Annotated in this window: 44 protein-coding genes; 23 read left to right on the top strand and 21 right to left on the bottom strand. The window is 52.6% G+C overall.

All coding sequences use genetic code 11. The features are described 5' to 3' along the window. The first annotated feature begins 210 nt into the window (after positions 1–210). Positions 211–2,538 carry an ATP-binding protein gene (locus ACO0LF_RS20135; protein WP_423017238.1) on the top strand — a complete coding sequence of 776 codons (2,328 nt, stop codon included), beginning with the start codon at positions 211–213 and terminating at the stop codon, positions 2,536–2,538. A 179-nt stretch (positions 2,539–2,717) separates the two neighbouring features. On the opposite strand, the gene ACO0LF_RS20130 is transcribed toward ACO0LF_RS20135, so the two are convergent. From ACO0LF_RS20130 to ACO0LF_RS20120, 3 genes are all read right to left on the bottom strand, one after another. After that, positions 2,718–3,989 (bottom strand): O-acetylhomoserine aminocarboxypropyltransferase/cysteine synthase family protein, encoded by a 1,272-nt coding sequence (locus ACO0LF_RS20130; protein WP_423017236.1) that lies wholly within the window; start codon positions 3,987–3,989, stop codon positions 2,718–2,720. Positions 3,990–4,111: 122 nt separating this feature from the next. Continuing rightward, positions 4,112–4,978 carry a polysaccharide deacetylase family protein gene (locus ACO0LF_RS20125; RefSeq protein ID WP_423017234.1) on the bottom strand — a complete coding sequence of 289 codons (867 nt, stop codon included), beginning with the start codon at positions 4,976–4,978 and terminating at the stop codon, positions 4,112–4,114. A 42-nt stretch (positions 4,979–5,020) separates the two neighbouring features. Next, complete coding sequence (locus ACO0LF_RS20120; protein WP_423017232.1) at positions 5,021–5,560, bottom strand: ester cyclase; 540 nt, start codon at positions 5,558–5,560, stop codon at positions 5,021–5,023. Between the two features lie 132 nt (positions 5,561–5,692). Here ACO0LF_RS20120 and ACO0LF_RS20115 point away from each other — a divergent pair, with 132 nt between their 5' ends. Further along, positions 5,693–6,604 carry a LysR family transcriptional regulator gene (locus ACO0LF_RS20115; RefSeq protein WP_423017230.1) on the top strand — a complete coding sequence of 304 codons (912 nt, stop codon included), beginning with the start codon at positions 5,693–5,695 and terminating at the stop codon, positions 6,602–6,604. A 36-nt stretch (positions 6,605–6,640) separates the two neighbouring features. Here the strand turns inward: ACO0LF_RS20115 and ACO0LF_RS20110 are convergent, their stop codons facing one another. The 3 genes from ACO0LF_RS20110 to ACO0LF_RS20100 all read right to left on the bottom strand — a co-directional run bounded on the left by ACO0LF_RS20110 (position 6,641) and on the right by ACO0LF_RS20100 (position 13,732). Next, a complete protein-coding gene (locus tag ACO0LF_RS20110; protein ID WP_423017228.1) occupies positions 6,641–9,595 on the bottom strand; it encodes an EAL domain-containing protein in 2,955 nt (984 codons plus the stop codon). 7 nt (positions 9,596–9,602) lie between these two features. Next, positions 9,603–12,641, bottom strand: a complete 3,039-nt coding sequence (locus ACO0LF_RS20105) for a response regulator (RefSeq protein WP_423017226.1) — start codon at positions 12,639–12,641, stop codon at positions 9,603–9,605. A 158-nt stretch (positions 12,642–12,799) separates the two neighbouring features. Then, positions 12,800–13,732 carry a substrate-binding periplasmic protein gene (locus tag ACO0LF_RS20100; protein ID WP_423017224.1) on the bottom strand — a complete coding sequence of 311 codons (933 nt, stop codon included), beginning with the start codon at positions 13,730–13,732 and terminating at the stop codon, positions 12,800–12,802. 349 nt (positions 13,733–14,081) lie between these two features. On the opposite strand from ACO0LF_RS20100, the gene ACO0LF_RS20095 reads away from it, so the two are divergent. After that, a complete protein-coding gene (locus tag ACO0LF_RS20095; RefSeq protein WP_423017222.1) occupies positions 14,082–14,807 on the top strand; it encodes a substrate-binding periplasmic protein in 726 nt (241 codons plus the stop codon). Between the two features lie 54 nt (positions 14,808–14,861). Here ACO0LF_RS20095 and ACO0LF_RS20090 read toward each other — a convergent pair whose 3' ends face one another. Beyond that, positions 14,862–15,494, bottom strand: coding sequence for an ABC transporter ATP-binding protein (locus ACO0LF_RS20090; protein WP_423017220.1), 633 nt, complete (start codon positions 15,492–15,494; stop codon positions 14,862–14,864). A gap of 222 nt (positions 15,495–15,716) precedes the next feature. Here ACO0LF_RS20090 and ACO0LF_RS20085 point away from each other — a divergent pair, with 222 nt between their 5' ends. Beyond that, a complete protein-coding gene (locus ACO0LF_RS20085) occupies positions 15,717–16,577 on the top strand; it encodes an NAD-dependent epimerase/dehydratase family protein (RefSeq protein WP_423017218.1) in 861 nt (286 codons plus the stop codon). A 107-nt stretch (positions 16,578–16,684) separates the two neighbouring features. Then, positions 16,685–17,764 carry a class I SAM-dependent methyltransferase gene (locus ACO0LF_RS20080; RefSeq protein ID WP_423017216.1) on the top strand — a complete coding sequence of 360 codons (1,080 nt, stop codon included), beginning with the start codon at positions 16,685–16,687 and terminating at the stop codon, positions 17,762–17,764. A 103-nt stretch (positions 17,765–17,867) separates the two neighbouring features. On the opposite strand, the gene ACO0LF_RS20075 is transcribed toward ACO0LF_RS20080, so the two are convergent. Continuing rightward, positions 17,868–18,458, bottom strand: a complete 591-nt coding sequence (locus ACO0LF_RS20075; RefSeq protein ID WP_423017214.1) for a TetR/AcrR family transcriptional regulator — start codon at positions 18,456–18,458, stop codon at positions 17,868–17,870. 254 nt (positions 18,459–18,712) lie between these two features. Between ACO0LF_RS20075 and ACO0LF_RS20070 the strand changes: the two genes are divergently transcribed. Further along, positions 18,713–19,744, top strand: a complete 1,032-nt coding sequence (locus ACO0LF_RS20070) for an MDR family NADP-dependent oxidoreductase (RefSeq protein WP_423017212.1) — start codon at positions 18,713–18,715, stop codon at positions 19,742–19,744. A gap of 86 nt (positions 19,745–19,830) precedes the next feature. Here the strand turns inward: ACO0LF_RS20070 and ACO0LF_RS20065 are convergent, their stop codons facing one another. After that, entirely contained in the window at positions 19,831–20,454 is a 624-nt protein-coding gene (locus ACO0LF_RS20065; protein WP_423017210.1) for a hypothetical protein, read from the bottom strand. 171 nt (positions 20,455–20,625) lie between these two features. Between ACO0LF_RS20065 and ACO0LF_RS20060 the strand changes: the two genes are divergently transcribed. Continuing rightward, the gene (locus tag ACO0LF_RS20060; RefSeq protein WP_423017208.1) at positions 20,626–20,838 is read left to right on the top strand and encodes a ParD-like family protein; all 213 of its coding nucleotides are present in this window, start codon (positions 20,626–20,628) and stop codon (positions 20,836–20,838) included. Beyond that, positions 20,835–21,602 (top strand): type I methionyl aminopeptidase, encoded by a 768-nt coding sequence (gene map / locus ACO0LF_RS20055; RefSeq protein WP_423017206.1) that lies wholly within the window; start codon positions 20,835–20,837, stop codon positions 21,600–21,602. Before ACO0LF_RS20060 ends, map begins: the two co-directional genes overlap by 4 nt. Positions 21,603–21,769: 167 nt before the next feature. On the opposite strand, the gene ACO0LF_RS20050 is transcribed toward map, so the two are convergent. Together ACO0LF_RS20050 and ACO0LF_RS20045 are read right to left on the bottom strand one after the other, a co-directional pair. Further along, entirely contained in the window at positions 21,770–23,899 is a 2,130-nt protein-coding gene (locus ACO0LF_RS20050; protein WP_423017204.1) for a hypothetical protein, read from the bottom strand. Beyond that, positions 23,896–25,833 carry a S9 family peptidase gene (locus ACO0LF_RS20045; RefSeq protein WP_423017202.1) on the bottom strand — a complete coding sequence of 646 codons (1,938 nt, stop codon included), beginning with the start codon at positions 25,831–25,833 and terminating at the stop codon, positions 23,896–23,898. Before ACO0LF_RS20045 ends, ACO0LF_RS20050 begins: the two co-directional genes overlap by 4 nt. Before the next feature lie 380 nt (positions 25,834–26,213). On the opposite strand from ACO0LF_RS20045, the gene ACO0LF_RS20040 reads away from it, so the two are divergent. The 3 genes from ACO0LF_RS20040 (at position 26,214) to ACO0LF_RS20030 (ending at position 31,317) form a co-directional block, all read left to right on the top strand. Then, complete coding sequence (locus tag ACO0LF_RS20040; protein WP_423017200.1) at positions 26,214–27,128, top strand: helix-turn-helix domain-containing protein; 915 nt, start codon at positions 26,214–26,216, stop codon at positions 27,126–27,128. Between the two features lie 153 nt (positions 27,129–27,281). Continuing rightward, positions 27,282–28,199 (top strand): hypothetical protein, encoded by a 918-nt coding sequence (locus ACO0LF_RS20035; protein WP_423017198.1) that lies wholly within the window; start codon positions 27,282–27,284, stop codon positions 28,197–28,199. Between the two features lie 475 nt (positions 28,200–28,674). After that, entirely contained in the window at positions 28,675–31,317 is a 2,643-nt protein-coding gene (locus ACO0LF_RS20030) for a TonB-dependent receptor (RefSeq protein WP_423017196.1), read from the top strand. A gap of 54 nt (positions 31,318–31,371) precedes the next feature. On the opposite strand, the gene ACO0LF_RS20025 is transcribed toward ACO0LF_RS20030, so the two are convergent. The 3 genes from ACO0LF_RS20025 to ACO0LF_RS20015 form a co-directional block, all read right to left on the bottom strand. Further along, positions 31,372–33,570 carry an OsmC domain/YcaO domain-containing protein gene (locus ACO0LF_RS20025; protein WP_423017194.1) on the bottom strand — a complete coding sequence of 733 codons (2,199 nt, stop codon included), beginning with the start codon at positions 33,568–33,570 and terminating at the stop codon, positions 31,372–31,374. Positions 33,571–33,732: 162 nt separating this feature from the next. Continuing rightward, positions 33,733–34,368 carry a glutathione S-transferase family protein gene (locus tag ACO0LF_RS20020; RefSeq protein WP_423017192.1) on the bottom strand — a complete coding sequence of 212 codons (636 nt, stop codon included), beginning with the start codon at positions 34,366–34,368 and terminating at the stop codon, positions 33,733–33,735. Continuing rightward, positions 34,365–34,937, bottom strand: coding sequence for a cysteine hydrolase family protein (locus tag ACO0LF_RS20015; RefSeq protein ID WP_423017190.1), 573 nt, complete (start codon positions 34,935–34,937; stop codon positions 34,365–34,367). Before ACO0LF_RS20015 ends, ACO0LF_RS20020 begins: the two co-directional genes overlap by 4 nt. 114 nt (positions 34,938–35,051) lie before the next feature. On the opposite strand from ACO0LF_RS20015, the gene ACO0LF_RS20010 reads away from it, so the two are divergent. Next, positions 35,052–35,966, top strand: a complete 915-nt coding sequence (locus ACO0LF_RS20010) for a LysR family transcriptional regulator (RefSeq protein WP_423017188.1) — start codon at positions 35,052–35,054, stop codon at positions 35,964–35,966. 378 nt (positions 35,967–36,344) lie between these two features. Here the strand turns inward: ACO0LF_RS20010 and ACO0LF_RS20005 are convergent, their stop codons facing one another. Beyond that, positions 36,345–37,415, bottom strand: coding sequence for a DUF4214 domain-containing protein (locus tag ACO0LF_RS20005; RefSeq protein ID WP_423017186.1), 1,071 nt, complete (start codon positions 37,413–37,415; stop codon positions 36,345–36,347). Positions 37,416–37,533: 118 nt separating this feature from the next. On the opposite strand from ACO0LF_RS20005, the gene ACO0LF_RS20000 reads away from it, so the two are divergent. Continuing rightward, positions 37,534–37,803: a hypothetical protein gene (locus ACO0LF_RS20000; RefSeq protein WP_423017184.1), complete on the top strand. Its 270-nt coding sequence runs from the start codon at positions 37,534–37,536 to the stop codon at positions 37,801–37,803. Between the two features lie 717 nt (positions 37,804–38,520). Here ACO0LF_RS20000 and ACO0LF_RS19995 read toward each other — a convergent pair. Next, positions 38,521–39,441 (bottom strand): LysR substrate-binding domain-containing protein, encoded by a 921-nt coding sequence (locus tag ACO0LF_RS19995; RefSeq protein ID WP_423017182.1) that lies wholly within the window; start codon positions 39,439–39,441, stop codon positions 38,521–38,523. A gap of 114 nt (positions 39,442–39,555) precedes the next feature. On the opposite strand from ACO0LF_RS19995, the gene leuC reads away from it, so the two are divergent. The 4 genes from leuC to ACO0LF_RS19975 all read left to right on the top strand — a co-directional run bounded on the left by leuC (position 39,556) and on the right by ACO0LF_RS19975 (position 44,126). Further along, the gene (gene leuC / locus ACO0LF_RS19990; RefSeq protein ID WP_423017180.1) at positions 39,556–40,986 is read left to right on the top strand and encodes a 3-isopropylmalate dehydratase large subunit; all 1,431 of its coding nucleotides are present in this window, start codon (positions 39,556–39,558) and stop codon (positions 40,984–40,986) included. After that, positions 40,983–41,621 carry a 3-isopropylmalate dehydratase small subunit gene (leuD, locus tag ACO0LF_RS19985; RefSeq protein WP_423017178.1) on the top strand — a complete coding sequence of 213 codons (639 nt, stop codon included), beginning with the start codon at positions 40,983–40,985 and terminating at the stop codon, positions 41,619–41,621. Before leuC ends, leuD begins: the two co-directional genes overlap by 4 nt. A 62-nt stretch (positions 41,622–41,683) precedes the next feature. Then, positions 41,684–43,006, top strand: coding sequence for a 2-hydroxycarboxylate transporter family protein (locus ACO0LF_RS19980; RefSeq protein WP_423017176.1), 1,323 nt, complete (start codon positions 41,684–41,686; stop codon positions 43,004–43,006). Between the two features lie 52 nt (positions 43,007–43,058). Further along, a complete protein-coding gene (locus tag ACO0LF_RS19975) occupies positions 43,059–44,126 on the top strand; it encodes an alpha/beta fold hydrolase (RefSeq protein ID WP_423017174.1) in 1,068 nt (355 codons plus the stop codon). 464 nt (positions 44,127–44,590) lie between these two features. Here ACO0LF_RS19975 and ACO0LF_RS19970 read toward each other — a convergent pair whose 3' ends face one another. Continuing rightward, on the bottom strand, positions 44,591–44,932 hold the full coding sequence (locus ACO0LF_RS19970; RefSeq protein WP_423017172.1) for a YciI family protein: 342 nt from the start codon (positions 44,930–44,932) through the stop codon (positions 44,591–44,593). 684 nt (positions 44,933–45,616) lie between these two features. Between ACO0LF_RS19970 and ACO0LF_RS19965 the strand changes: the two genes are divergently transcribed. Both ACO0LF_RS19965 and ACO0LF_RS19960 read left to right on the top strand, forming a co-directional pair. Continuing rightward, positions 45,617–49,513 carry a hypothetical protein gene (locus tag ACO0LF_RS19965; protein ID WP_423017170.1) on the top strand — a complete coding sequence of 1,299 codons (3,897 nt, stop codon included), beginning with the start codon at positions 45,617–45,619 and terminating at the stop codon, positions 49,511–49,513. Positions 49,514–49,562: 49 nt separating this feature from the next. Further along, the gene (locus ACO0LF_RS19960) at positions 49,563–50,282 is read left to right on the top strand and encodes a hypothetical protein (RefSeq protein WP_423017168.1); all 720 of its coding nucleotides are present in this window, start codon (positions 49,563–49,565) and stop codon (positions 50,280–50,282) included. A 42-nt stretch (positions 50,283–50,324) separates the two neighbouring features. On the opposite strand, the gene glmS is transcribed toward ACO0LF_RS19960, so the two are convergent. Next, entirely contained in the window at positions 50,325–52,142 is a 1,818-nt protein-coding gene (gene glmS / locus ACO0LF_RS19955; protein WP_423017166.1) for a glutamine--fructose-6-phosphate transaminase (isomerizing), read from the bottom strand. Between the two features lie 155 nt (positions 52,143–52,297). Here glmS and ACO0LF_RS19950 point away from each other — a divergent pair, with 155 nt between their 5' ends. Next, positions 52,298–52,768 (top strand): Lrp/AsnC family transcriptional regulator, encoded by a 471-nt coding sequence (locus ACO0LF_RS19950; RefSeq protein ID WP_423017164.1) that lies wholly within the window; start codon positions 52,298–52,300, stop codon positions 52,766–52,768. Between the two features lie 15 nt (positions 52,769–52,783). On the opposite strand, the gene ACO0LF_RS19945 is transcribed toward ACO0LF_RS19950, so the two are convergent. From ACO0LF_RS19945 to ACO0LF_RS19935, 3 genes are all read right to left on the bottom strand, one after another. Beyond that, positions 52,784–53,602, bottom strand: coding sequence for a substrate-binding periplasmic protein (locus ACO0LF_RS19945; protein WP_423017162.1), 819 nt, complete (start codon positions 53,600–53,602; stop codon positions 52,784–52,786). Between the two features lie 62 nt (positions 53,603–53,664). After that, positions 53,665–54,480 carry a substrate-binding periplasmic protein gene (locus tag ACO0LF_RS19940; protein WP_423017160.1) on the bottom strand — a complete coding sequence of 272 codons (816 nt, stop codon included), beginning with the start codon at positions 54,478–54,480 and terminating at the stop codon, positions 53,665–53,667. 80 nt (positions 54,481–54,560) lie between these two features. Further along, complete coding sequence (locus ACO0LF_RS19935) at positions 54,561–55,229, bottom strand: Crp/Fnr family transcriptional regulator (protein WP_423017158.1); 669 nt, start codon at positions 55,227–55,229, stop codon at positions 54,561–54,563. A gap of 216 nt (positions 55,230–55,445) precedes the next feature. Here ACO0LF_RS19935 and ACO0LF_RS19930 point away from each other — a divergent pair, with 216 nt between their 5' ends. The 3 genes from ACO0LF_RS19930 to ACO0LF_RS19920 are packed head-to-tail and all read left to right on the top strand — an operon-like array spanning position 55,446 to position 57,634. Beyond that, positions 55,446–56,036 (top strand): HD domain-containing protein, encoded by a 591-nt coding sequence (locus ACO0LF_RS19930; protein WP_423017156.1) that lies wholly within the window; start codon positions 55,446–55,448, stop codon positions 56,034–56,036. A gap of 27 nt (positions 56,037–56,063) precedes the next feature. Continuing rightward, complete coding sequence (locus ACO0LF_RS19925; RefSeq protein WP_423017154.1) at positions 56,064–56,819, top strand: class II aldolase/adducin family protein; 756 nt, start codon at positions 56,064–56,066, stop codon at positions 56,817–56,819. Continuing rightward, the gene (locus ACO0LF_RS19920; protein ID WP_423017152.1) at positions 56,816–57,634 is read left to right on the top strand and encodes an SDR family oxidoreductase; all 819 of its coding nucleotides are present in this window, start codon (positions 56,816–56,818) and stop codon (positions 57,632–57,634) included. Before ACO0LF_RS19925 ends, ACO0LF_RS19920 begins: the two co-directional genes overlap by 4 nt. Positions 57,635–57,671: the final 37 nt, after the last annotated feature.

Here is a 57,671-nt window from a genome sequence, read left to right as displayed (position 1 = left end):
TTGAATGTACAGAAATTACCTAAGGCAGAAAACGAATAAAAATGAAGTTAATTATCCATTTTTCAAATATGCTGTGATTATCGCCACAATGCAAAACTTGCTGCAGTGCGCAAAACACTGTATTGCTGTCTGTTAGGCGTATTATTATGACTAAGTCACGACAAACTAAAGACAAGCAAGCTTAAAGAACTCCACCACTTTATCGCTACTATGGCTACAGTTAAATCTACTTCGTATCCCAAGCTCGCGACCCTGCTTACACTGGGGGTCAGTGCAGTTGTTCTATGTACAGTTCTGTCAGCCCTGCTACTGGTTGACCATTTCGCTAAAAACTATGCGCAGAAAGAAGCCGAGCAAAGGCTGCAGCAAGTGGCATGGCAAATGCGTGATGCACTCGACCAGGTCATGCAAAAATCGGTCAGCGATGTACAACTGCTGTCACAGCTCAATGAAGTCAGGGATGGTAAAGATCCGGCCGATGTGCGTCGCATTCTTGATCACCTGCAGCACAATTTCTCAGACTATGCCTGGATAGGCCTGGCTGCCCCTGATGGCACAGTGCTAGCATCCACCAAGGGCATGCTGGAAGGACAGGACGTCAGCCAGCGCCCCTGGTTCATCAATGGCAAAAAATCCTTATACGCAGGTGACTACCACCCAGCCCTGCTATTACAAAAGCTGCTGCCGTATAGCATAGATCCCTGGCGCTTTGTGGATGTTTCGATTCCTGTCTATAGTTCAGACGGCAGTCTGCGCGGTGTACTGGGCGTACACCTGAGCTGGAACTGGACACGCAATCTGGTGCAAAACATACTGGCACCAGCCGACAAGCAATATGCAGCAGAAGTCCTGGTGGCGCGTGAAGATGGCACGGTCTTGCTGGGGCCACTGAAAATGGAAGAAACAAAAATAACGGCCAACAGCCTTCAACTTTCTCGCAACGGCAAGAGTGGTGTCACCGAAGAGCTATGGGATGACGGGCAGAAATACCTGACTGCTTATACCATGACAGGGCAGGAGCGTAATTACCCCTCCCTGCAATGGAGCATACTGGTGCGTCAGCCCAAGGATGTTGCCATGGCTGCCTTGCATAATCTGCAGCGCGAAATCATGATATCAGGCGGTATACTGGGATTGGTGCTGGCCTTGCTGGCATCGCTGCTGGCGCGCCGCCTGTCTTCTTCCCTGATCAAGCTCAGTTCTTTCATGGAGCAGCGTACGCAAACCCGTGATGCCAACACGGCAAAGCCCGTCTTCCCTGTCGTCGAGGGCTTCCATGAAGCCCACCTGTTATCCACCACGATAGCCGGGATGCTGGAAAAAGAAGAGCAATACCTGACAAAAATCGAGCATAGCAATCAGGATCTGGAAGCAACGGTCATTGAACGCACACGTGAAATTGAGTTAAAAGCCAGCCAGCTGGAAAATGCCTTGCAAGAACAGCGTAGCGTGCAAAGCCGCTTGCAAGCGATTGCCGATAATCTGCCTTGTATTATCACCTTCATGGACAGGCAGGAACGTTACCTGTTCGTGAATGCTTTCGTAACGACAGAATTCGGCGTAAAACCCCATCACCTGCTGGGCAGGACCATGCGCGAAGTCGTCGGTGACGATTTCTACAAAGCCCATGCACCGCATGTGCAAGCCGTGCTGGCGGGTGAAAGGGTCAGTTTTGAAGGTGAAGGCAATCTCAACAAGCGTGACTACTATTATCAGTCCGTGTACGTGCCTGCCTACAATGATGCGGGTGAAGTCGATGGTTTCTACGCCATGAGTTTTGACATCGCTGACCGCAAGCGCGTAGAAATGATGATGAATGAATTCGTTTCCATGGTCAGCCATGAATTGCGCACGCCATTAACATCGATCAATGGTGCCCTGCGCCTGGTTGCCGCAGGCGTGGCTGGTCAGATTCCCGACAAGGCACAAGAATTGATTACCGTCGCCATGCGTAATGGAGACCGTCTTCTGCATCTCATCAATGACATACTCGACCTTGAAAAAATCGCTTCAGGGAAAATGGAATTCAACTTCCAGCTCAGCCAGATTGGCCCTTTGATGCAGGATGCCATCAATACCAACAAGGCATATGCAGATCAATATGGTGTGACGATGATTTGCCAGGAAAGGTATGCGGACTTGCTGGTGAATGTGGATCGCCAGCGGGTTGCCCAGGTACTTGCCAACTTGCTGTCGAATGCCATCAAGTTCTCACACAAGGAAGGGAAAGTTGAAGTCACTACGGAATTGAATCTGGAAAAGCAAAAATTAAAGGTGATCGTCACCGACCATGGCTGCGGTATACCGACTAATTTTCATAGTAAGATTTTCCAGAAATTCAGCCAGGTTGATGGTTCCAATACCCGCAAGAAAGGCGGCACCGGCCTGGGCTTGAATATCTGCAAAACCATCATGGAAAAAATGGATGGCAGCATAGGCTTTACCTCAACGGTTGACGTCGGCAGCCAGTTCTTTTTTGAATTGCCACTGGCAGAAACCAATAGCTTGCATCCTGCCAGCCTGATTGAAAGCAACTGAGGTAAATTTAAAAGCTATCGCGAAAGTGAGTATGCAGGGTGCGCATGGTGCACCCTGGCAGATGTATACCGCTCTTGTTTTTCCATCGTTTTAACAGGTTTTAGCGGGTCATGCTGTTGCAAAATTAAGACGACAGGAATGTACAACACCGCCGACCGAATTGGCAACAGCTAGTAAGATCAAGCAGCCGCCAATGCCTGTTCCAGATCAGCAATCAAGTCATCGACATGTTCTATGCCTATCGACAAACGCACTGTATCTTCAGTGACGCCGGCTTTCGCCAGTTCATCAGGATTCAATTGCCTGTGTGTGGTGCTAGCCGGATGGCAGGCCAGGGACTTGGCATCGCCGATATTCACCAGGCGAGTGAATAACTGTAAGGCATCCTGGAAGCGGCCGCCAGCTTCACGCCCGCCTTCCAGGCCAAAGGTCAGGATGCCAGAAGGCTTGCCGCCCAGGTATTTCTGCGCCAGCGCATGGTCTTTATGCTCAGGTAAGCCAGCATAATTAACCCATTTCACTTTAGTGTGTTTATCCAGGTAATGGGCAATCTTGATGGTGTTGTCGGTGATCCTGTCCAGGCGCAAGGCCAGGGTTTCTATACCCTGTAGTATCAGAAAGGCATTGAAAGGTGACAAGGCTGCACCAGTATTACGTAGTGGCACGACGCGGGCGCGGCCTATGTAGGCAGCTGCACCCAATGCTTCGGTATATACCACGCCATGATAAGAGACATCAGGCTCGTTCAGGCGCTTGAATCTTTCTTTATGTTCAGCCCAGGGGAATTTGCCAGAATCAACAATGATGCCGCCTATGGAATTACCATGCCCACCCAGGTATTTGGTCAGTGAATGCACCACGATATCGGCACCAAATTCTATGGGGCGCAAGAGATAAGGCGAAGGCACGGTATTATCAACGATCAACGGCACACCATGGCGGTGAGCGACCTTGGCAATCGCTTCGATATCGGTGATATTGCCTAGCGGGTTGCCGATAGATTCAACAAACACCGCCTTGGTTTTGCCGTCAATCAGTTTGGCAAAGGATTCAGGATCACGGTAATCGGCGAAGCGGGTTTCTATGCCGAACTGAGGTAAAGTGTGGGCGAACAGATTATAGGTGCCGCCATATAGGGTAGAGGCAGAGACGATATTGTCACCAGCCTCGGCTATGGTCTGTATCGCATAGGTGATGGCAGCCTGGCCAGAAGCCAGCGCCAGACCGGCAATACCACCTTCCAGCTCGGCCACGCGCTTTTCCAGCACATCATTGGTGGGATTCATGATGCGTGAGTAGATATTACCCTGCACTTTCAAATCAAACAGGTCTGCACCATGCTGGGTATTATCAAAGGCATAGGCAACGGTCTGGTAGATAGGCACGGCCACTGCGCGCGTGGTCGGATCGGGTGTATAGCCACCATGTACGGCAATAGTTTCCAGCTTCATTCCAGACATCCTTTTATGTGATTTGAGCTGCTCAGATCATACAAATGACTTACAAAAATCACAAGGATGGATTTGGAATTTGCTTATCCAGAAAACGCAGATAAACTAACCTCTACCCTGCCTCATTTCTGTGGCACGTCGGGCAGGCTGAGTGCCAGCGCAGCGATCTGGTCCTTGCGCATGAAAACAACACCGGGATGCTGCAAGGCATATTGCAAAAATTCACCCATGACCCTGACACGCGCCGGTGTACCACCTATGCGGTCATGCAGCGACACTGACATCATGCGCCGCTTGTAGCCAGCTTCCATATACAGCTGATCAAACTCATCGCGCAACTCTTGCCCGAAAGCCTGTGCCGTCAGTGGGCCTTCTGCGCCAAAGCGGGCGATATCATTATTGCGCAAGGTATACGGCACAATGGCAAAGGGCTGCTGATTGACGGTAGTAAGCATGGGTTCATCGGCACTGAGGTCGTCGATATGATAGCTAAAACCCAGCGACTGCAAGATGTTCAGGGTATGCACCGTGCCACGCAGCCAGAAGGCATTAAAACCGGTAGGACGCGTGCCTGTGGCTGCAAATATCGCTTCACTATTAGCCACATACGAGGCGCGTTCTTCTGCCTCAGTCATGCTCCAGTGTGGCGTCCAGCTATGGCCATGAGCAGCGGCTTCATGACCACGTTCCACAATCTCACGCGCCAGCGCGGGCCTGTGCAGTACTGCCTGGCCTACCATATGCGAGGTGACCGGCACTTTGAACTTGTCCCATAAATCCAGCATACGGGGGATACCTTCCCGCGCACCGTACTCAAACCATGTGCGCGCTGGCAAATCTGGCAGGCTCTGGTCTTCCATGGCCGGGAAAGGGGAGCCATTCTGATGCTCAGCTTGCGCTCCGGCTTCAAACTGCATGGAAATGGACACTACCATGCGTATGCCATCTGGCCAATACTGGCCCGCTGGCAGGATGATTTTTTCTGACATTTTCTTGCTCCCGTTCTGCTCTACGCTATTCAGTTTTTGATCTCAGTTTTTTACCACGCCCATTTGCTGCAACAAAGTCAGGTTATCTTCCAGATGCCAGTTTTCAGCGATGCGGCCATCGGCGATGCGATAAATATCGGTCGCTATAAAATCCACCTTGCGGCCATCGCCCTGTTGCCCGTGAAAGCTGCCGCTATAGTGGCCAGTGAAATGCAAACGACCTATGACGCGGTCACCGACCACCAGCATTTCTTGTACTTCCAGTTTCAAATGAGGCACAGCTGCGCGAAAGTTTTTTGAGGCAAACAAAGCACCCTCTGGTCCTTGTGGACGGCCAGCAGGCAAATTCCTGTCGATAAAGTTCGCGGCAAGCGCAGTTTGCACATAGTGCGCCTCACCGGTATTCCAGAAAGCATAGTAGCGCCGTGCCGCCAGGGCCATGCTCTGCTGCTGGGCCGCCGGGATAGATGTGTCGACTATGGTGTTCAGCGGCTGCGGCAAGCCATCCTCCGCTTGGGCAGTATGTGCGGCTAAGCCAGTGAGCAAGATGAAGCCCAGGCTGGATAAGAATTTGGTATGCATGGTATTTCCTTTAATAAGTGAATAGTTGTGAGTTGATCAGCAAATTTGTCCTGAACGCTACTGTGCTACCATTCCAAATTATTGAAAATAGACATATTTACGAAAGCATCTATTCCATTATGGAAAAAATGCATGGATTTTCTGATGATAGAACTGGCCGATATGAAGTTGTTTGTGCAGGCGGTACTCAGTGGCAGCCTGTCTGCAGCGGGACGGGAACTGGGCTTTTCCCCAGCTGTAGGGAGCAAGCGCATGAGCCGTCTGGAAGCAGCCCTGGGTGTGCGTCTGTTGCAACGCAGTTCACGCCGCCTGAGCCTGACAGAAGAAGGCGCCCTGTATTTCGAGCGCTGCCAGGCCATCTTGCTGGATGTCACCAATGCCGAGGCTGAACTGGGCTTGGGCCAGGCAGAGGCACGCGGCCTGCTGCGGGTCTCATCTCCGGTGGCCCTGGGCCGGCATTACATAGGCCCGGCACTGGCAAAATTCGCCAGCCGGCATCCGGCCTTGCAGGTACAGCTCTCGCTCAATGATGATGTAGTGGATGTCATAGAATCTGGTTTCGATTGTGTGGTGCGCATAGGGTCTAATGGTGATTCGCGCCTGGTAGCACGCAAACTGGCCGACAATCGCCGCGTGATTTGTGCAGCGCCTGGGTATTTCGCCCACCGGAATCCGCCGCGCATACCAGCCGATTTAAGCCAGCATAGTTGCATACTCATGCAGCCATCCAGTGCCATGCATGCAGACTGGCAATTGCATTCAACTCAAACCGGCGAAAGCCAGACTGTAAGAGTGCAAGGCAACTGGCTAACCAATAATGGTGAACAGGCCCACGACTGGGCCTGCGCTGGCCTGGGCCTGGTCAGACGCTCGATCTGGGATGTGGCACCGGCACTGGCCGATGGCAGCCTGGTGGAAGTGCTGTCCGACTGGAGTGGCGACAGTGCGCCCATAAGAGTCATGTATGCTTCACGCCGTTATTTGCCTTTACGCACCCGTTTATTCATCGATATGCTGGTAGAAGTGTTTGGCAGTCCATCTTAGTACCACGTCAGCAAATATCTGTTTGCGCTTACAAACTCAGCCTTGTGCATCATTGCCATTCAATTCTGCATAGCGCCGGAAACCATCGCGTACTGCATCCAGTAAATCCTGGTCTTCCCATGGCTTGGTCAGGAATTTATAAATTTCCCCACGATTGATAGCATCAGTCAGGCTATCCAGACCCGTGTAGCCAGACAAGACCATGCGTATCGTTTTGGGATGCAGCTTGCGGGCACGGGCCAATAATTCTGTTCCTGTCATGCCTGGCATTCTCTGGTCAGTCAAGATCACGCCCACAGGGTGCAAAGCCAGCAATGCCAATGCTTCTTCAGCGCTGCTGGCCACCAGGATATGATAATTTTCTCGGCGGAATAAACGTGACAACGACGATAAAATACTCGCTTCGTCATCCACCAGCAAAAGCGCCAGGCGTCCTTCTTCTTCCTGGATTTCTTGCGCAATATAGCTGGCCAGAAAATTCGTCATCGCCTCTGCAGAGAGCGGCTTGCTGATCAGATAGCCTTGCATGACATCGCATTGCAGAGCCCGCAGATAACGTGCCTGCCCTATGGTTTCCACCCCTTCGGCAATCACCTCCAGCCCCAGACTATGGCCCATGGCGATGATGGCCTTGACGATGGATGCATTACCGCTATTGCTCGTCATGTCACGCACAAAAGCCATGTCAACCTTGAGTTTATGTACTTCCAGTTGTTGCAGGTAGGCGAGCGAAGAATAACCCGTGCCAAAATCATCGATCGACAAACGCACTCCCAGCGCTTTTAAATCTGCCAGGGATTTGAAAGCCCGCTCCTGGTCCAGCATGATGCTGCTCTCGGTAATTTCCAGTTCCAGTTGATCTGCCGCGATCCCGGTTTCTTGCAGGGAGGCTTGCACGATTTCCAGCAAATTACCGCGACTCAACTGCAGTGCAGAGACATTCACAGCAACCTGGCGCAAACTAAACCCCTGGTCTGACCATTGCCTGATTTGCTGGCAAGCCTTGCGCAAGACCCAGGTACCCAATTGCAAGATAAAACCACTCTCTTCAGCCAGTGAAATAAAATTATTCGGCGGTATCAGGCCACGCACAGGATGCTGCCAGCGCACCAGTGCTTCCAGCCCCACAATCTGACCACTGATCAAATCCACTTGAGGTTGATAATGCAGGCGCAATTCGTCGCGTTCTATGCTGCGGCGCAAGTCTGCCTCCAGAGTCAGGCGCTCTTTGGCGCGACGGCTCATATCGGACGAAAAAAAGCGCAAGATACCACGCCCCTGCATTTTGGCCTGATGCAGGGCAGCATCGGCATTGCTTTGCAGGGACTCGGTATCATTACCGTCATTGGGATACAAGGCAATACCTATGCTGGCACCGACATACACGCTATGGCCACCGAGTTCGAAAGGCCTGGCCATTTCCTCTATCACGCGTTGCGCCAGCAGGTCCACCCAGGGCATGCCATCGCCAGGATGCAGGATGATATTGAATTCATCACCGCTGATGCGGGCAATCGCATCTATATCAGGAAGTAATATCTTCAAACGCCGGGCTGCTTCTATCAATAATTGGTCACCCAGGCTATGCCCCAGGCTTTCATTGATGGTTTTAAAATTATCGAGATCTATGTAGAGCAAGGCAAACTGTGCTTGCTCACGTTCAGCCGATTGCAAGGCATGATGCAATAATTCATGAAACAGAGCACGGTTGGGCAAGCCCGTGAGCGGATCACGATTGATAAAGAAATCCAGTTTTTCTTCGGCATGGTGACGCTGGGAGATATCGCGGTGCGAACCGCGCAAACCCAGGTATTTACCGCTGGCATCGTACACTGTCTTGCATACATGCTCTATCCAGCGCTCGGTTCCATCCTTGGCTTTTATGCGAAAAATAAGGGCGGCACCATGCGTATCACCTGAGTGCGGCCCATGCAATTTCCAGGCATTCAGATCATCCGGATGTATGATTTTTTCTATCAGGCTGGCATCTGCAAAAAATTCTTCCGGTGTATAACCAGAATCTTCCAGACAGGCTGGAGATACATACAGATAGCTGCCATCGGGCGCCATCCAGTATTCCCAGTTGGGCGAATAATCAGCCAGGATGCGGTATTTTTCTTCACTCTTGATCAGCAAGGCCGTGCGTTGCGCCACTAGTTGCTCAAGAAAATGCCTGAGTCTGGCCAGCTCCAGATGGATGCGCACGCGCGCATGTACCTCATCTATGTCAAAGGGCTTGGTGATATAGTCTGCGCCACCAACATCAAAGCCTTTCAGTTTTTGCTGGGTGGTATCGAAGATGGTGACGAAGATGACAGGAATACGATTACCGGCAGGTGTGGCCTTGATGCGCCGGCAAACTTCATACCCATCCATGCCCGGCATCATGATATCGAGTAAAACCAGATCTGGCGGCGTTGCACCAGCCACCATTTCAATTGCCTTGGCACCTGAATTGGCCACAGTGATGCGATAGCTGGCTTTCAATGCCTCCAGCAATTCATGGATATTTTCAGGCACATCATCCACCACCAGCAATGTAGGCGGGTGTGCCGGATCAGCGTGGCGGGCAATATCAAAATTGATGGGATAGCGGCGATAGCGCTGCAATTCCAGTTGTATGCGCACGCGCAGTAGCAGAAGGTCTGGATTGACAGGCTTGGTAATGTAATCTGCCACCCCCAGTGTCAGGCCGCGTGCCTCGTCACCGGCATCAGAAATGGCCGTCACAAAAATGACAGGGATATCCGCCGTGGCTGGATTGGCCTTCAAATGCACCAGCACAGAATAACCATCCATGCCCGGCATTTTTATATCCAGCAAGATCAAATCAGGATGGGGCAAACGCTGTGCCAGTTCCAGGGCTTTTTCACCAGTACTGGCGGCAATGATGGCATATTCATCACGCAGCATGCTCATCAAGCCATGCAGATTTTCTATCACGTCATCGACGATGAGTATGCGCTGGCGGCTATTGGCGATGTCGGTCATGATACTGTCACTCACTTGGTGGACTGAGGCGTTTTTTCAGGTCAGTGAGCAAAGAGAGCGCAGCATCAATATCAAACACATCAGCGCTGGCCGCAATAGCAGCCATGTCCGCTTGCAGATATGTGCCACTGACTCCGGCCTGCAACTCACTCAGTACAGACTCAACACTACCCAGATCATACTCCAGTGCCTCGCCTAGTTGTTGCAATAACAAATTGATATGTGCACCATCCAGTATCCCTGGAGTCGGGGCAGCGGCAACTTCCGCTTCGCTATCCAGTCTGTCAATGTCGGCAAACAAGTCTTGCGCCAAAATCTGCAACTCATCCAGTTCAGCCTGAGCAGGCACCTGTCCCAGTTTAAGCATGCCATCAATATTGGCTATTTTTTTGTGCAATGCGATGGCAGCAACATTGCCTGTTACCCCTTTCAGCATATGACAATACTCTTCCGCCTGCTGCACATTTTGTTGTTCCAGCAAATTTTGCAAATGAGCCGCCATGTCCGCATAATTCACTCTGAAGCGGCGCAACTGCTTGAGATAGGCAGAAGTCTTTCCACCGATGCGACGCACACCTTCGCGCGCATCCAGGCTGCGTATGGCCAGCAGTTCTGGCGGGATTTCAAGTGTCTGCCGCAGAGCGACTTGCATACCTACCCTGCGGCCTGGAATATGTATCCACCTGGCTAATACTGCTATCAGTTTGTCTGGCATGATAGGCTTGGTAACATGATCATTCATACCTGCAGCCAATGTCTTTTTTGCATCCTGTGCCATTGCCAGGGCAGTCGTCGCGATAATAGGCATTTTTGCGAAGCGTGCACTGCCATCGGCATTCATCAGTGCACGGATACGCCGCGTTGCTTCCAGGCCATCCATGACAGGCATCTGTATATCCATCAGCACAGCGTCATAGTCGCGTCTTTGCACTTGCTCAATGGCATCCAGGCCATTGACGGCCTGGTCCACATCTATCCCTTCACTGCGTAGTAACTCGGTGACAAATTCGCGGTTAATGTCATTGTCTTCCACCAGTAAAATGCTGGCACCTGCCAGTTGACCGCTGACAGCCAGGTCGGGCGTAGTCATGCGCAAGCTGTCGCCAGGCCTCAGAATACGAGCCCGGCCAAGTACCGTCAATATGACATCCAGGAGCGTAGAAGGTGATACCGGTTTGATGAGAAAACCATCCACGCCAGCCAGCTCAGCAAGTTGTATGACATCCTCACGGCCATAGGCGGTCACCATGACGATCTTGGGGGGGGATTTGATGGCGGTATCGAGATGTATGCGCTTGCTCACCTCATCGCCATTCATGCCCGGCATGCGCCAGTCTATCAAGGCCAGGTCATAGGCTTTGTCGCCAGCATTTCTGAGCATGTCCAGCGCACTGCCACCATCTTCTGCGGTACTGACATCGACATGAAAATAACTCAGCATCTCTGTCAGGATTTCACGCGATACCTGGTTGTCATCGACGACCAGGATGCGCACATCATCCAGCAGCCGGCCAGTTTGCTCTATCAGACTATTGGCAGCGGGTTGCGCCGTGGCCGCTATTTTCAATTGCACGGTAAAGCAAACAGTAGTGCCCTTGCCTGGCTGGGTATCTTCTATCCAGATCTGTCCACCCATCAATTCAACCAGGTTTTTGCAGATTGCCAGACCCAGCCCGGTCCCTCCAAAACGGCGCGTAGTTGACTGATCGGCCTGGGTGAATTTGGTAAACAAACCACCCCTGATATCTTCAGCGATACCGATGCCAGAATCACGCACATGCACACGCAGCATGACATCCGTCTCTGTCAAAGACAGGCACTGAAAACCCAGTTCCACCTCACCATGTTCCGTGAATTTGACAGCATTGCCACACAGATTCAACAAGACTTGCCCCAGCCGCAGAGGATCACCTATCAGTACAGGGGGAATGGCAACATCATAACGAATCAAAAATTCCAGCCCCTTATGTTCAGTCTGATAGCTGATGGCATCGCTAAGCTGCTCCAGCACCGCCTCCAGCGCAAACTCAATTTGTTCCATCTCCAGCTTGCCAGCGGCTATTTTTGAAAAATCCAGTATGTCATTGATGATACCCAGTAGTGAACGGGCAGCTCCTTGTGCCTTGCTGAGGTAATTGCGTTGTGTGGGATTCAATTCCCCTTTAAGGGCAAGATAAAGCATGCCTAATACGGCATTCATGGGGGTGCGAATTTCATGGCTCATATTTGCCAGAAACTGTCCTTTGGCAAGATTGGCTGACTCAGCCTGTTCCTTGGCTGTTTGCAATTCCTGGGTACGCTCAGTAACTATCTTTTCCAGATTACGATTGAGTTCATCGAGCTCCTGCATGGATAAAAATAATTGCTGACGGCCTTCATTGAAAGCCTTGACCAATTCCCCAAGTTCATCACGATACGGATAGGTAATATCTTCCATGGGCATATCGCTGGAACGAAAACGCCAGTTAGCGACTGCGGTGGCGACCTTGGTCACGGAATTGGATAAACGATAGCGTATGGTCCATAAAAAAATCAACCACAAGGCGCTAGTGACAATGATGGAATTCAACAGCACGATCAGAAAACCGTACTTGACACGATCCCAGATGACGTCATGACTGGAATACATCTTTAACTGACCAAGCAAACGACTGTCACCACGCGGGGTATGATAAAAAAGAGGAATGACAGTACGTTTAAACTGTCTGGAAAAAAGTCCTGTTGACTGCTGTGTTGATGGTGGCACACTCCCCATTTCCAGCAGCATTTCCCCAGTAACATTTTCTACCTGTACACCGGTAACGATGGCATTTTGACCGGCACTTTGTACGATGCTATCGAGTTGTGGGTGATCCAGTTCCCATACTGCATTGCTCACATGCGGCGCTATCGTTTTCCCCAGGGAAGCCAGATCACTATCAATGTCACGGCTGACGCTGACATACTGGATCAGCAATTGTGCGGCCGTCATACTGATGGCAATCAACAGATACCATGGCAACATGGTGTACAGCAAGCGTCGGGAAAGCGTCTGTGCCAGGAACATCAATTTTCCTTCAAGAGTTTGCACTGCACTGAGTGGACTGTCACTTGGAAACAGAGTGCAACAGAGTACCTTTCGCTTGCGCGACGAGCATGCTTGTGAACCTGGCCTTGCCCTGATCGTCGGGCAGGCATCTTTCATTTATGTTTCAAAGGTACACTTTACTCACGCCACCACCAGCGGGTATCCGGTTCCACCGTGCCTGCTGGCAGGACTGGATTACTGAGTCTGATCAACTGGCGCTTCTCGCTTGCCAATTTCTTTATATCTTTTGCATGATAGGTTTCGAATAACTGACGAAATGAGCCATCAGCCAAAGCCAGCATCAATCCGCGCTCTATTCTTGATGCGAGTAGTTGATGGTCTTTGCGCACCCAAAAATAAACCGGATAGGGAAAATACAGTGCCTTGCTTTTTTCTACTATCAACTGTGGGAATTGATTTTTGTGCTTTTCTATCTCCAGAGCAGCCTCATTCAAGCCACGCGTAAATGCATCAAAGCGTCCCGCCGCCAACATGCCAAACAGGTTTTCATAGTTGGTCGACGTCACTACAGTAAATCCATTGGCACGTAAAATTGGCAAATCAGCCCATTGGCTATTCAATCCAAAAGTCAGCTGTTGACGTAGTGCCTGTTCAGTCATCAGAGCAATGCTGGCCTGATCTGATTTACGGATCACCAGTAAGCGATAACCAATAATGCCACGCAAGATGTCGATTTTGATGGGCAACATCTGCGCCTCGCGCTCGCCATTGGTACCCAGGGCAATGACATCAATCGCCCCCGACTGCAATAAAGAGATGCCGCGATTCTGGGTTACTTCTTCAGCAAAGGGCTCCAGTTTGCTATCCCCTGCCTCAGACTGGGTATGAGCGAGTGCCAGTTCAAGCAATTTCCAGCGATATCCATAGATAGGGCCAACCGGGAAATATTTCAGACTAGTCTGGCCTGCCACGGCGTCAGGGCAAAGCAGGAAACAAATACAGCTTGCCAATATGATCTGTAAAAAGACCAAGCCAGTCTTGCTTAGAGACGCGTGCCACAGACACAGACGTTCAAGCTGTTCCGGGGATTTATCTACAACAGCGAACATGGGCATCCCACTTTCATACTGTTTCTATCCTGGCTTACCGATACTGCATCAGCACCGTCCAAGAACCTGTTGCCGATCTTAAGCGCGAGTGTGATCGGTGGCTCATGCGCGACTCTTCTCCCCGCTAACGCTCGCTACAGATCATAAACACGTACTAAGTGCAGTATTCCCCAATTGTGCCAATATCACAAGAGCAACTTTCATTTTTTGCCAGTTTCATGAAAGATAAGTCGACAAGTTCGTTTTACAAATGAACAATGTTACTTTTGTTAAAACATGCATGCTCTTTCGGTCAACACCGTCTATGCTTGAGGTGTTGAACTCTCATCACAAGATGTAAGGCCCTATCATGCAAAGACGGACGCTCTTGAAACTTGCCAGCTTGCCTGGCCTGGTTTGTTTACCCGCTTTGGCACAGCAAAGCAAGGTCTTGCAAATTTCTACTTTGATAGAAAAAGATCCTGCTACCAGCGTAGCCGAAAAAATCATGGAGGCGGCGTATCGCAAACTGGGCATGAGTTTTAATATTCATTACTTGCCTGGTGAGCGCTCCCTGCGTAGTGCCAATAATGGCGAAATGGATGCAGAGCTGTACAGAAAGCTGGGCATGGAAAGGGATTATCCCAATCTGATTATCGTGCCAGTGCCCTTGCTGACTTATGAAATTGTTATTTTTACCTATGGCACCAATTTCGTCGTCACCGGCTGGGAGAGTTTGCGCCCTTACACCATCGGTTTTGTCAAAGGCATCAAGATTATCGAGCAAAATACCCTGGGCATGAAACTGGAAGCCGCACCTACGATGCGCCAGGCTTTTCAAAAAATGCTGCTGGGACGCTCAGACATCGTCGTAGCAAATCGTATCTCAGGCCTGGCTACCTTGAATGAATTAAAGCAAAGCGATATCACTGTACTCATGCCACCATTGGCGACCTTTCCTGTCTTTCATTATGTCAACAAAAAGCATGAAGCCATGGTCCCGGCACTGACTGCTGTTTTACAGAAAATGCAAAAAGATAAGACCATAGAAAATATACAAAATACTGTCCTGGCTGAGTGGCAGCGCAGCGAGTAAACCTCATTACCTGTCTCCATTGTGTATCTCCATTGCCTATGTCACAAGTTGTCTTCAATCGCCCAGGTCAATCAAGCAAGAAAGGGGCAGGCCTGGTGGTGTGGCATACATGGCAAGCACCCATGCCTGACCTGGATTTTGTGCCAGTTGCAGCAAGGTCTTATGGATAAATTCTATCGATGACTTGTCCAGCGCAGCAAACGGGTCGTCCAGTAAATTGATGGTCGCACCAGCGGCAAAAGCCGCTGCCAGCCAGACTTTGCGTTTACTGCCAGTAGACAGCATATACAAATGCTTGTGCATATGACTGGTCAGGGCCAGGCCCTCAATCGCATTTTCCAGCAGCTTCTCGTCAAATTGAGGATAGCGATTGCACACGCTGGAAAAATACTCCTGCACACTGATCTGGTCAAAGGTATCTGCGCGCGGGTCCAGCCAGAATACAAGGCTGCGATATTGCGCCACTTGCTCATGCAGGGCTATCCCCTGTATCTGTAACTGCCCACTGTGCGCCTGCAAATCACCTGCCAGCAATTGCAGCAAACTAGTCTTGCCACGCCCATCGCCGCCAAGCACCAGATTGATACCAGCACTGATATCGCCAGACCAGTCGCTGAACAACGTTTTACCAGGATAGGAAAAATTGAGATTGCGAGCTTGCAGCAGTACGCTGTTTGGATTTTCCATCAACATATTTTTAAAAAAACCTGTGAATTTACAAAAACTACTCAACTTGAAAATGCAGGATACAGGGCTTTTTACTGGCATTGCAAGACTGCGCTATCAATATGCCTGCAAAAAAATTAGCCACATTAAACACAAACAACTGCCTGTGATTTCTCATACGATATACAGAGCAGCGACGACAAAGTAAAATACCTTTCACATTTGAACATACAGAAGCACAACATGACACTCTCTGAAGGGCGCAGGAACAATACTGGCCGTCGCCAACTCATCGTGAGTGGTGCGACCGGTTTTATAGGGCAGCATTTAATCCCCTTGCTGCTTGACGACCATGAAGTGGTGGCGATAGCCAGGGATGAACAAAAAGCCCGCAGCTTTGCCTGGTATGACAAGGTCAGATTCATCAGCCTGGATTTTCACCAGGATCACCTGACATTCCAGCCTGAAGCTGGTGCTGGGCTTATCCATCTGGCCTGGCAAGGCTTGCCTAACTATAAGTCGCTGTTCCATCTGGAAGAGAATCTTCCCCGCAATTATGACTTTATTAAACAACTGGTCAAAGCTGGTGTCAGCAATGTGCTGGTGACCGGCACTTGCTTTGAATATGGCTTTCAGTATGGCCCCATAGATGCAACAGCCACACCCATGCCCGCCAACCCCTATGCACTGGCCAAGGATAATTTGCGTCTATACCTGGGCCATTTACAGGCAGAATCCAGCTTCAAGCTGCAATGGGCGCGATTATTCTATATGTATGGCCAAGGGCAAAATCCCAAGTCCATACTGGCCCAGCTTGATACGGCCATTGCCAACGGCGACACTGTCTTCAATATGAGCGGTGGCGAGCAGTTGCGCGACTATCTGCCAGTAGAGGAAGTAGCGCAGCAACTGCTGGACATATTAAAATCAAACGAAGCTGGTGTGTTTAATGTATGCAGCGGTGAAGCTATTTCCATCAGACGGCTGGTCGAAGAAAGAATCAAAGAACGAGGTGCCAACATTCATCTCAACCTGGGCTACTACCCCTACCCTGACTATGAGCCCATGGCTTTTTGGGGTATCAATAATAAAAAAACAAAATGACGGAACATGAAGACAGATCGTAAATACTGTTACTGCGTCGAATGGCTGGAGAGGCTCATTGATTTTCAGTGCCAATTTACTCGAAATGATAGAGTTGACTTGACTATATGAATAAATTACTGCTGCCTACAGTTCCAAACCAGCTCTTGTCTTCGATTGAAGACGAAGACAAGTTTGGTGAAATGCGCTTGCGTGAAAATGTAGCGCTGGGCTTTGTCGAAAATGCTGCGTTTGATTCCAGTCTTGCCACCTACGACGAAAATTATCAAACCAGCCAGGTACATTCAAAACTCTTTCAAGCACATATGAAAGATGTACTTGCTATCCTGAAGGCTGAATTTGCTCAGCACAGTGTGCTGGTTGAAGTTGGTTGCGGCAAAGGAGATTTTGTTGAGTTAGTCCAGGCGGATACTTATTTCTCGGCATCCGGTTATGACTTCAGTTATGAAGGCAATAATCCCCGCATACAAAAAAGATTCCTGACGCCTGAGGATAGAATACCGGCCGACGTCGTCGTGTTACGCCATGTTCTTGAGCATATCAAAGCACCACACGAATTTTTGACCATGCTCAGGGATATATTTGGCCAGGCCGCCGTTTACATAGAAGTGCCCAGCTACGACTGGATGCTTGATAACCAGGCTTTCTTCGATGTCACCTACGAGCATGTCAATTATTTTTCAGAAAAATCCTTGCTCGCTTTGTTTGATCACCATGTCCTGAAGTCGGGACGATGCTTCAATGGCCAATACCAGTATGCCATCGCTGACCTGGCAAGCCTGTCGGCGCAATTTGCCAGTTTGTATGAAAGCAGTGTGTGGAAAGACCTGGATTTCGAACAACTCTTCCCCTCGCATGCAGAAAAAATAGCGTCCATAGAAACCAGACTGGCACCAACAAGCAAGCTGTATATCTGGGGGGCAGCAACCAAGGGTTGCATGTTCCTGATGCATTGTATGAATCAGGGTAAACTCATACCGCAAGTCGGTTTTGCCATTGACGTCAATCCCCTGAAATGCGGGAAATTTTTACCCGGCTCACATGTACAGATTCAAAGCAAGGAAGCATTTTTTGCAGCCGCAAAACCAGGCGACTTGCTGCTGATATCCAATCCCAACTACCAGGCTGAAATTGTTCAGGAAATACATGCCAGGAACATAGTGGGCGTGGATGTGATGTGCCTGTGATGGCATCGTGCATCACCTCAGCATGCGCTGATGATTTGATCAACTCCGCTATTCCTGCAGGCAAAAGGCGGCGTGTCTTTCCTTTTGCTTATGCGGTTTGCCCTCACGCTCGCACCCGCAAATAAGCGATAACCAGATGAGCAAGTTCCCGTTTCAGCAAAGCTGATTTCAACTCTCCATGCCTGGCCGCAGCATGCACTACGCCCTCGACTGCAGCAGCCAGCACCCTTGCGGCAACTTCATCACTGGCATTTGGGATGGCACCTGCACTCACCGCAATCAATTCCCGGTAACGGCCCTGATATTCACGTTCAAATTCTTCCCCATTGGCTACCGTGACGAAAGGCACCTCTTTCAGCAAGACACGGTGCAGGGCCTGATCTACAGCGTGCACGGCAATGACGCCATCGATCAGTCGCGTCACTCTTAGCTCCAGCGTCGTCGCTGCCTCGCCATGAGCAGAGTTGGACAGTGCTGCCAGCACAGCACTGAGATGCCGTTTGCGTATTTCTTCGGCTAGCCCCAGCTTGTCAGGGAAGTATTGATATAGCGATCCTATGCTGATGCCAGCCACCTCGGCAACCTCATTGGTCTTGAAATTTGCCCAGCCGCGCTGCGCCAAAACGCGAGTCGCGGCTTCAAGTATGGTGTTCACCATGACTTGTGAACGCTGTTGGCGTGGTGCTTTGCGCATGATATTCCATGGTCCAGGAACGCGAGTGGGCAAACCTCAGCCCAAACGATAAAATGCGATTATATGCTCGCATTTCAAAAACATGAAGTGCGCGGCACACTTTTCTCAACTTTCTCAACTTTCTCAACTTTCTCAACTTTCTCAACTTTCTCAACTTTCTCAACTTTCTTAACTTTCTTAACTTTCTTAACTTTCTTAACTTTCTTAACTTTCTTAACTTTCTTAACTTTCTTAACTTTGACCAGGAGCCATGCATGACTGCCCTCCCCACTACATCCCGTGAAGTCAAGCTGCTGCGACGTCCTGCCGCAAACCCTTGTCCCACCGATTTCGAGATCCTTGCCTGCCCCATGCCACAGCTATCAGAACAAGATGTGCTGGTGCGCAATCGCTGGTTCCGTGTCTCGATTTCTGCACGTCTCATGATGAGTGCCGGTGCAGAAGATATCAAGGGCATACCCTTTCCTCCTATTAAGCCCGGCGATACGCTGGCAGATGGCGCGATAGGCGAAGTGATCTCTGCACCAGCAGGGAGTGGCTTACAGCCTGGTGACCTGGTCTCGCATCATTATGGCTGGCGTGAGTATGCTGCTGTACCCTTGAGCCAGTGCCTGCCTCTCCCTGCCGGCCCGGCAAATCCTGTGGCGCATCTGGGCCATGGCTGGACCGCTTACGCAGCCTTGACGCGTGGAGTCCAGGTGCGCCAGGGGGATACGGTGTTCGTCTCCAGCGGCGCTGGCGCTATCGGTTCCATGGCAGGACAAATTGCCCGCAAGCTTGGCGCTGCGCATGTCATAGGCAGCACCACATCCCCAGGCAAAGCTGCATGGATGAAAGCCGGGCTCGGTTACGACACAGTGATTGTGACCGGTAGCAAGCCCTTCGTAGAATTATTGGCTGAGGCAGCACCGCAAGGCATCGATGTGTATGTCGATATTGTCGGTGGCGAGCAATTGCACGCTGCGGTGGAAGTCGCCAGGGAAGGAGCGCGCTTTGTCTTGCTCGGTGCCTTGTCAGCAGAGCTGGCAACCAAGGGAGCGACAAAACTTGCGCCGGTAGAACTGGATAGCTTTCAACTCATACTCAAGGGCATCAGCATGCGTGGCTATAGTGCCGATAATGATGTTGATGCTTTCAATGAATGGCTGGAACGCCTGGGCGAATGGCAACAGAACGAAGGCATACAACTGGTCTCGTCGAAATTCATGGGCCTGGAAAATGCGCCCCTCGCCTTGCATGAGGCTTGCAAAGGCAAACTCAAGGGTCTGGTGTATGTGGAATTGTAGGTAAAAACCTGGGGGGCTGGATCTACTTACAGGCAAGGCCCAGCCTCTGGACGGAAGATTTCTCGACGGCAAAATAGCATGCGCAATTATTTAAAAAGCTCGCTGCTATCACCTGCCAGCAGCATTTGTGGCACCTGGGTAAAAGCAGTAAACACGCCCGTACCGCTTGGCCTGTCCAGCACAAAGACCATGTCGTAACGTGAGCCTGGCCAGGGCTCAGCAGGCAGGTTGGACAAGGAGGTTGTATTTGTCTTCTTCAATAATTCATTGACGATGGAATCCTGGCCCGGCCCCTGCCATATGTCTTCATGCTGCCATGAGATGAGTACAGTGCCAGACTGCGCCAGCACATCAGCCACCATGCCATCGCTGTGCTTATACTGACTTTTGTCGAATGATGTATTCGGTGTCAGATTTAACTTGGCCGTCAGTGCCGAAATAGTCTGATAAGGTCTCTGACTGGGTTCCTTGTGATTGACAGTCGCCGGATTTGCGGCATAGATGACATTTGGGATGGCCAATTCGGCGCTTAGCAACTGTCCATTGCTGGGACAAAACAAATTGCCTATCCCGCCTGCCCTTTCCCAGCCCAGGGTAACCAATGACTGGTTATCGCTAGCTCCCAGCAAATTCACACCACTCAAGGTATTGCTGCCATAAGTGCCGGGCTTTTCTGCATGGCGGATGATCATGATTTTGGTCGGGCCCATGTTCTTTTCCTTTTCGTTGATGTATACGAAGGGTTTTTGCCAGCAGTTTTTTAGCAGATATTAAAAAGACTATATATGCACTTAGCAATCTTGACCAGCGCAAAAAGCCACTTGCACCATCACCTGCATTGAATATACAATTCATATACGTTTCATATATAAAGGTAATCAATGGGCATAGTCAATATCGACGATGATCTGCACGACCAAATGCGCAAAGCCAGTGCCGTGTCCTGCCGTTCCATCAATGCGCAAGCCGCCTTCTGGATCAGGATAGGCATGCTCTGCGAAATGAATCCGACCATGTCATTTAATGAGATAGTCGTCCACGAACTGCGGGCTGCTGGTGTTGAACCCCAGGCTTTCAGGGCTGCTTTAGCATGACCAAGCGCCCGGAAGAAATCGCCCTGATGGCAGAGTCAGGCAAACTGCTGGCGAGCGTTTTTACTCACCTTGACAACATGAACCTGGTTGGCATGTCCACCATGCAGGTGAATGACATGGTCGACAGCTTTATCGTCAATGAACTCAAAGCACGCCCGGCCAGCAAGGGGCAATACGGTTACGCCTATGCGCTGAACTCATCGCGCAACAATGCCGTCTGCCATGGTGTGCCATCCACTACAGAAATCTTGCAAGATGGTGATATCGTCAATTTCGATATCACCCTGGAAAAAAATGGCTATATCGCCGACTCCAGCAAAACTTATCTTGTCGGCACAGTGTCAGCAGCAGCCAGGCGACTTGTACAAGTGACGTATGAAGCCATGTGGAAGGGCATCAAAGCCGTGCGCCCTGGTGCCAGGTTGGGTGATATAGGTCATGCCATAGAAAGCCATGCCAAACGCAATGGCTATTCTGTCGTCAGGGAATACTGTGGCCATGGCATAGGCCAGGAAATGCACGAGCCACCAGAAATCCTGCACTGGGGGAAACCGCGAACTGGAATGATCTTGAAGGAAGGCATGGTATTCACCATAGAACCCATGATCAACCAGGGTCGCCATGACGTAGAGACCCAAGATGATGGCTGGACCGTTGTCACCATGGATGGCAAATTATCCGCCCAGTTCGAGCATACTGTGGCCGTGACAAAAGACGGTGTGCAGGTTTTGACCTTACGCGCCGGGGAAAGAGCCTTGAGCTAAGTCCAGTAAAGTAAGTGCCTTGTAACTCAGCATCTTCATCATCAATACGGGGATGAAACGGTGCGCATGGCGCACCCTACAGTATGCACGGATATTTTCACTCTTGACGTCCGCAATTGAGTAGGGTGCGCCGTGCGCACCACGGCCCCACCTCTTGCAAGAAGCTTTTAAGGCTGCAAACGCACAGCAATTCCAGCAGCCGCAGCAATATTGAAATAAGACCTGGTCGCCAATCGCAAGCCGCGGGCCGTCTGCGCATTGCTAAAAGTCCCGGCTTGAAGTTCAACATCGACTTCCTTTCCAGTGAGCGTCAATGATTTTATCTGTTCGGCAGGGATAACTTTTCCATTGGCCAACTGAAGCACAATATTGTCTTTACTCAAGCGCGTTCGCTGGCGTACGAACCAGTTATCCTCTTCTTTCGCTTGTTCTATGTCGATCGTGAAATGCAAATGACTAAGTTTGTGCAGGCTCGCATTGCTCAATGTGATTTTCCTGGCCAGTGCTGTGTTGCCATGCTTGATAACGCTTAAGGCTGCTGTGTCTTCGTCAGTATAACTACGGCCATCCGCTTTAGAACTGTCTTTATTATTCCCAATACTGTCTATGCTGATAGTCACGCCTGTTGCCGGATCAGAGAAGACATCGCCAGCTTGCCATGTTGCCCCTTTTTCATAGCCATCCAGGCTCTTGTCGATGGGGCGCCAGATACCTGTCAGATTGCGCTCGCCGCCTACTTCCGGGCTATGGTAATACTGTCTGGAAATGATTTGCAACACAGGTTTTTCGCCGCTCTCTGGCAGGGAGGTATCAACGCGGTACAGCAACACGCCTGCCTGTTTCCCCTCTGGTTGGTCGCTGTTGACACCCAGCCTGGTGCGGAATTCAGCGACGTAAGCAGTGGCCAATCCTGTGCGTATCACCACCATCTTTCTGCCGCCCGGCGTTTCTACCGGGCTGATGACATGATGGCTGGCTTGCGTCTGGGCCTGGCTGACGACATCCACCTGATCGTCGCGTATCCAGTGCATTTTCCATTTATGCCAGGCCAGAAAATCTGTGGATTGTCCGCCTATATTACCCATCATGTCCCAGCCCCCGACGTAGAAGAAGCGATCAACTTCTTCGCCTTTGATTTCAGGTTTGTACATATATAAATCGGGCAGGCCGAAGGTATGGCCAGTCTCATGGATCAGCCAGCGATACCCCCAGATGAAGAGGTCATTCCCGGCAGTGACAAAGGTATCCAGAGTATGTGCCTTGCCATCACGCTCGACCAAGACCACACGCTCAGGCACTTGTGCCTGGCCCATGTATTGGTCGTTGATTGTCGCTGGCCCATTGGGCAAACCGGATTTGCCTTGCGCAGGGATAATTAGCAGCAGATCATAATCATCAACGCGGATGCCGTAGCGTTCATAAGCAAGCTGGGCGACATCGTGGCAGTAGTGAAACATATCACCAGTATCTTCTGTACTGCCGCCCCATTTATAGTCTTTTGCCTTCTTCCCCAGCATCAGCCAGTCAAGCTTGCGATGCTGCTGGGGCGCGACCAGTTTAAGTTGCAATTGTCCATAAGACGAGGTGTTGAACCAGGTGGCTGCTGGCTGCAAATAATGAAGGTAAGGAGCGAACTGGCTGTACTGGCGATATGGCGCTTCTGCATCAGCTGCCTTGCGATCGGGGAATTCAACAAACAACACCAGCATGTTTTTAATGCGTGCAGAGGGCGTGGTCAGCAGCCTGTTTTTTTTTGCGAGCAGGCGTCCACCCAGATCTCGATTTGGTGTCGTATCACTAAAGCGATACAGGCCGCGTTGCCCGGTCGACGCATCAACATATTTGGGATCGCTGACGATGGTATTCCAGCCCTCGTCAGTCCAGCCGCTGGCACCTATCAGATGAGCATTCTGTGCTGGCTCACCTGGTCTCACTACCGCTATCGCCTGACTTGCCTTGAACTTTCCAAACGGGCGGGTTGCTACAGTTGTACCCTCGGAAGTGATGCGGGCAAAAACGGCAGCACTGAGCGAGATAGCCAGCTCGTCACCCTGGCTCCTGACATCCAGAATATCGGTAGGTGCGACGAGCAAGCCATCCGGGCGCGTCAATACAATATCGGCGGCGGCTATACCGCTTAAAGGCACACTGCTGCGTAATGTGATACCGCTAAGCCCTTGAAATACAGCATGCTCCAGCTTCACATTCAGCCTGGCTTGCGCGAATGAGGTTGACGTCAAACACAGCGACAGAGCAAAGCACGTCAGCAACTGCAGCAGTTTAGAAATCCTGCTCATGCCGCCACCCCATCCAATTTCAAATACTTTTCAAACCATGCAACACGACGCACCCAGCTATCGATACGGTGGGCAGGTTCACGAAAACTGCCATGACCTTCACGCGGATAAATCGCCAGTTGCGTAGTAACACCATGCTCGCGCAAGCCTGCATAAAATTGCTGTGCCTCGCTCACGGGCGTGCAACGGTCCTCACGGCCATGAATGAATAAGGTGGGGGTAAACGGATCATGCTTATGCATCTGCATCAGCGGCGAGCGCTCAACAGCGATCTGCATATTGGCTGCCTCCGTCAATGGTCCCCCATTGATGAAGGCGTGGAAATCATGCTCACAGACATAATGACAACTGACATGACTGGAAATCGAAGAGACCGACACAGCAGCCTTGAAGCGTTGTGTGGTCGCCACCGCCCAGTTGGTCAGATAGCCACCGTAACTGCTACCGGTAACACCCAGGCGTTCTGCATCGGCAAAACCGAGTGCAATGCAATGATCGATGCCAGCCTGTATATCAGCAAATTCTGCACCTGCAGGGTCACCGAGATTCATACGGGCAAAATCCTGCCCCCAGCCGGTATTGCCCCGATAGTTAGGCAAAAAAACCGCAAAGCCAGCCAGGACATAAGGCAAGGCATGGCCGGGATTAAAACTGTGCTTGTTTGCATAACTGGGGCCGCCATGGATATCGACTATCATAGGCAGCGGCGCTGAAGCACGATGACGCGGCAACAAAAGCAGGCCCTCAAGCGCCAGGCCATCCTTGCCTTGCCAAGTCAGATGGCGTACTTCTGGATAATCGGGAAACGCAGACATCACATGCGGATTCAACTCGCTGATGCGCGTCCATTCAGGCTCATGCAGTCGCTTCCAGTAGATTTCTGGTGGCATGCCTACGGACTCACGTACTGCAGCGATCATCTTGCCATCAGCAGATGCGATGACCCTGGCTGTATAGCCATTTTCTGCCAGCGCCACATCTTCCCGCTGTTGCCATTCTATCTCGCCATCTGCCGACATCACACCATACACAGTCCCCAGACGGTCCCAGCCAGCGAAGCACAAGCTGTTACTGGAAAGCCATTGAAGCGAAGTCAGATTGGATTGCCGCTCGCAGCCAAGAACGCTTACTTGCCCGCTCTGCAAATCAAGCATGCTCATGTCACCGGCCACCAGGCCGCGATCACTGGCCCAGGCTTCCACAAAAGCCAGCTTGCAGCCATCAGGACTAGCGGCGAGGCCCTGCAATTGCCAGACAGGCGTGTGTAACACTGCCACTGTGCGGCTATCGAAATCGACACGCAGCAATTGCGCATGATGCCAGCCACGCTCGCTGGCATCGCGCGAAGCGATGGTGACAGCGCCGCCCGGCACCAGAGCAAATTCCCACACGCTATGTTCACGCGGCCCGACTTCTTCTGTGGTGCCGCAAGCGAGCATGACCCGGAATAAGCGGCGACGTACTGTATCGTCAGCCGCGATCTCAGGCTCTTGCGCCTCACCCCACCAAATTCTGGTGGCAGCACGTGTCGCACCACCATTCAAACCGCGGTCGGCAGACAGCACGACGATAGAGTTGCCATCGGCAGACCAGCGCACATCCTCTATCGTGCCGGGGACCTGGCCTATGCTTTTTATCTTGCCGGAAGTGTCGAGCAGGAAAAGCGCAAATTTCCCAGGGCAATCATCATCCGAAACAAATGCCAGCCTGTCGTCACAAGGTGAGGGCCTGACAAGTACGGCAGTTTGCGGGCCGCTGGTGAGCTGACGGGCACCAGCCGCATCGAAGCGCCAGATACGGCTGGGTTCAGGTAATCCGGTCTCGCTGCTGGCGCATCTGATAGCGGCGAATAGCGCATCGCCATCGCGGCTGAAACAAAGATCGGAAGCAAAGCGTAAGCTGGCAAGTGCATGGAGAGCAGCTTCTGTGGTCATTAAATATTCCCTGGTGATGACATGATGGCGAGTGCAGTTCGCCTGGCGGCAATGAAACGCAGCAAAGTTAACCATCAGACGTCAAAAAGGGCTTGATACTTATGGGCGCATATTTGCTGGAAATCGGCACAATCACCATACCATCACCACCTGCCGCATAACTATGCTGATTTCGTCATCGAAACCAGGGTGAATCGTCAAGACGGCCTTGTCATGCCTCTGTAATACTGGATCAGCTCGTGGGGAAGCGCCACATGAATAGCAAAAAAATAATGATGGCCTGGGGTAGACCATGGTGGCCAGGACCGTGCCGATTTATTCAGTGAATTTTGTCGAAATGATCAGGTTTTCCGCCATTGATGCCTGAGGGAGATCTCAACATGTCAGAACCAACTATAGATAGCCACGAAGGTCTGGTCGCATGGTTCCGGCGTGGCGGCGTCACGGGCCCCCTGCGCAATTGCATAGGGCCTCTGCCCATGTCCAGGGCATCCATCGTGCGCTGGTCTTCCGACCAGCCGGATACCACCATACAAACCATAGGTGCGCATGCCAACAATTATCGCATTGCGGTCTTGCTGGAACCGCTGGAGTCACAAATCTGGAATGGCGAACGCGCAGTCTGCGGTGGCATGATAGGGGCAAACCGCTTTCGTATTTGCCCACCAGGATCACAAGGGCGCTGGCGTCGTTTGAGCAGTTGCGATATCGTCAATATCTTCATCCCGACCACGGCCATCAGTGCCCTGGGGCGCTTGCGCGATCCTGAAGCACCATCCTCGCTGGCTGACACCTCGTTCACGCCCGATCGCGTGGTGCTGGATCTGGTCGGGAAGCTGCTCAATGCGCAGACGCTGGCCGGGCCTCTGGCGCAACAGTTTTGCGATAGCATGATGACGGCCATGATGGCCTACTTGCTGGAGAATTATTCTCAACCCCTGCCAGGACAAAAGCCCAGCAGCCTGTGCGGCACGCGCTTGCAAAAAGTGCTTGCGCATATTTCCGAGAGTGTGGCCGAAGATGTGTCGATTGCCGCTCTGGCGGATTCCTGCGCCATGAGCGAATCGCATTTCTCGCGCGAATTCCGCAAGGCCGTCGGGCTACCGCCTCACCAGTATGTCATGAAATTACGCCTGGAACGCGCCAGCCTGGCCTTGCTGGAAGGTGATGCCCGCATCATTGATATCGCCTTTTCTCTGGGCTTTAATAATGTCAGCCATTTTTCGCGCGCTTTTGCGATGCGTTACGGCTTACCCCCCGCCAATTTCAGACGTAATCATTTCAGCTGCGCCTGACAGCTCACAACAGGATTAGGCAATTTTGGCAGGATTTGCAGCGATGCGTTGACAATGCGCCTGCACAATGCGGCACACTCCATCGCCGGATAAATATTCTCACGTGCGATCATTTCCGCTCCGCCAACCTCGCCTGACGAAAGGATGAGCCCTATGCGCCATCGTTTGCCAATTGCTACTATCACTACGCCAGCCATACCCATACTCTTGCGCCTTCAGGCTGCCGCAGCCCTGCTTTTTCTCTCAGCCTGCGCCGCGCCAGTCACTACGACGGGCAATTCCAGCCAGCCAGAAACCGATAGCTTGCGTGCCGAGTGCCCCACTGAAGTTCGCTATGCCGCAGTGGCTGCGCCACAAGCTACGCTGACTGAACTGAAAACATTGACCGAGGCACGCCTGGCAGCCCTGCATCTAAACGCTGTATGGACAGTGCCTGAAGGCGAGACTTTCATCGACAGCCAGGCCGACCGCCTGCGCCTGCAACGCCTGCTCAGCGTGGTGTTACCCGCGCTGGAGCGTTATCCAGCCACTCTTTTCGAGCGCATGCGCTTGCGCCATATCGCCCTGGTCAAAAACCTCACCGTGGCTGGCCAACGACGCAAGGCCATGCCAGCGCCGGAGACCGACAGCCTGGTTTATGCCGACAACGATGAAAACATTTGCCTGGCGGGGATGGAGTTACGCACACATCATGAGTTCTACCACTTCATAGAACACCGGACATTTGGTGACTTTTACTATCGCGATCCTGCCTGGCTATCGCTAAACCCGGCGACCATATCGTATGGTCAGGGTGGCGCGACCGCCTACGGCACAGGCTTTGTCAATCTTGGCCACCCAGCCGCTGCCATGGTGAGCCGCTATGCATATTATGGCCCGGAAGAAGACAAGGCAGAAATGTTTGGCTGGATGATGACCCCAGGCTATGCCCAGCGCGTGCTGCAATGGGTTGGCGATGACACTACGCTCGCTGCCAAGCGCCAGTTCATGATCCGCTTTTTCCAGGAGCAGAGCATTGGCGCGATGGGGTCAGATTACTTCATGCGAACTGCGCAAGCTGTCGCACAGTAGCAAGCTGATATATCCTGGCAGGGTGCGCCATGCGCACCGCCTTCCTTATCAAAAATCTCTAGAGAGGCGTGCGTTCATTCACCGAAACGCATGGCTACGTCAAGAAATGGTGCGCATGGCGCACCCTACCAAACGCAGGCCGCATCTCATCTTGTTATGGCTTTCACTGCAGGGGCTATTGCAAGACTGAGGTGACGGGAATATACAGCAACACCATCTATTGACTGAAGTTTTTTTGAGCAGGTTTCGATAACTTCAGCAAGAAATGTGAAGCAGGGATTTTTTCCCGCGGCAATACTCGATTCTATCGAATCTGCGTGAATGATGAATGATGCTGAATCGCGATGCTTACCTGATGCATGCAATGGGCAAAAATAATCATAAACATCACCATCGTCTTCATCACCGCAGCGATATCCCGGCGCACTCAGAGATGCCGGTGGTTCATTCAAATAGCAAGAAGATTGGAGACGCAGTGATTAGTAAAAGCTTACATTATGGCAGTGCAATTCTGCTATTGGGCGGCATGACAGTAGCCGCATCAGCCCAGGAAACCGAGAAGACAAAAGAAGTAGAAAAGATAGAGCGTGTCACCGTCACGGGTTCTTCCATCAAACGGATTGACGCCGAGACAGCACTCCCCGTGACCGTCATCAAGGCAGATGAATTCGTCAAAAAAGGCATGACGACGATAGAAGAGGTGATGACCTCATTATCGATGAACCAGCAAACCACAGTGGCAGCTGGCAATGTCGGTGCAGAAACCGGTGGTAAATCTTCCGCCAACCTGCGCGGCCTGGGTGATGGGCGCACCCTGATTTTGCTGGATGGCCACCGCCTGCCCAACCACCCTTATGACGGCAGCAGCGCCGACTTGTACAGCATCCCTTTTGCCGCCATCGACAGGATAGAAGTGCTGCGCGATGGCGCTTCGCATATCTATGGCACCGATGCAATCGCCGGTGTTATTAACTTCATCACCAAGCGCTCGGTCAAGGACACCACCGTGACAGTGGAAGCTGTCATGCCGCAACAAAGCGGCGCCAGGGAAAAGCGCTTCAGCATCACCTCGGGTTTTGGCAATCTCGACAAAGATGGCTACAATGTTTTCGGTGCAATCGATCATCATGAACAAGCCAGGCTGATGGCGACTGAGCGCGCATTCTCGGCAACCGGTATCTTGCCCGATAGAGGCATCAGCAAGACCAGCGGCACGACCTTTCCTGCCAATTTCTTTTCCACCGCAGGCATTTCTGGCAACCCACGTTTTGCAAGCGGTTGCCTGGCGCCAGATGCCATCAGGAGCACCACCAACCAGACCTGCCGCGAAGATTATGCACGCTTCGTCGATGATATTCCAGAGACAAAGCAAAGCAGCTTGCTCGGCAAAGCCACCATGAAAATCGGCCAGGACGGCCTTGCCGGCCTGGAACTGCTGCATAGCGAAAGTACCAATATCAACCGTATCGCGCCGCCACCGATGACCGGCCTGATCATGCATTCCAGCAGCAAATGGTATCCGGGTGGCACAGGTGGCACGCCTGCCGTTGCCGGCCTCAATGGTGAAGACCTGACAGTCAGCTGGCGCACGGTAGAAGGTGGTCGTCGCGAAGCGACCAATCTCGGTGTGTCTGACCGTCTGGTGGCGTCTTTGTCAGGCACGATAGCCGGATGGGATCTCAGCGGCTCCATCACAGGCGCGCGCACCAGAGTGACTGAGGATTTGAGCGCAGGCTATCTGAATGACGTGGCAATACAGAACGGCATCAATAATGGCGTCCTGAACCCGTTTGGGCCACAAGATGCTACCGGAGCAAGCTTGCTGGCAAGCTCACAGGTGCGCGGCCAGGTCATTGCCGCGACTGCCCGCAATACCGGTTTCGACATGCGTGCAACACGCGACCTGATGCAGCTTCCAGCCGGTCCACTGGGTTTTTCCATGGGTGTTGAAGGGCGACGCGAAACTTCAGAATTCATCGTCAAGCGTGGCCCCCTGGACCAGATGATGATATCGCGTGCCAGCGGCTTGGTGGCAGCCAAGGACACCAGCGGATCACGTAATCTTTCTGCCGTCTTTGCAGAAGCCAACATCCCCATCACCCGTGAACTTGAAACCCAGGTGGCCGCGCGTTATGACCGCTATAACGATGCAGGCAATAGCTTCAATCCCAAGATTGGTTTCCGTTATCAACCTTCCAAACTGTGGCTCTTGCGAGGCTCGATGAATACTGGTTTTCGCGCACCTACGCTCTATGAGTTGAATGGCCCTATCGTCAGCAGCATCACATCCACGCAGTACAATGATCCCTTGCTGTGTCCGGGTGGCGTAGCAAAGCCAGGTGTGAATCCGAATATTTCTTGCAATATGAATTTGCCCACCCATGTGGGCGGGAACCGTGATCTCAAGCCCGAACGCGCCAAATCGTATTCACTGGGCATGGTATTTGAACCAAATTCAAAACTGACGGTATCGCTGGACTATGCCAAGATTTCTATACGCGATGAAATCGGCGAAGTGCTGTACGAACAAATGATCATGAACGACTTCGACAAGTACCGTGATCGCTTCCACTACAATGCTGCAGGTACTGCGCTTGACTACATCAATGTATCATCGCTGGGTAATTCGGGAGAAGTCACGACGCAGGTGCTGGATTTGACTACCCAATGGCGTCTGCCAGCTTTCTCTTTCGGCACTATCGACGGCTGGTTCAATGGATCTTATGTGCTGAAGGATACTTACACCACCATAGACGGCGACACACCCGACAACATCGGTGTCTATAACGGCGTGGTACGCTGGCGTCATAATGCAGCCATACGCTGGTCCCAGGGCCCATGGTCAGCCACCTTGTCGCAGCGTTACTCTGGTGGTTACACCGATCAAAATCTGGTGGATGACAAGTTCAAACGAGATGTGTCAGCCAATTCCATCTGGACCCTGGCAAGCAGTTATACCGGCTTCAAGAACCTGACACTGTCAGCAGGTATCAAGAACCTGCTGAACACCAACCCGCCGTTCTCGAATCAGGCACCGAATGCACAAACTGGCTATGACCCGCGCTTCGGAGATCCTATAGGGCGTTCGTTTTATTTGCGGGCTAGTTATAAACTGTAGGACGATCTAACATTATGCATGCACTGACCAGTGCATGCATAATGTTCTCATTACCTAAGATGCAGCCGCCTTACTCCGCGCCAGATGCAACTTCTTGTAGCTATCTATCAGACGCTGATGCCTTTCCAGGCCTTCCAGTTTCATGCTGGTTGGTGTCAGGCCATAGAAGCGCACGCTGCCGTCGACGGAACCCAGCACCGCATCCATACGCTCATTACCAAACATGCGGCGGAAATTGACGACGTAATCAGCTAGCTCCAGCTCATCATCCAGCGTCACTTCCAGCACCACATTCAGGGCTTGATAAAACAAACCACGATCAACGGTATTGTCGTTGTATTGCAAGAAGGTTTCGACCTGCTCTTTCGCTTCTTCAAAGTCCTGCAAAGCGAGATTGATCAGCAGCTTCAATTCCACAACCGTGAGCTGGCCCCAGATCGTGTTCTCGTCAAACTCTATGCCTATCAGGGTGGCGATATCGCTGTATTCGTCGAGCTCATTATTCTCCAGACGTTCCAGCAAGTCTTCCAGTTGTTCATCATCCAGCGTATGCAGATTCAGTACATCTTCGCGGAAAAGCAGAGCCTTGTTGGTGTTATCCCAGATCAGGTCTTCCACCGGATACACTTCAGAATAACCGGGCACCAGGATACGACAGGCAGTTGCACCCAGGTGGTCATACACGGCCATGTAAGCTTCTTTGCCCATCTCCTTGAGTATGCCGAACAAGGTTGCGGCTTCATCCGCATTCGAGTTTTCGCCGTGACCTGAGAAATCCCATTCAACAAAATCATAATCGGCCTTGGCACTAAAGAAGCGCCATGACACCACACCGCTAGAATCGATGAAGTGTTCAACAAAATTATTTGGCTCAGTCACTGCATTGCTGACAAAGGTAGGCTGGGGCAAATCATTAAGGCCTTCAAAACTGCGGCCTTGCAGCAATTCTGTCAGACTGCGTTCCAGCGCCACTTCCAGACTGGGGTGTGCGCCGAAAGAAGCAAACACGCCACCCGTGCGCGGGTTCATCAGGGTCACGCACATGACAGGATATTTTCCACCCAGCGACGCGTCCTTCAGCAGCACCGGGAACCCCTGCTCTTCCAGCCCCTGTATACCCGCCACAATGCCAGGATATTTCGCCAGCACTTCTTGCGGCACATCCGGCAAGGCCATCTCGCCTTCGAGGATTTCACGCTTGACCGCACGCTCAAAAATCTCGGACAGACATTGCACCTGCGCTTCAGCCAGGGTATTACCGGCACTCATGCCATTGCTGGCGTACAGATTTTCGATGAGATTGGATGGAAAATAAACGACCTCGCCATCTGACTGCCGCACATAAGGCAGTGAACAGATGCCACGCTCTGCATTGCCAGAGTTAGTATCGATCAAATGCGAGCCACGCAGCTCACCATCAGGGTTGTATATCTCCAGACTATACTCATCCAGTATGTCCTTGGGCAAAGCATCCCTCTTGCCTGGCTTGAACCAGCGCTCTTCCGGGTAATGCACAAAGGCCGCATTGGCGATATCTTCACCCCAGAACGAACCTGCATAAAAATGGTTGCAACTCAGGCGCTCGATATACTCACCCAGGGCCGACGCCAATGCGCTTTCCTTGGTTGCACCCTTGCCATTGGTAAAACACATGGGCGAATGCGCATCGCGTATATGCAGTGACCACACATTAGGAATAATATTGCGCCAAGAAGCAATCTCTATCTTGATACCCAGCCCCGCCAGCAAGCCAGACATATTGGCAATGGTCTGCTCCAGCGGCAGGTCCTTGCCGAGGATATAAGTCGCCGCATCGGCAGAAGGATTCAAGCTCAGCAAAGCCTGCGCATCGGCATCCAGGTTCTCAACCTCTTCAATCACAAACTCCGGCCCGGCCTGCACGACTTTTTTAACCGTACAACGGTCTATGGAACGCAAGATACCTTCACGGTCCTTGGCAGAAATATCGGCAGGCAACTCCACCTGTATCTTGAAAATTTGCGCATAACGGTTTTCAGGATCAACAATATTATTCTGCGACAGCCGGATATTCTCGGTAGGAATATTGCGCGTATTGCAATACAACTTCACAAAATAAGCCGCACACAAGGCCGACGAAGCCAAAAAGTAGTCAAAAGGACCAGGTGCAGAACCATCCCCCTTATAACGGATAGGCTGATCAGCGATCACCGTAAAATCATCGAACTTGGCTTCAAGACGAAGCTTATCGAGAAAGTTAACCTTAATTTCCATGGGGGAGTTCCAAAATAATGTACAAAATCATGTGGCCGCTATTATCCGTCTTTTTCTGGGCGGACAGGAAAGCTTGTTGAGCAGCATGTTGATTTGTACAGAAACTTGCCCCACTTCCTTAGACAATTTGATGATGGAATGCATTTGCATTTTGAAAACAAATTAGCATTGCGACTCTTTCGCTTCTGCAATCCATTCTCGCACTGGCTTCAGATGTTCAACTTTGTCCATGTAATCTGCAACAGCTTGTGACCTTACAGTAAGTTCATAGGTCCGAAATCGCAAGACCACAGGAATAAAGTAGGCATCGGCAATCGACAATTCTCCAAAAAGAAAAGGGCCGCCATACTCTTTAAGGCACTGCTCCCAGATTTGCTCAATGCGCAAGACATCTCGTTTGACTGCTGCCACGCAGATTGCTCTCTTGCCGCTATCGGCGTCGATCTTGTTGATATCGAAATGCAGTGCGCGGCGCATGCAGATAAATTCTGCATGCATCTCGGCACAAATACTCCTGGCATGCGCCCTCTTCCTGCTGTCTGCTGGCCACAAGTGCTTGCCGGGAAAACGTTCTGCCAGATACTCGCATATCGCTATCGAATCCCAGATCACTTGATCACCCAGGATAAGGCAGGGTATGCGCCCCGATGGCGAATATCGCGCAATCGACTCGGCCGTATCAGGTTGATTGAGACGAATCTTAATCTCCTCACAAGCAATATCGAAAAAACGCATGACTAACCATACCCGCATGGTCCAGGAAGAGCAGTTCTTGCTGCCAGTGACGAGTTGCATCATATTTCTGGCTGCAGCATTTTCAAGATACTGGCACTGTCGACTATCGTCGCAAACTCGCGATGCAGACTCGCCAATGCAGTATCGTGCATGTCTTCAGCACTAAAGTAGCGCCCGTCCGGCCCATGACGTTCAAACGTTGCGGTGGCGTCTGCGACGAGATAAGTGACGAATCCCAAATTACCTGCCATGCGTGTCGTGGTGGATACGCAATGATCCGTCGTGATACCGACAATGACCGAAGTTGTCACGCCATTTTCACGCAGACGCTGTTCCAGGTCGGTGCCAATGAAAGAGCTATTGACGCGCTTGTAAAGCACAGGCTCACCGGGCAGCGGCACAGCTTCCGGTTTCACTTTGAAACCGGGATGGCTGGGGTGAAACAAGCTCTTGATCCTGGGTGAACGATGCTGGATATGAATAATAGAGCGCTGCGTGTCACGCCAGGCAGCCAGCAGCGCGGCAATATTGGATTCGGCTGCTGGATTGTTACGATGCCCCCAGCTCGGGTCGTCAAATGCCTGTTGCACATCAATCACGATCAATACGGTATCTTGGGGTAAGGGGTTCATACAAATTCCTTTCAATAAATATCGAAGTCAATTTATCTTAGGGTGCTGCATTCACCACAACAACCGAAATCCCCTATACTTCATGCCTATCCATGAAGGATTTCGATCACATAAATGAACAGACTGAAACTCAATCAGCTTGAAATATTGATCGCCGTGGCCGACACCGGTGGCTTTGGCGCTGCTGCGGCAGAACTGGGGTGCACCCAATCGCGCATCAGCCACGCCATTACGGAACTGGAGGCAAGTTTGGGAACGCGCCTGCTGTTGCGTTCACGCTCTGGCTGCCAGCCCACCGATGCAGGTCACCAGGTTTTGGCGAAAGCACGGCAAGTGCAGCATCTGGTGAATAGCATGACCGACACCACAAAAGACGATACTAGGATGGCAGGCCGGGTACGCATAGCATGTTTTCGTAGCGTAGCCACCCATTTACTACCAAGGGCATTGGCAGCTCTCGCCAGCGAATATCCAGGCATACGTGTCGACATTGATGACAGCTGTGAAGAACGCGAAGATGTGGCTCATGCCGTGAAAGAAGGCCGCGCCGAAATAGGGATTGCACATCTGCCCGTCGATTCAGAATTTCTGGCGCATGCTTTTGTCGCGGATTCCTACGTGCTGCTTGTGCCAGCCTCGCTGCATTTGTACGCGCCCATATCCTGGGAACAATTCAAGGACCTGCCCTATATCCAGCTCAACTGCTCAGGCGCGCTCGACATACTGGAGCGATGCCGCGCCGCAGGATTTAATGCCGAACTCTCACGCACACTGACTACCGACACCAGCATCGCGGCCATGGTCAGACATGGCGTTGGTTATTCCATACTCCCCCGGCTCGCGGTCTTTCCAACACCAGATGGCGTAAAAATCGCCGATCTGCCCATCTCCGCAAAACGCCAATTCGCGCTGATTGCATTACCTGACACAGCCCGTACAAAAATTGTGCAAATCGTCACGCGCTTCATACGCAATAAACAGTTTGTGAAGGAGAGCGAGGCTTTCCGGGCGGGTCTTGTTGACTGGTAGTCGCTAGACGGAAGCCAGGCAGGAGATCGGACAGAAACCGTTGCGTTCACCTGAAGAGTAGGTTGCGGCGTGGATGCATGAAATCTCTTTGAGTTTTCATGCACCTTCGAGGGCGATAGGGTAATGCAGACTGCGACCGAGGAAGAGTGCTGCCAATTGTGTATTGGCAGCACTGGTCAGAATAGATACCAAAACCTTTGATTGAACTCTTTAATTACCTGCATTGGCCTTGCTAACTATATGCAACATCGCCTGATTACGCGTACATCCAGCTTGCGTGCCGCCAGAACATGGCAGGTGCCCAATATCCAATCGCCAGTTTTAAAGGACTCATACAAGGATAGTAGTTCGCACCTGTCTTACATCTCATTTGTCAATCTATTTGAACGGAATATAAGCAATACCATTTTTGATTGACTCAGCAGTTTGTGTCTTGTTTTCCTGGCTTTCGCTAAAGCTGGCCAGTGCTGTCGCTGGTGTGCTGAGCTTGATATTTAGTTGATTCAACCAGTAATCATAACCAGCCTGATCAGGGCTACGATGCAAGACATTTGCATAGAAACGAGTGAGTAATGTTGAGTTATTTGGATTCGTGCCATACATGAGCTTGAATTCGGCAGATTCCATGAAACTTGCAGCCACCTCCTGAATGGTCAGCCCCTTGTCCATCGCCTGGATCCAATAACCTAAACCCGCTGCATCTGGTGTTCTATTAAACGCTGCCTGGTACAGTCGATATGCTTTACCCGCGTTGCCATCCAGATCAAATGCCAGTGACATATCCGCGAACTTTACACGTTGCAGATTTGTCGCAAGAACCGGTGTACCGTTACTATCAGCGATCGTATAGCCTATCTTGGTTGGTGATACCCTATAGTCTGCATATTTGCCGCTAAATGTCGTTATCTCTTGTTTGGGATTGAATTGAATAGCGGTGACAGGATGCAATTCTATTTTATTCTGCAGTTGTCCGTTTGTATCGGTTCCCGCTTGCCAGAAACCAATACCACCTATCTGGACCAAGGTTTGGGTCGTGCTCGACTGTGTTTGAGCAGCAAAGGTTTTATCAAAAGTCTCTCTCGCTGCCTTGATTTCCGCATAAAAAGGTGAATTCTGTCCAACGCAATCTGGATGCGGGATAGCCGCGACCATGGTTACGCTGCTACTCGATTTCAGCACGAGCTGATATTCAGAATCAGGCGTGGCTTTATAGGAGATGAGCGTTCCTTCAACGAGATAGCGTGTGTTTTCTACCGGCAAAATGCGGTTCCCATCATCCACGACAACGAGTGGGGGAGTCTGCAATTGCAACAGGCTGATAGCTGTCGCGAATTCTGTGGTGGAGACTGCATTTGCGTTGCGATCATTTCCTGTTTTTATATCCCATCGAATCGAAGAACAGGCCCGCGCCGGTGCAGGAACCTGACACAGCCCAGAAAGACTAGACAAAACCTGGCCCGCTGGGCAAGAACATGTGTTGCCGACGAGAATTTGCCCTCCAGTGCACGTTGGTGTAGTGGTCGGCGTTTTGCAGATGCCACCAACATTCGTTTGCCCGACTGGGCACATGCAAAAACTGCCCACTGCTATTTGGCCGCCGGTGCAACTGGGTGGAGTCACGGTACAGGACGAACAAGCACACGAAGGGCTTACTGAGCCGTCAGCACAACGGATTTTTCCATTGGATGCGCAAGAACTGCCAACACCACCGTGCGAAGAGCAGCAGCCCACACACGACGCTTGGGCCGAGCCTATGAATATGAAAAATGCGGCGAGTGCCACAACGAAGGAGCGCACGAAGGCAACTGTGTTTAAAACCAGCATATACTTTGAATAAGATTGAGTAAGTAATGAAGAATGCAGCACCATGACCGCCAAGATGTGTCAAGTCTCAAGTCATGGTTGCAAATTAGCTATTTCCACTCATTATATCTGTAACATTACGTTACATGTAATGTGGGTTTGAAAACAATTGTCAAAGTTGAATTTCTCTGACAATTGAATAATTGCTGTCCGATAGAGGGAATTACTCCTTTGCTTAGGTGCAGATTATCTACTGAGCAAATTTCCTGTCCATTCTTATGCCAAAACAATATTATTCTTGATGAGTAGGGAGCAGGAGTGATAGCCGTGGCATTGCCAGGTATTATTCGACGCTGACACATTCGTGACCAGATCCTATTACGGGAGATCGCCAGACCACTGGGCATCTCTCGCAACACAGTTCTGCGGTACCCGAGCAGAGCTACCTGCGCGGCGCTATCCGCGCTCTGAAGTCACAGAGCCCGCCTATGCAGAACGACAAACAACCAGTGCCATCGACAAATATGCATTGCAGCTTTCGAGCTGGCTTAAAACCGAAGCGGAGAAAAATCGTCAGCAGCGACAGAGCTTAAAACAACTTTACTTGCATCTGAAAAACTTGGATTTGAAGGGTCGTATGACCGTGTGGCTGCCTTCGCGAGGAAGTGAAGGGTGGATCAAAACTGACGGGGTCAATTTAGCCCGAAAACGCCCCCCTAAGGATTCTGCGTGCGTGGCCGCTCAAACCCTTCTACCACATGGCACTAACACCATCCTGTGAGCGATACTGCCTGAAATATTTTTCCAGGTGACCCACAAATGCCAGCACCTTGGCAGACAGATTGTTCTTCATTGGATAAACAGCGTGAATGTCTGCATTGGGGAGTTTCCAGTCGCTTAGCACTTCACGCAGCCGGCCAGATTGCAGGTAGGGGGCTACGTTCCAGTCTGAACGTAGCAAGATGCCCTGGCCTTGCAAGGCCCAGCTGACTGCTGATTCGCCGTCGTTGGTTGATACCGTGCCACGCACTTTTACTGTTGCCTGCGAATTTGCGTTGTGCAAATGCCAGGTGCCGTAAGTCTCATCGCTTTCGCGAATGACTATGCAGCGGTGGCGTTGCAAGTCGGTTGGCGTCAGTGGTGCGCCGTGGCGTTCAAGGTAGATGGGGGATGCGCACAAGAGGCGGCGGTTGCTGGCGATTTTTTTTGAGGTGACCCTGGCGTCAGGGACTTCACCAAAACGTATGCAGACATCAAAGCCATCGTCGGACAGATTGACGGGTCTGTCTGTCAATTGCATCTGCACTTCAACATCCGGGTAGATTTCTACAAAGCCTGCAATGGCGGGTGCGATGAATTGCCTGCCAAACCCAAAGCTGGCGTTCACGCGCAGCAGGCCTTTGGGGACGGCCTTGCTGCTGGACAGGCGTTGTTCCAGCTCTTCCAGTGCGGCCAGGATTTTTTGGCCCTCAGCCAGATATAACTCGCCTTCTGGCGTCACTACGGCCCGTCTGGTGGTGCGGTTCAGCAGGCGTATGCTGAGGCGCGCTTCCAGATTGGCGAGCCGCCTGCTCACAGCGGCGGTGGATACGCCAAGCTCCTGCGCGGCCGCCGAGAGCGTGCCTGCCTTCACTACTTCGGTGAAAAAAGCGACATCAGATACTGAACTCATTTTTGCGTTTAAGTTAAAAACAGTTTGATTTTCAAGTCATTGTAAATCAATTCGCAACAAATTAACTTGTCCTGCACAAGAAGTTTATCCAGATTAAATCTACAGGAGACATGCATGACTGAATTGTCAGGTACAGCAAAAACGCTATACCAAAAGCTGGTGGAAACCCACACGGTAGCCCGCCTGGATGAGCAAAACGTGTTGCTGTATGCCGATCTGCACATCATGAACGAGTACACCAGCCCCCAGGCATTTGCAGCATTGACCCATGCCAGCAGGAAGGCTGCCCAGCCTGGCCAGAACCTGGGGGTGGTCGATCATATTATCCCTACCCACCCACTGGCGATACGCACGATTACCGAGCCAAATTCTGCCTTGCAGGCATCGAACCTGAAGCGCAATTGTGATTTCCATGGCATACCCTTGTTTGATACCAATGACCGCTACCAGGGTATAGAGCATGTCATCGCGCCTGAACTTGGCATGGTCAGGCCTGGCATGGTGATACTTTGTGGTGACAGTCATACCACCACCTATGGTGCTTTTGGTGCGCTGGGTTTTGGTATCGGCACTTCAGAAGTGGAGCATGTGCTGGCTACGCAGACGCTGGTGTATCGACTTGCACAGAACATGCGCATCCATGTCGCAGGCCGTTTGCCCACAGGCACGACGGCGAAAGACCTGATCTTGCTGATCATTGGGCAAATCGGCGCACAAGGTGCGCGCGGTTATGTGGTTGAATTCTGTGGCGCAGCAATCAGCTCACTATCCATGGAAGCGCGCATGACCCTGTGCAATATGGCTGTCGAAGCAGGTGCACGCGGTGCGCTGATTGCGCCAGATGCGACAACCATAGACTATGTGAAAGCGCATTGCCCTGATCTGGTGGGCGATATGCTGGTCATGGCACAAGCGGACTGGGCTGATCTGCATAGCGACAACGATGCCAGCTTTGACCTTGAACTGCATTTTGATGCGAACGAGGTAGAGCCTTATGTCACCTGGGGCACCAGCCCTGACCAGGCAATTCCCATCACAGCCCGTATCCCCAACATGCCAGCAGACAGCGGCAATGCTTTGCATCACACCATGGAACGCGCACTTCATTACACAGGTTTGCATGCAGGCGATGGCGTGGAAGGTTTGGCAGTCGATGTTGTTTTTATAGGCTCTTGCACCAATGCACGTATCGAAGACTTGCGGGCAGTCGCCTCGATTGTCAAAGGGCGCTACGTTGCGCCTGCTGTTCGCGCCATGATTGTGCCGGGTTCGGGCGAGGTCAGGCGACAGGCGGAAGCAGAAGGCCTTGCCCAGCTTTTTATCGATGCCGGTTTTGAATGGCGCCAGCCTGGTTGCTCGATGTGCCTGGCCATGAACGACGATGTGCTGAGCCCGGGCCAACGTTGCGCATCTACCACCAACCGCAATTTTGAAGGCCGCCAGGGTCGTGGTGCGATTACCCATCTGATGAGCCCGGCCATGGCTGCTGCGGCGGCTGTGACTGGCCGCATTACCGATGTGCGCAAATTAGGAGTACAGGCATGACTGTTCAAACCCGAATCGAAGGTATTGCGGCACCCTTGCCAGTCGCCAACCTGAACACTGATCAAATCATTCCCAAGCAATTTTTGCTGCGTATCGACAAGGCTGGTCTGGCGAAGGGGCTGCTCTACGATATGCGTTTTGATCTGAATGGAAACAGCCGCCCTGAGTGCGTGCTTAACCAGGCTGAATACGCTGGCACCAGGATATTGGTGGGTGGCCCCAATTTTGGTTGTGGTTCCAGCCGCGAACATGCGGTCTGGGGCCTGCAACAGTATGGAATTGACGCTGTTATTGCTCCCAGCTTTGGAGAAATTTTCTATTCCAACGCCATGAACAACAAGCTCATGCTGGTGGCACTAGCCCAGGCTGAGATTGACTTGCTGCTTGCTGATATCAACAACCCTTCAGACAAGCATGTGTTGATTGATGTTGAGAGCATGACAGTGCGTAGTAAAAGTCTGACTGCCCCGTTCTCTCTGTCTGAACGCCATCGCCGCATGTTCCTTGAAGGCCTGGATATGGTGGGGGCAACACTGGCCATGCAAGAGCAGATCAATGAATTTGCAACAAGTCATTGGCAGAAACGCCCATGGCTAAAAAATCTGGCAAGCAAGACCAGAGACAGCCTGGTTTGAACAAATCATAACAGGCAATGCGACCGGAAATTCATCCGGCGCAATATTAAAAGGAGACAAAAATGCATATAGAAACAGCTTTGCCTGCTGAACCAGCAGGATCAGGTTTTTGGAGCAGGTTAATGGCGATCCGCATCGGGCCACTACCCTTACCGGTGTATATCGTATTGGCAGTAATCACTATCGCAGCCGCCATCAACCATCGTTTGCCAAATGACCTGATCGGTGGTTTGGCGGTCATGATGTTAGCGGGTTTTTTGCTTGGTGATCTGGGTAACAGAATCCCGCTACTTAAACACATAGGCGGATCAGCCATACTCTGCCTGTTCGTGCCATCGGCTCTGCTTGGCTACAATCTGTTTGACCAGGATATGCACAAGGCACTGACGACAGCAATGAAGACGGCGAACCTGCAATATCTGTACATTGCCTGCCTGGTTGTCGGCAGCATATTGGGCATGAGCCACAAGGTACTGGTGCAAGGATTCATACGCATGTTCATTCCACTGCTGGTTGGTACTGTCGCTGCAGTTGGTGCAGGCCTCGCCGTTGGCATGTTGCTGGGTTATGAGATGAAACATGTGTTCTTCTACATCATCATTCCCATTCTTGGTGGCGGTATTGGTGAAGGCATTCTGCCCTTATCGATTGCCTATTCAGAGATCACGACGACGCCACAAGCGCAAATTGTTGCGACCCTGATCCCGGCAGCATTGATCGGCAATGTGGTGGCAATTTTGTCGGCTGGTGCCCTGAGCTGGTTTGGCAAGAGGCGCCCGCAATATAGTGGCAATGGCACCCTGGTAAGAAATGGCAATGACCAGGAATTGCTGGCTAAACAAAACGAAGCGCCGCTCAACATCAGCCTGATGGGGGCTGGCCTGTTGCTGACCTGTGCATTCTTTATTCTTGGTTCTGTACTGGCACCAATGACAGGTATCCCTGGCCCTATCCTGATGATCATCGGTGCAGCGCTGGTCAAGGTCAGCAAGATCATGCCGCCGAATATGGAGCTTGGCGCTTACCAGATGTACCGCTTCATGACGAACAACCTGACGTTCGCCATATTGGTCGGGCTGGGGACCTTGTTTGTTCCATGGAACCAGATGGTCTATTCGCTCAGTTTGTCCTATTTCGTGATTTGCGCTTCCATCGTTCTGGCGATGGTGGCAAGTGGCTTCGGCATAGGCTTTCTGATGAAAATGTACCCTGTTGAATCAGCTATCGTGACTGCCTGCCATAGCGGCCTTGGTGGAACAGGTGACGTAGCTATCCTGTCTGCCTCCAACCGCATGGAGATGATGCCCTTCGCGCAAATTTCTACCCGCATAGGCGGCGCAGCTATGATCGTCATGGCGACGATATTGATGAAGATTTTTGGCTGAAACCATGGAGAAATTTTAGACAGATACAGATAGGAAAAATCAGGAGAGCGCCATGCCAGAATCCCCAAAAACAATAGTAGCAACTACCACTAAAGCAAGCACTGAAGCGAGTAAAATCAATACTCGCAGAAGAAGCCTGCTTGCCGGTGCAGTATCGGCGGCAACGCTGACATTACCCATTAAAGGATACCCTGTGAATACACCTGTGCCTCCACAAGGATCAGCAATTGCCCGCATGTTCCCGGGCTTCAAAAGCCGTACGCTCAACACCAGCGGCACCTCGATTCAAACCTTGGTGGGTGGTCAGGGTCCGGCACTTTTGCTATTGCATGGTCACCCGCAAACCCTGGCTTGCTGGCATAAAATCGTACCGGCACTGGCGCAGCATTTTACGGTCGTGCTGACCGACCTGCGCGGCTACGGGGACTCGGGCAAACCAGACGGCGGTGAAAATCACATTGGCTATTCTAAGCGGCTCATGGCGCAAGACCAGGTTGAAGTCATGCAGCAACTGGGCTTTTCACGCTTCCAGGTGGCTGGCCATGACCGTGGCGGGCGCGTCGTGCACCGCATGCTGCTTGATCATCCAGATGCGATAGAGCGTGCAGCCCTGCTCGACATCGCCCCCACTGCCACCATGTATGCATCCACCAACATGGCATTTGCCAGCCGTTACGTCTGGTGGTTCTTCCTGATACAGCCAGCACCCTTGCCAGAAAAATTGATAGGCGCCAACCTGGAATTTTATCTGGAACACCATATCAACAAACAAAACAAGACCCCCGGCGCAATCACGCCCGCAGCCTATGCAGAATATAGTCGCTGCTACACCGCCGAAACCCTGCATGCAGTCTGCGAAGATTACCGGGCCGCAGCATCGATAGACCTTGAACACGATACCGCCGACGCCGACAAAAAAATCCAGTCACCCTTGCTGGTATTGTGGGGAGCCAAGGGCGTTGTCGGCAACACCTATGATGTGCTGAAAACCTGGCAAGAAAAATCTATTGATGGCGCAGTCAGCGGTGGTGCGCTGCCATGTGGACACTACCTGCCAGAAGAAGCACCCGAGCAAACCCTGAATGCGTTTCTGCGCTTTTTCCGGAAAGCTGAGGGATAGTTTTTGTTAAAACCAATTATGATTGCATCAAAGGTCGATACAGCTTGCTAAGCCGAACTACTGTCATTGCCTCTAAAGACCGATAGTGCACGTCTTAGCCCACTGGCTACCTGCGGCCTTCTACCCTTAGCATTTAGCCTTGCGGGAAGTCGTGTGAATTTTGTTTGAACCTCGTAATGGCTTTCATTGCCATGAACATACGCCCGTGTTGAATAATGAGTTTTACTTTCAAAATAAGAGATGTACTCTTCAATTTCAGAGATGTTTTGGAATCGAAAAGTAAAGCCACAAACAAGAACACAGTATGTTATTGGGCATACAAGATTATCTATAATTGCACCGCCATATTCTCGATGCTTTCCACCATGAACTTCGCGCCACGTTCTTATATCGAGAGTTTCCGTCCAGGCTTTCATGACAGCGTAGTCCTAACCAGATATGTACATTCCATATTGACTGACAACTCACGACTCAGGATCAAACCCAAACACCCTAAGCTCCTGATCACAGCGACAGGCTTTCGCGATACGTGCGGCCCAGGCGATGGCGTCTTCTCTGGTAGGAAGCTCAAGTACAGTGAAGCCGCCATTGAGTGTAGGTGCCCACGGGTAGCCGCCCTCAGTGACTGTGCCATTGGCTGACACCAGCACGGGCGCTACTGCTTCATCAATGCCACCGCCGAAAACGTAGACGCCTGCTTCCTTAGTCTCGCGTATCACGGCATGAGCATCTCGCCCCACCGTCTCCATCTCACTGTCGGGTACATTCATTGCAGCACTGGGAAATGAAATGAGATACTTTGCCATGATCGTGAATTCCTTATACTGTTTTTCGGAGTCCGGCCGTGCGGGTTGTAAGCACACCTGGGTGCAACGACGATGGCGAGCCGGGTGTGGAAACCATCTGACTAGGATAGCAGGAAGTGCGGGTTGCAGCATTGATGTTGCAGGCGCTACGCTCAAATCAAGACACCCATCCCGTCACCCGGCGGTCGGCGAGCGGACTGTGCATGGTTGGCACGCTTGATCGCGTGAACAGGGGGAAACTTGCTTAAAAATTAATGGGATATAATTGGCAATATTTTGTGTCGCTCTCTGTCCCTCAAATGGCCCGCTTCGGCAGTCTTGCATGCTGAGCGGCCGGACATGGACGAACGGCGCTTGCTGGTAACCTCTGCTGAAAGTTTTGCCACATGCTGTCCCCATACTACCAAGCATACAGGCGTATGTCCTTCAAGCCAGCGCCGCTAACGCTGTTGTTTGCGTTGCCCACGATTCCTTCATTCCCGCGCTGGTCAGTCGGGATGCCGGACACCAGCTTTGCCGCAACCGGTGTCAAGCCGGGAGATGATATGCCATCCAATTTTTTAACCCTAAGCTAGTGGCACTGAAACCTGCATCGATCTCGCCCGATGAGCAGATGCCTGATGGTGGCACGGTGCGTGGCAAATTAAACCGCTTGACTGAAAAGTCACCAAGCCAGGCAAGCTGGTGCGCGTCGTTAACACTTCAGTTGAAATCCGAAATTGCATTGCGGCGCAGCTGCGCCTGCCAATCGAAAGTCCCTCTGTGATGAAAAAACAAGTAGCAGCAGTATTCAGTCTGATGATCAGTGCTCATGCGGCGGCCGACGTCGCGGCCGGCATGTCCGCGCTCAGCGACGGCCATTGCGAGGTCGCCATCAAGGAACTGAGCGCGCCTGCGCGCGCTGGCAATGTCAAGGCTCAGAAGGCGCTGGGGGATTTGTATCAGCGTGCGAGGCGCAACTGTAGCGATACACCTGCTGATGAAACACAGGCGCTGTCCTGGTACCTGATGGCGGCGCAACAGGGAGACGTGGAGGCGCAAAAAGAGTTGGTCTTTCTCTACAAGCTAGGGAAGTCGCCTAATCCCGAACAGTCCGTGCGCTGGTTGCTCAAGGCGGCTGCGCAGGGCGGTGGCGTGGATCTGTCGGCACTTGGCACCGTATATGCAAATGGCGAGGGCCTGACGCGCGATCTCACATTGGCCTACGCGATGATGACCCTGTCGCTGCAGCGCAGTGACTGGCTTGGGCGTCATGACACAGAAAACTATCTCCCTATCTTCAGCGAGAAATTGTCGCCCGACCAGATTGAGGAAGGGAAGAGTCTGGCTACCAACTGGAAACAGGGCAGCGTACTTCCAGCCACCTCACAAACCGGGCGGCGCTCGCCAATCGACTGGTATCTGCGTCTCGCCGAGGGCGGGGATCTGGCCGCCGCACTCAAACTGGGCACGCTATATGGCAGCTACGACCCGGATCGCAAACCCGATCCGGAGCGGGCTGCGTACTGGTTGCGCAAGGCGGCCGAGGGTGGCAGCGCCGAAGCCCAGTCCCGTCTGTCTAAAGCTTATGCACAAGGCGACGGCGTGACTGAAGACTTTGTGCTGGCGTATCTGAGCCTGGCGCTGGCCGCGCGCGGCGGTGCCGCGAATGCCGTCAGCGGCGTGACGGAGTGGGAAGCAGCGCTGACCGATCAACAACTGGCCGAAGCGAAAGGCATGCTGGCGCAATGGAAAGTGGGCACGCCATTGCCGGTGGCCTCACAATACGGCGCACAGCGCAAAGTTCACTATGTGCGCAACGCTATCGGCAAGGCAGCGCCAACGGACGAGGTGCGCAAACTGTTTACCGCTGCCAGCGAAGGCGACGAGGCTACGTTCACGCAGCTGATAGCAAGGGTCGTCAATCTCAACGACTACATGGTGAACAATTGCAAGCTGTTGAATACCTTGCTGATGCCGGCCCTTAGCCTGCGTGCCGACGAAACCGCTTGGCGGCGTGAGCACGACGGTGCGCCTGAGCTGGCGCACTGGCAGCGCCAGCGTGCCAGGCACCTTGCGCTGTTGCCAGCCAAGACGCGCATGCTGGCCCTGGCACTGAGCCATGGTGCCAGCTTTGACGAAGGCTGCGGCAACAGCGATGCGGCCGCGCTGCATCTGGCCAGTATGTTTGGCTCGCCGGAAATGGTACGCATGTTGCTGGCCAAGGGCGCGGACCCACGCCAATACGGCGGTAGCAACGGCGTCTATGCGCCGCTCGAATACGCGCTCCAGCAGCGCGAGCATAGTCTGCAGTTTCCCGAGATGATAGATCCGCAACAACGCAGCGAGATCATGCTCGCCTTGCTGAAAGCCGGTGCGCAACGTCCCTATCTATTGCTCGACCAGCGCAGCGCGCGCCAGGCAAAGGCGAAAGGCGAAGCCGCGCCCGAACGGCCTTCTGCGGATTACCTCATGTGGAACGCGCTGCCAGGGCTGACGACGGGGACGGCAGTGCTGGACGCTCTGGCCGGCACCGGCACCAGCCCGTATGCTGGCGACGATGGTGTGTCGCCGCTGGCTTACGCAGCCCGGGCTGGCAATGCCGATGCGATCGGCTGGTTGAAAACCCGCGTGCCGCGCTTCGATGAAAGCGGGCGTGACCGGTGGGTAGACGCAGCCATGCTGGCGATGTACAACAGCAAGGAATCGTCCGACCAGGTGTTACGCCAGCTGCTGGTGCCAGACTTGCGCTGGACTCAGACCGGTCCCATGTGGGAAAGTGGCCAGCGTGACTATCGTCCTATCCGCTCGCCTGTAGTGCCGATGAGCGGCGACACCCTGCTTGGCCACGCGGTGCGGGCCCATCGCCTCGACTGGGTCGCCAGACTGGTGGCGTTGGGTGCGCCTGTGGGCAGTCCGAATAATCAGAGCGCGCTGGCACTGGCGCTCAGCTCTGGCGATGCGGCAATGGTGACGCTGCTGCTGAATCTGGGCGCCGATCCGCTCGCGGGCAAGGAGCCGCCGCTAACCCAGGTGCTGACGGCGAAAGAGGGTGACGCCAACATGTTACCGTTGTTGCTGGAGCACATAGCGCGGGTGAACAAAGCACCACTCAGCAGCGTCGCGCCGGCGGCGCTGGAAGAGGCCGTGTTATCTGCCGACACGGCGCTGGGCGCACGCCGCGTGCGTGCGCTGGTGGCCGCGGGTTTCACTGCCCAGGGACTGAGTGCCCAGGCGGTGCGCAGCGCGCTCGACTCGCCAGATAGTGAGCTGGCCGGCTTCCTGCTCGAGCATGGCATGCTGAGTCTGGCGGCCGGGCAAACGCGCGCGGCCGCGGATGTGGTGGCCTTGCTGGCCGCAATTGACCGCAAGCGGACCGACCTGGTACGACGCATGCTGGAACTGGGTTTCGACGTCAACACGCATTACGAGGACATGCCCAGCCCAGTGGAACTGGCCATCACGCGCGGCGACACCGACATGCTCGCGATGCTGCTCGACAAAGGCGGGCGCATCGATACCGGCTATCGCGATAAGAACGGCAGTGGAGTACTCGACCGCGCGGTTGCCGCAAACAATGTCGCCATGCTCAAGCTGGTAACCGGAAATGGCCAGTTGAGGCTGAACGAGGTGTGCCTGCCCGCCACGCGGATGCTGGCCCAGACTGTGCTCGACACATCGGATCAGTATTGGGCCTTGCTGCGCAACCAGGGCTTGATGGCCGAAACTACGCCTTGCCGTGACATGGCCGAGCGCCTGATCAACTACCTGAGTGAGCGTAACGAACGGCCGCTGCGCGGCTGGATCGCTGAACGCTTGAAGCAACGTCTGAAGCAAATCGGCGCCAGGGAGAGCAGCTTGAGCGCAACCAGCTGGGCCAATTTGCGTCAAAACGAGAGCAACGACTTAATCGCGGTTCTGGAAACAGCCGGCTGGCGCGCTCCGCCAGCGCGCACCGCAGCAGCACTCGCGCCGTTGCCAAAGGCCGTCGGCACTGACCTGGCGCTGCAAAAGAAACTGCCCGGGCACTATTACTTGAAGGGGGTCACCGAGGTCGGCTCCGAGATCGTGCTGCGCGCCGACGGCCGCTTCAATTATTCGCTCGCATATGGCGCGACGGATCAGATGGCGCGCGGCAGATGGCAGGTCAATCAAGGTCAGCTCGTGTTTCGCAGCGACCCCGCCGGGTCGCCCGGCGCGCCGTTGACTCCCTCGCTCGCGCCGTCGACGGTAGTGCCCCAAGCCGGACAATTGTCGATCCAGGTCCGTGCGCGCGAGCGCAACGTCCCCAGGGTGGAACTGACGGTGTTGGGTGACGCCCCTGTCATGCTGCACGGGTACACAGATAGCACGGGCTGGCACACCGCTCATGTGGGGCCAGTGCGCCAGATCGTGTTCTACCATCCGGAACTCAACCGCGGTCACCCCTATGTCTATGAAGTGCCAAGCGGGTCTATCGGGGAGAGCAACTTCAGCTTTGACCTTGCCGCGCGTCCCGCCGTGTTCGAAGACTTCAATCTGAGCATGACTGTGCGCGATGGCGCACTGGTGTGGACGCGCAATGGACGCCCCTTGACGTATGAAAAAGCGAGCAAGGAATAGGCGCACGGTGCTGACACATTACTTTTATCACTCTATACAGGAGCCAAAGATGAAGCAGAATTTACCGATTGAGAGCAGGCGCGCCTTGCGCGTCGCCATGTATGCGCTGGGTTTATGCGCAATGGCTGGCAGTGTGCAGGCCGCCACCCTCGATTTGAGTGATTGCGATGTGCTGATCGGAACTCAGTCTGCTCAGGCATACAAGAAGTGGATCAGCGACAACGAGCACCGTGCCAATGCCGGCGAACACCAGGCCATTCGGAGTCGCGCCGCGGACGCGGTCAGGCGACTGACGTGCCACGAAGAAAAGCTGACTGGCCGTAGCAGCTCGCGTGTGACAATCACCATGTCCGGTGGTGCTGCCGGTGCCGAGAAAGAGGGCCCTTCGGTGACAACCAGGTCAGCCGGTATCCCGAATATCGAACTCCAGCCAGTCGCCTTGAAAGCCCTGAACGACGCCGTGCGCTATACCCATCAGGCCGGCGTTTTCGATCCCGGATATAAGAGCCTGTCGGCGCAAACTGTGGTGCGCTACGCGGCGGCGCTGCCCGAGCGAATCGACGAGGCATATGCCGACGCGGCTGGTGCGTATGCCTACGATTGCGTGCTGAAACTTCCGTATGGCATGCGCGTCACCGACGCTGGCTGCGCCACTGACCGCACCGCGCGCGCCGAGCTGACCCCGCGCGTGACACCCGAACGCCGCGCCGCGGCTGACGCAGCGGCGCAGAAATGGGCTGAGAAACTGCACAACCCGGAAGGGCGCTAGTACGGTCTTTATTGTGCGATTTTAATCAGGCAATGTCCTGCCCTATTCAACGGTCACACTTTTTGCCAGGTTACGTGGCTTATCTACATCCGTCCCTCTTGCCAGTGCTGTGTGATAAGCCAGCAATTGCAACGGCACCACGTGCAGTATCGGTGACAGCTGGCCGTAGTGTTCTGGCAGGCGTATCACGTGCACGCCTTCGCTGGAGGTGATGCGGGAGTCGGCGTCGGCGAAGACGTAGAGTTCGCCGCCACGGGCGCGGACTTCCTGCATGTTGGATTTGAGTTTTTCTATCAGGGTGTCGTTGGGAGCGACGGTGACCACCGGCATTTCCTTGGTGACCAGGGCCAGGGGGCCGTGTTTGAGTTCACCTGCTGGGTAAGCTTCGGCGTGGATGTAGGAAATCTCTTTGAGTTTTAATGCGCCTTCGAGGGCGATGGGGTAATGCAGGCCGCGACCGAGGAAGAGTGCGTTTTCTTTGCGGGCGAATTCTTCTGCCCAGGAGATGATTTGTGGTTCCAGTGCCAGCACGGCGCTGATGGCGACGGGCAGGTGGCGCAGGGCGCGTATGTGTTCTGCTTCGTCAGTTTCACTCAAGCGGCCTTTGCTTTGTGCGAGGCACAGTGCCAGCAGGAAAAGTGCGGCCAGTTGCGTGGTGAAAGCCTTGGTGGAGGCGACGCCGACTTCTACACCGGCATGGGTGATGTATGACAAAGCGCATTCACGCACCATGGCGCTGGTGGCGACATTGCAGACTGTGAGGGTGTTCTGCATGCCGAGGCTGCGTGCATGCTTCAGCGCGGCCAGGGTGTCTGCTGTCTCGCCACTTTGCGAGATGGTGACGACCAGTGAATTGGGGTTGGGCACGCTTTCGCGGTAGCGGTATTCGCTGGCGATTTCTACATTGACAGGAATTTTGGCGATGGCTTCTATCCAGTATTTAGCAGTCAGGCCAGCGTAATAGCTGGTGCCGCAGGCGAGTATCAATACAGAATCTATCTGCTTGAAGACTTTGTAGGCACCGTCGCCAAACAACTCGGGCATGATGCTGATGACGCCTTCCAGCGTGTCGGCAATCGCACGTGGTTGCTCGAAGATTTCTTTTTGCATGTAGTGGCGGTAAGGGCCGAGTTCTGCTGCGCCGCTGTGGGCATGTACTGTCTTAACTTCGCGCTGGACTGACTTGCCTTCGCTATCGATTATCCATACTTTTTGCAGTTGCAGGTCGACGACATCACCTTCTTCGAGATAAATGATCTGGTCTGTGGTGCCTGCGAGTGCCATGGCGTCGGAGGCGAGGAAGTTTTCTCCCTGGCCTACACCGACGATCAATGGGGAACCCTGGCGTGCGCCGACGACACGGTGTGGTTCATCGCGGCAGAATACGGCAATCGCAAATGCACCGGTCAGACGCTTGATGGCGATTTGCACGGTCTCAAACAAATCACCGCTGTAGAGGTGGTCTATGAGGTGGGCGATGACTTCGGTGTCGGTCTGGCTTTCAAAGACATAGCCAGCCTGTGTCAGCTCTGCACGCAGTTCTTCATGGTTTTCTATGATGCCGTTGTGCACGAGGGCGATGCGTTCACGCGAGAAATGCGGGTGGGCATTCGATGAAGACGGTGCGCCATGGGTGGCCCAGCGGGTGTGGGCGATGCCGGTAAAGCCAGCAAGGCCGGACTGGTCTATCTGCGCCTGCAGGTCTGCCACGCGGGATGTGCTGCGTGAGCGTTGCAGATGGCCATCGACATGCAGGGCGACGCCGCATGAGTCATAGCCACGGTATTCAAGCCGCTTCAAGCCTTCGAGCAAGATGGGGGTGATATTGCGTTGAGCAACTGCGCCGACGATACCGCACATGGTGACCTCTGATAAAGAATGAATATGTGTTCATGCTAAAGCAGATGGCTTGATATTTTCTTTCAAAATTCATTTATTATTGAAATTTATAGAACATCTATTTTCTATTTGAACTATTATTTCAATATATAAGAACATTTGGAATTATCAATCATATGTTGACTGACAATGAGTTGGATGAACTAGACAAACGCATTTTGCAGCAATTGCAAAAAGATGCCTCGCTGACCAATCATGAGCTGGCCTTGCGGGTGCATGCATCTGCCCCTACCTGCCTGCGTCGCGTCAAGCGGCTGACGGATGAGGGCATCATCAGCCGCCAGGTGGCGTTGCTGGATGCCAGCAAGCTGGGGGCTGGCTTGACGGCCATCGTCGAAATCACACTCGACCATCAGGCGACTGAGAAGCTGGTGGAATTTGAGCAACTGGTGGCGCAGGAAGGGGCGGTGCAGCAATGTTACCGCGTCTCGCAGGGGCCGGATTTTGTACTTGTGATACAGGTGGCGGACATGGCGGCTTATCATGCACTGGCGCACAGGCTGTTTGCGACGCATGCGAATGTGCGCAATGTTCGTAGCTTTTTTTCTATCTTGCGCAGCAAGTTTGAAACAGCGATTGCGCTATAAGGTTTTTAAGCCCGTTCAGCGGGGGCGTATGCTTTCTTTCAAAACATTCGCCGGATAATAACGCTGAAAACTTTTCCAGACCACGCCTGATTTGGCGACTTGTTCCAGCATGTCCTTGAGAGCCGCTCTGTCTTCATTGCTCAGGGATTTTTTTGAAATATAGACGCCGCTATCACCCCAGGCTAATTCAGGCAGGGGTTCATAGCGCAGCTTGTCGAGCATATCCTGGACCCGCGCATCTTCCATGATGGCGCCGGCGAGTATCGATGGTGCCATGATGGTCAGGTCAGAGATGCCCGCCTTGAGCAGGCGTGCCACTGAGACGGGGTCAGCGTCCATATACAAGCGGCCTTGCTTGCTCAGTTCCTTGATGATGTCCTGATAGGCTGGACCATAGTCAAAACCACGTACCACAGCCACTTTCAAATCTTTTTTATCGAGTAAATCCTGCATGGAGACGATGACGGTACGATTGCTTTCCAGGGAAATCAGGGTGGCGCGGTTATATACCAGGGGGATGAAGATGCCATGCTCATCACGTTTTGGCGTGCGGCTGGCAGGGATCAGCAAGTCGGCGCGCCCGGTTTCAAATAGCAATTCCAGCCTGGCCCTGGGCACGGCAGTCAGGGTGAATTTGCAGGCTTCGCCAAGGCTACGCAAGATGTCGGGATAAATGCCTTCGATATTGTCGCCGTTAATCAAGACACTGCGCCCGGTTGCAGCAACAGGAACATTAATAGCGCGTGAGCAAACGGCCAAAGCCTGCTGGGCCAGGAGCATCAGGCTAGACAGCAGGAGAATACGCAATGATCGTAGATTTATCTGAAAACTCATTAAGGTATCCGGCATGAAATCACAACAGGCAAGGCTCAAACGAGTATGGCCCTTGCCTGAATTTAACGGGGGCGGTTGCCTTCTTTCAGCACGTCTGGTTTGTAATAACGTAAAAAGCCTTTCCAGACCAGGCCTGAGCGGGCAGCGCGCTCCATCAGCTCTTGCAAGGCATTGCGGTCATCCTGGGTCAAACTCTTCCTGGACAGGTAAATCCCGCTGTCCCCCCAGCCCAGCTCAGGCAGGGGCTCAAACCTGAGCTTGTCAGCCATGTACTCTACCCTGGCATCACCTTGTACTGCACCAGCAAAAATATAGGGGGCCATGATGCTGACATCGGCAGCACCGGCTTTCATGATGCGTGCGACAGAGACCGCATCGGCTTCCACGATCAACCTGCCCTGTTTATTCAATTCAGACAGAATAGCCTGGTAGCCCTCGCCGTAGTCAAAACCGCGTACGACAGCCACTTTGAGGTTTTTTTGTTCCAGCAATTCTTGCTGGCTGCGTATGGTTGGGCGGGCAGATTGCAGGGAAATCACAGTAGCGCGGGTGTAAATCATGGGGACAAAAATCCCGTGCTCGTCGCGTTTTGCTGTTCGTATGGCAGGGAAGAGAATGTCCGCCTGGCCATTTTCAAACATCAATTCCAGACGCGCACGCGGAACCGCAGAAAATTGAAATTGACAGCTTTCCCTGGAAGACAGGCCACGCAAGATTTCTGGATAAATCCCGGTGATAGCGTCACCATTGATGATGACGCTCAAGCCTAGCGGCGCAACCGGTGCATTGATGACGCGTGAACATGCAGCTTGCGCTGGTAACCAAACATGGCTCAGGGACAAGAACAGCACAACATGGCACTTTGTCAGCATATTCATCAAGACTCACCTTGATAACGAACCTGCATACGATAGACCAGAAAGATGCTTTGCAGCAAGCAAGATTGTCTTCAGAAAAGTCACTCTTTGTCACATAAGGCAAATAGCTTGTTTTCCGCCAGAATTTCTATCTTGCCATAAGCCAGGCGTATCAAACCATGTTGCTTGAAAAATCTTAATTCTTTCGACAAGGTTTGACGTGTCATACCCAGCATCATGGCCAGTGCCTCCTGGGTTACTGGCACTATGGCATGCTGGTCTTGCTGGCGCTGGGCAACTTCTGCCAGCAGCAGCAAACGACGCGCCACCCTGGCCCGCACTGAACGCAGGCTGGCATCTTCGACTATGCCATATAGCAAGCGTATGCGCCTGGCCAGCATGTGGGCGATTGCAGCGGCGAAGGTATGGCGTTGCATGAGGCTGCGAAAAGCTGCAGGATCAAGCATCAACAATTCCACCTCGTCCAGCGCCGTTGCATCGTGGGTGCGTGGCATATCATCGATCAGGGAGATTTCACCAAACCAGGTAGCCGCCTCAAGGAAGATAAGGATGGCTTCGCGCCCTTCCATGCTCAGGGTAGACATCTTGATCGTGCCACTGAGCAGGGCATAAAAACCACAGGGCGCATCGCCTTGGCGGAACAACATTTCACCCGGACGCAAGCGCACATGTTCACAAGAGACTAACATGCTCTTACGGTCTGCTAAAGGCAGGCTGGCGAACCATGGGTCAGCCAGCAGGGTGCTCATTACATTTGCTTTTGATGTCATTTGCACCAACAAAAAGAATTGTCGCCGATGGTAAGCATTGATGATCAGTGGTGACCACTGGTGACTAGATGTGATCCATAATGAACCATAGTCAACCATCGAGCCCGGCAAAATAAAATTGTAAAATATTTGACAGTTATAGTGGGAATCCACGTTGTAATGTATGTCTCTGCCACTTCTTCAGGGAGTATTCAAATGCAACATCGTGCTCAATTCGTCCGCATGGAGGACAGTACCCAGCAAGACTGGCAATTGATAGGCGGCGAATTTCGCCAGTTTGCCCAGGGCTTGTCCGACCGGGTCTTACAACACTTGCGTTTGCTGGAAGGGGACTATGGTGGTTTCCCGATAGACCGCTTTACTCACTCGCTGCAAACCGCTACGCGTGCCTTGCGCGATGGCCGCGATGAGGAATATGTCTGCTGCGCGCTCTTGCATGACATAGGCGATACCCTGGGTTCTTTCAATCATCCTGATATTGCCGCTGCCATCCTGAAACCCTTTGTCAGCGAAGACAATCTATGGATGGTGCAACACCATGGTATTTTCCAGGGGCACTATTTTTTCCATCACGTGGGCATGGACAGGGATATGCGTGAGCAATTCCGCTCTCATCCCCATTTTGAACGCACGGCAGAATTTTGCGCTCTGTATGACAATCCGTCTTTTGATGCGCATGCAGAAACTTTCCCGCTGGTGGAATTTGAACCCATGCTGAAAAAACTGTTCAGCCAGCCACGCAATACGATTTATAAAGCGGCTATAAGCGCTGACAATAAACAGTAATCACAAAAAAACAACACTGGAGACAATATGAACATCCCCTCAGTCAAAGATCAGGTCAGCGCAGAAGAATGGCAATTACGCACCGATCTGGCGGCCTGTTATCGCCTGGTGGCAGTCTATGGCTGGAGCGACCTGGTATTTACCCATATCAGTGCGCGCATCCCCGGGCCTGAACATCATTTCCTTATCAATCCTTATGGTTTGATGTTTGATGAAATCACGGCTTCCTCTCTGGTGAAGGTCGACCAGCAATGCAATAAGGTGATTGATTCGCCCTTTCCGGTGAACCCGGCTGGCTTTGTCATTCATAGTGCAGTGCATGCCGCGCGCGAAGATGTGCAATGTGTTTTGCATACGCATACACGTGCTGGTGTTGCCGTCAGCGCACAAAAATGTGGCGTGCTACCCTTGTCGCAGCAATCAACTTTTGTGCTGGCATCGCTGGCTTATCATGATTATGAGGGCGTTGCCTTCAGGGAAGATGAGAAACCACGCTTGCAAGCTGACATGGGACAGGCTAACTTTCTGGTGTTGCGCAATCATGGTTTATTGACAGTGGGCAAATCGATCGCCGATGCCTTCCTGTCCATGTACACCTTTGAAGCGACTTGCCAGATACAACTGGCAGCGCAGGCGGGCGGGGAACTGGTCCATGTGAATCCCCTCATCGTCAAAGGGGTGGCAGAAGCCATGCGCGTGCAGACTGGTGGTTTGGGCGGTGCCTTTGTCTGGCCTTCCCTGATACGCAAACTTGATCGAACGGATGAAAGTTATAAACTATGAAGGCAAAGCACAAGGTCGTCGTCATTACCGGTAGTTCAGATGGAATAGGAGCAGAAATCGCGCGTCAACTGGCCAGGAAATATGGCAGCAGCCTGGCACTGGTGCTGGCGGCGCGCAATGAAGAAGCGCTCAAAAAAGTCGCTGCCGAATGCAAGACCTTTGGTGCTGTATCACTCATCGTTAAAACCGATGTCGGCATGGAAGCCAATTGCCGCAATCTGATAGAAGCTGCCGTAGAACAATTTGGCAGCATCGATGTGCTCATCAATAATGCGGGTAAATCAGCCCAGGCCCTGCTGGAAGAAGTGGATAACCTGGGCTGGTATCAAGAACTGATGCGTATCAATTTCTGGGGCAGCGTTTGGTGCACTCATGCTGCCCTGCCCCATCTAAAAAAATCACGTGGTGCCATCGTCGCTGTCTCTTCACTGGCTGGCCTGATCGGCGTACCTGGCCGCACAGCCTATAGCGCCAGCAAGTTTGCCATGGCTGGTTTTTTTGAATGCCTGCGTTCAGAATTAAAAGAGGCTGGCGTCAGGGTCACGCTGGCCTACCCTGGCGTCGTCGCTACCCGGATACGCTATAACGGTTATAACGCCGCTGGTGAAGCAGCAGGCAAGAGTGGCTTGAAAGAAGACGATGCCATGTCGGTAGAAGAATGCGCATCCTTGATCATACGCGGCTATGAGCGTGGTGACCGTGAAGTGGTCATGAGCTTCAAGGGCAAGCTGGGACGCTGGTTGAAATTGATAGCGCCTGGCCTGGTCGAGAAGATGGCCATGGCGGCTTTGAAGAAGGATGTCAGGCCGCATTAACATAGGCTTTCGCCAGGTTTCGTAGGAGCGGCTTTCG

Source organism: Undibacterium sp. Di27W (assembly GCF_049340345.1).
Lineage (GTDB): Bacteria > Pseudomonadota > Gammaproteobacteria > Burkholderiales > Burkholderiaceae_D > Undibacterium.
This window is presented reverse-complemented; position numbering and strand designations above follow the sequence as displayed.

Excerpts from the sequence above, each read along its gene's own strand:
- ACO0LF_RS19995 (WP_423017182.1), bottom strand. The coding sequence starts at position 39,441 with ATGAGTTCAGTATCTGATGTCGCTTTTTTCACCGAAGTAGTGAAGGCA.
- glmS (WP_423017166.1), bottom strand. The coding sequence starts at position 52,142 with ATGTGCGGTATCGTCGGCGCAGTTGCTCAACGCAATATCACCCCCATC.
- ACO0LF_RS20020 (WP_423017192.1), bottom strand. The coding sequence starts at position 34,368 with ATGATGCAACTCGTCACTGGCAGCAAGAACTGCTCTTCCTGGACCATG.
- ACO0LF_RS19980 (WP_423017176.1), top strand. The coding sequence starts at position 41,684 with ATGCATATAGAAACAGCTTTGCCTGCTGAACCAGCAGGATCAGGTTTT.
- ACO0LF_RS20025 (WP_423017194.1), bottom strand. The coding sequence starts at position 33,570 with ATGGAAATTAAGGTTAACTTTCTCGATAAGCTTCGTCTTGAAGCCAAG.
- ACO0LF_RS20070 (WP_423017212.1), top strand. The coding sequence starts at position 18,713 with ATGACTGCCCTCCCCACTACATCCCGTGAAGTCAAGCTGCTGCGACGT.
- ACO0LF_RS20040 (WP_423017200.1), top strand. The coding sequence starts at position 26,214 with ATGTCAGAACCAACTATAGATAGCCACGAAGGTCTGGTCGCATGGTTC.
- ACO0LF_RS19935 (WP_423017158.1), bottom strand. The coding sequence starts at position 55,229 with ATGAGCACCCTGCTGGCTGACCCATGGTTCGCCAGCCTGCCTTTAGCA.
- leuD (WP_423017178.1), top strand. The coding sequence starts at position 40,983 with ATGACTGTTCAAACCCGAATCGAAGGTATTGCGGCACCCTTGCCAGTC.
- ACO0LF_RS20075 (WP_423017214.1), bottom strand. The coding sequence starts at position 18,458 with ATGCGCAAAGCACCACGCCAACAGCGTTCACAAGTCATGGTGAACACC.
- ACO0LF_RS19925 (WP_423017154.1), top strand. The coding sequence starts at position 56,064 with ATGAACATCCCCTCAGTCAAAGATCAGGTCAGCGCAGAAGAATGGCAA.
- ACO0LF_RS19950 (WP_423017164.1), top strand. The coding sequence starts at position 52,298 with ATGTTGACTGACAATGAGTTGGATGAACTAGACAAACGCATTTTGCAG.
- ACO0LF_RS20065 (WP_423017210.1), bottom strand. The coding sequence starts at position 20,454 with ATGGGCCCGACCAAAATCATGATCATCCGCCATGCAGAAAAGCCCGGC.
- ACO0LF_RS19940 (WP_423017160.1), bottom strand. The coding sequence starts at position 54,480 with ATGAATATGCTGACAAAGTGCCATGTTGTGCTGTTCTTGTCCCTGAGC.
- ACO0LF_RS20115 (WP_423017230.1), top strand. The coding sequence starts at position 5,693 with ATGGATTTTCTGATGATAGAACTGGCCGATATGAAGTTGTTTGTGCAG.
- map (WP_423017206.1), top strand. The coding sequence starts at position 20,835 with ATGACCAAGCGCCCGGAAGAAATCGCCCTGATGGCAGAGTCAGGCAAA.
- ACO0LF_RS20110 (WP_423017228.1), bottom strand. The coding sequence starts at position 9,595 with ATGACCGACATCGCCAATAGCCGCCAGCGCATACTCATCGTCGATGAC.
- ACO0LF_RS20060 (WP_423017208.1), top strand. The coding sequence starts at position 20,626 with ATGGGCATAGTCAATATCGACGATGATCTGCACGACCAAATGCGCAAA.
- leuC (WP_423017180.1), top strand. The coding sequence starts at position 39,556 with ATGACTGAATTGTCAGGTACAGCAAAAACGCTATACCAAAAGCTGGTG.
- ACO0LF_RS19945 (WP_423017162.1), bottom strand. The coding sequence starts at position 53,602 with ATGAGTTTTCAGATAAATCTACGATCATTGCGTATTCTCCTGCTGTCT.
- ACO0LF_RS20010 (WP_423017188.1), top strand. The coding sequence starts at position 35,052 with ATGAACAGACTGAAACTCAATCAGCTTGAAATATTGATCGCCGTGGCC.
- ACO0LF_RS19960 (WP_423017168.1), top strand. The coding sequence starts at position 49,563 with ATGAAGCAGAATTTACCGATTGAGAGCAGGCGCGCCTTGCGCGTCGCC.
- ACO0LF_RS20090 (WP_423017220.1), bottom strand. The coding sequence starts at position 15,494 with ATGGAAAATCCAAACAGCGTACTGCTGCAAGCTCGCAATCTCAATTTT.
- ACO0LF_RS20045 (WP_423017202.1), bottom strand. The coding sequence starts at position 25,833 with ATGACCACAGAAGCTGCTCTCCATGCACTTGCCAGCTTACGCTTTGCT.
- ACO0LF_RS19920 (WP_423017152.1), top strand. The coding sequence starts at position 56,816 with ATGAAGGCAAAGCACAAGGTCGTCGTCATTACCGGTAGTTCAGATGGA.
- ACO0LF_RS20050 (WP_423017204.1), bottom strand. The coding sequence starts at position 23,899 with ATGAGCAGGATTTCTAAACTGCTGCAGTTGCTGACGTGCTTTGCTCTG.
- ACO0LF_RS20015 (WP_423017190.1), bottom strand. The coding sequence starts at position 34,937 with ATGAACCCCTTACCCCAAGATACCGTATTGATCGTGATTGATGTGCAA.
- ACO0LF_RS20130 (WP_423017236.1), bottom strand. The coding sequence starts at position 3,989 with ATGAAGCTGGAAACTATTGCCGTACATGGTGGCTATACACCCGATCCG.
- ACO0LF_RS20085 (WP_423017218.1), top strand. The coding sequence starts at position 15,717 with ATGACACTCTCTGAAGGGCGCAGGAACAATACTGGCCGTCGCCAACTC.
- ACO0LF_RS20135 (WP_423017238.1), top strand. The coding sequence starts at position 211 with ATGGCTACAGTTAAATCTACTTCGTATCCCAAGCTCGCGACCCTGCTT.
- ACO0LF_RS20080 (WP_423017216.1), top strand. The coding sequence starts at position 16,685 with ATGAATAAATTACTGCTGCCTACAGTTCCAAACCAGCTCTTGTCTTCG.
- ACO0LF_RS19930 (WP_423017156.1), top strand. The coding sequence starts at position 55,446 with ATGCAACATCGTGCTCAATTCGTCCGCATGGAGGACAGTACCCAGCAA.
- ACO0LF_RS20120 (WP_423017232.1), bottom strand. The coding sequence starts at position 5,560 with ATGCATACCAAATTCTTATCCAGCCTGGGCTTCATCTTGCTCACTGGC.
- ACO0LF_RS20100 (WP_423017224.1), bottom strand. The coding sequence starts at position 13,732 with ATGTTCGCTGTTGTAGATAAATCCCCGGAACAGCTTGAACGTCTGTGT.
- ACO0LF_RS19970 (WP_423017172.1), bottom strand. The coding sequence starts at position 44,932 with ATGGCAAAGTATCTCATTTCATTTCCCAGTGCTGCAATGAATGTACCC.
- ACO0LF_RS20105 (WP_423017226.1), bottom strand. The coding sequence starts at position 12,641 with ATGTTCCTGGCACAGACGCTTTCCCGACGCTTGCTGTACACCATGTTG.
- ACO0LF_RS19975 (WP_423017174.1), top strand. The coding sequence starts at position 43,059 with ATGCCAGAATCCCCAAAAACAATAGTAGCAACTACCACTAAAGCAAGC.
- ACO0LF_RS20095 (WP_423017222.1), top strand. The coding sequence starts at position 14,082 with ATGCAAAGACGGACGCTCTTGAAACTTGCCAGCTTGCCTGGCCTGGTT.
- ACO0LF_RS20035 (WP_423017198.1), top strand. The coding sequence starts at position 27,282 with ATGCGCCATCGTTTGCCAATTGCTACTATCACTACGCCAGCCATACCC.
- ACO0LF_RS20125 (WP_423017234.1), bottom strand. The coding sequence starts at position 4,978 with ATGTCAGAAAAAATCATCCTGCCAGCGGGCCAGTATTGGCCAGATGGC.
- ACO0LF_RS20000 (WP_423017184.1), top strand. The coding sequence starts at position 37,534 with ATGCAAAAACTGCCCACTGCTATTTGGCCGCCGGTGCAACTGGGTGGA.